General features: G+C 60.1%; 41 protein-coding genes and 4 pseudogenes (1 of these 45 cut by a window edge). 30 read left to right on the forward strand and 15 right to left on the reverse strand.

What is annotated here, in order from left to right:
• From HHL14_RS15875 to HHL14_RS15905, 7 genes are all read left to right on the forward strand, one after another.
• On the forward strand, positions 1-692 hold the 3' portion of the coding sequence (locus HHL14_RS15875; RefSeq protein ID WP_169498562.1) for a maleate cis-trans isomerase family protein. 121 nt of this gene lie to the left of the window's left edge; only the last 692 of its 813 coding nucleotides appear in the window; the start codon falls outside the window, past its left edge; the stop codon is at positions 690-692.
• A gap of 98 nt (positions 693-790) precedes the next feature.
• Entirely contained in the window at positions 791-1,744 is a 954-nt protein-coding gene (locus HHL14_RS15880; RefSeq protein WP_169498563.1) for an ABC transporter permease, read from the forward strand.
• 43 nt (positions 1,745-1,787) lie between these two features.
• Complete coding sequence (locus HHL14_RS15885; RefSeq protein WP_230413057.1) at positions 1,788-2,579, forward strand: ABC transporter permease; 792 nt, start codon at positions 1,788-1,790, stop codon at positions 2,577-2,579.
• Positions 2,580-2,581: 2 nt separating this feature from the next.
• Positions 2,582-4,240 carry an ABC transporter ATP-binding protein gene (locus HHL14_RS15890; RefSeq protein ID WP_329601669.1) on the forward strand — a complete coding sequence of 553 codons (1,659 nt, stop codon included), beginning with the start codon at positions 2,582-2,584 and terminating at the stop codon, positions 4,238-4,240.
• Positions 4,180-5,427 carry a M14 family metallopeptidase gene (locus tag HHL14_RS15895; RefSeq protein ID WP_206002351.1) on the forward strand — a complete coding sequence of 416 codons (1,248 nt, stop codon included), beginning with the start codon at positions 4,180-4,182 and terminating at the stop codon, positions 5,425-5,427. The genes HHL14_RS15890 and HHL14_RS15895 overlap by 61 nt, the downstream gene beginning before the upstream one ends.
• Positions 5,428-5,589: 162 nt before the next feature.
• Positions 5,590-6,858, forward strand: coding sequence for an NAD(P)/FAD-dependent oxidoreductase (locus HHL14_RS15900; RefSeq protein WP_169498634.1), 1,269 nt, complete (start codon positions 5,590-5,592; stop codon positions 6,856-6,858).
• A gap of 689 nt (positions 6,859-7,547) precedes the next feature.
• A complete protein-coding gene (locus tag HHL14_RS15905; protein WP_169498566.1) occupies positions 7,548-10,013 on the forward strand; it encodes a putative bifunctional diguanylate cyclase/phosphodiesterase in 2,466 nt (821 codons plus the stop codon).
• A 386-nt stretch (positions 10,014-10,399) separates the two neighbouring features.
• Here the strand turns inward: HHL14_RS15905 and HHL14_RS15910 are convergent, their stop codons facing one another.
• Together HHL14_RS15910 and HHL14_RS15915 are read right to left on the reverse strand one after the other, a co-directional pair.
• Positions 10,400-11,035: a response regulator gene (locus HHL14_RS15910; protein WP_169498567.1), complete on the reverse strand. Its 636-nt coding sequence runs from the start codon at positions 11,033-11,035 to the stop codon at positions 10,400-10,402.
• 412 nt (positions 11,036-11,447) lie between these two features.
• A complete protein-coding gene (locus tag HHL14_RS15915; RefSeq protein ID WP_169498568.1) occupies positions 11,448-11,822 on the reverse strand; it encodes a hypothetical protein in 375 nt (124 codons plus the stop codon).
• A gap of 464 nt (positions 11,823-12,286) precedes the next feature.
• Here HHL14_RS15915 and HHL14_RS15920 point away from each other — a divergent pair, with 464 nt between their 5' ends.
• From HHL14_RS15920 to HHL14_RS15930, 3 genes are all read left to right on the forward strand, one after another.
• The gene (locus HHL14_RS15920) at positions 12,287-12,532 is read left to right on the forward strand and encodes a hypothetical protein (RefSeq protein ID WP_169498569.1); all 246 of its coding nucleotides are present in this window, start codon (positions 12,287-12,289) and stop codon (positions 12,530-12,532) included.
• 40 nt (positions 12,533-12,572) lie between these two features.
• Positions 12,573-15,188 (forward strand): hybrid sensor histidine kinase/response regulator, encoded by a 2,616-nt coding sequence (locus tag HHL14_RS15925; protein ID WP_169498570.1) that lies wholly within the window; start codon positions 12,573-12,575, stop codon positions 15,186-15,188.
• A 348-nt stretch (positions 15,189-15,536) separates the two neighbouring features.
• Positions 15,537-16,631 (forward strand): GGDEF domain-containing protein, encoded by a 1,095-nt coding sequence (locus tag HHL14_RS15930; protein ID WP_169498571.1) that lies wholly within the window; start codon positions 15,537-15,539, stop codon positions 16,629-16,631.
• A 142-nt stretch (positions 16,632-16,773) separates the two neighbouring features.
• On the opposite strand, the gene HHL14_RS33970 is transcribed toward HHL14_RS15930, so the two are convergent.
• A complete protein-coding gene (locus HHL14_RS33970) occupies positions 16,774-17,325 on the reverse strand; it encodes an ESPR-type extended signal peptide-containing protein (protein WP_169498572.1) in 552 nt (183 codons plus the stop codon).
• 430 nt (positions 17,326-17,755) lie between these two features.
• Here HHL14_RS33970 and HHL14_RS15940 point away from each other — a divergent pair, with 430 nt between their 5' ends.
• On the forward strand, positions 17,756-18,505 hold the full coding sequence (locus tag HHL14_RS15940) for a response regulator transcription factor (protein ID WP_169498573.1): 750 nt from the start codon (positions 17,756-17,758) through the stop codon (positions 18,503-18,505).
• 237 nt (positions 18,506-18,742) lie between these two features.
• On the opposite strand, the gene HHL14_RS15945 is transcribed toward HHL14_RS15940, so the two are convergent.
• On the reverse strand, positions 18,743-19,453 hold the full coding sequence (locus HHL14_RS15945; RefSeq protein ID WP_169498574.1) for a FadR/GntR family transcriptional regulator: 711 nt from the start codon (positions 19,451-19,453) through the stop codon (positions 18,743-18,745).
• 264 nt (positions 19,454-19,717) lie between these two features.
• On the opposite strand from HHL14_RS15945, the gene HHL14_RS15950 reads away from it, so the two are divergent.
• From HHL14_RS15950 to HHL14_RS15985, 8 genes are all read left to right on the forward strand, one after another.
• The gene (locus tag HHL14_RS15950; RefSeq protein ID WP_169498575.1) at positions 19,718-20,740 is read left to right on the forward strand and encodes a zinc-binding alcohol dehydrogenase family protein; all 1,023 of its coding nucleotides are present in this window, start codon (positions 19,718-19,720) and stop codon (positions 20,738-20,740) included.
• Between the two features lie 16 nt (positions 20,741-20,756).
• Positions 20,757-21,899, forward strand: coding sequence for a mannitol dehydrogenase family protein (locus HHL14_RS15955; protein ID WP_169498576.1), 1,143 nt, complete (start codon positions 20,757-20,759; stop codon positions 21,897-21,899).
• Positions 21,900-22,047: 148 nt separating this feature from the next.
• A complete protein-coding gene (locus HHL14_RS15960) occupies positions 22,048-23,340 on the forward strand; it encodes an MFS transporter (RefSeq protein WP_169498577.1) in 1,293 nt (430 codons plus the stop codon).
• A gap of 73 nt (positions 23,341-23,413) precedes the next feature.
• Complete coding sequence (locus HHL14_RS15965; RefSeq protein WP_169498578.1) at positions 23,414-24,961, forward strand: UxaA family hydrolase; 1,548 nt, start codon at positions 23,414-23,416, stop codon at positions 24,959-24,961.
• A 49-nt stretch (positions 24,962-25,010) separates the two neighbouring features.
• Entirely contained in the window at positions 25,011-26,255 is a 1,245-nt protein-coding gene (locus HHL14_RS15970; protein WP_230413058.1) for an alpha-hydroxy acid oxidase, read from the forward strand.
• A gap of 17 nt (positions 26,256-26,272) precedes the next feature.
• Positions 26,273-27,688, forward strand: a complete 1,416-nt coding sequence (locus HHL14_RS15975; RefSeq protein WP_169498579.1) for an FAD-binding oxidoreductase — start codon at positions 26,273-26,275, stop codon at positions 27,686-27,688.
• A gap of 807 nt (positions 27,689-28,495) precedes the next feature.
• Complete coding sequence (locus tag HHL14_RS32845) at positions 28,496-28,642, forward strand: hypothetical protein (protein ID WP_206002353.1); 147 nt, start codon at positions 28,496-28,498, stop codon at positions 28,640-28,642.
• A 65-nt stretch (positions 28,643-28,707) separates the two neighbouring features.
• Positions 28,708-29,502: a hypothetical protein gene (locus HHL14_RS15985; RefSeq protein ID WP_169498580.1), complete on the forward strand. Its 795-nt coding sequence runs from the start codon at positions 28,708-28,710 to the stop codon at positions 29,500-29,502.
• 477 nt (positions 29,503-29,979) lie between these two features.
• On the opposite strand, the pseudogene HHL14_RS15990 reads toward HHL14_RS15985, so the two are convergent.
• Together HHL14_RS15990 and HHL14_RS15995 are read right to left on the reverse strand one after the other, a co-directional pair.
• Positions 29,980-30,703: pseudogene (locus HHL14_RS15990) on the reverse strand (IS6 family transposase).
• Between the two features lie 384 nt (positions 30,704-31,087).
• Positions 31,088-32,956, reverse strand: a complete 1,869-nt coding sequence (locus tag HHL14_RS15995) for a diguanylate cyclase domain-containing protein (protein ID WP_169498581.1) — start codon at positions 32,954-32,956, stop codon at positions 31,088-31,090.
• Between the two features lie 613 nt (positions 32,957-33,569).
• On the opposite strand from HHL14_RS15995, the pseudogene HHL14_RS16000 reads away from it, so the two are divergent.
• Positions 33,570-34,377 (forward strand): annotated as a pseudogene (locus HHL14_RS16000) (IS5 family transposase).
• A gap of 18 nt (positions 34,378-34,395) precedes the next feature.
• Here the strand turns inward: HHL14_RS16000 and HHL14_RS16005 are convergent.
• A pseudogene (locus tag HHL14_RS16005) lies at positions 34,396-35,342 on the reverse strand (MFS transporter); the annotation flags it as partial.
• Between the two features lie 330 nt (positions 35,343-35,672).
• A complete protein-coding gene (locus HHL14_RS16010) occupies positions 35,673-36,563 on the reverse strand; it encodes a LysR family transcriptional regulator (RefSeq protein ID WP_169498582.1) in 891 nt (296 codons plus the stop codon).
• A 788-nt stretch (positions 36,564-37,351) separates the two neighbouring features.
• Here HHL14_RS16010 and HHL14_RS16015 point away from each other — a divergent pair.
• From HHL14_RS16015 to HHL14_RS16055, 9 genes are all read left to right on the forward strand, one after another.
• A complete protein-coding gene (locus HHL14_RS16015) occupies positions 37,352-39,628 on the forward strand; it encodes a hypothetical protein (protein WP_169498583.1) in 2,277 nt (758 codons plus the stop codon).
• Positions 39,629-39,719: 91 nt separating this feature from the next.
• On the forward strand, positions 39,720-42,620 hold the full coding sequence (locus tag HHL14_RS16020) for a hypothetical protein (RefSeq protein WP_169498584.1): 2,901 nt from the start codon (positions 39,720-39,722) through the stop codon (positions 42,618-42,620).
• 152 nt (positions 42,621-42,772) lie between these two features.
• Complete coding sequence (locus HHL14_RS16025; protein ID WP_169498585.1) at positions 42,773-43,045, forward strand: hypothetical protein; 273 nt, start codon at positions 42,773-42,775, stop codon at positions 43,043-43,045.
• A gap of 52 nt (positions 43,046-43,097) precedes the next feature.
• Entirely contained in the window at positions 43,098-43,979 is an 882-nt protein-coding gene (locus HHL14_RS16030; RefSeq protein ID WP_169498586.1) for a hypothetical protein, read from the forward strand.
• Complete coding sequence (locus tag HHL14_RS16035) at positions 43,966-44,469, forward strand: hypothetical protein (RefSeq protein ID WP_169498587.1); 504 nt, start codon at positions 43,966-43,968, stop codon at positions 44,467-44,469. Before HHL14_RS16030 ends, HHL14_RS16035 begins: the two co-directional genes overlap by 14 nt.
• Positions 44,470-44,707: 238 nt before the next feature.
• On the forward strand, positions 44,708-45,535 hold the full coding sequence (locus tag HHL14_RS16040; protein WP_169498588.1) for an SDR family NAD(P)-dependent oxidoreductase: 828 nt from the start codon (positions 44,708-44,710) through the stop codon (positions 45,533-45,535).
• A 112-nt stretch (positions 45,536-45,647) separates the two neighbouring features.
• A complete protein-coding gene (locus HHL14_RS16045) occupies positions 45,648-47,123 on the forward strand; it encodes an AMP-binding protein (RefSeq protein WP_169498589.1) in 1,476 nt (491 codons plus the stop codon).
• A 218-nt stretch (positions 47,124-47,341) separates the two neighbouring features.
• Positions 47,342-48,522 (forward strand): IS3 family transposase gene (locus HHL14_RS16050; protein WP_169498590.1). Its coding sequence is split into 2 segments (ribosomal slippage): positions 47,342-47,594 and positions 47,594-48,522, totalling 1,182 coding nucleotides; the frame shifts between segments, so codons are not numbered across the junction.
• A 41-nt stretch (positions 48,523-48,563) separates the two neighbouring features.
• On the forward strand, positions 48,564-48,920 hold the full coding sequence (locus HHL14_RS16055; protein ID WP_169498591.1) for a hypothetical protein: 357 nt from the start codon (positions 48,564-48,566) through the stop codon (positions 48,918-48,920).
• A gap of 97 nt (positions 48,921-49,017) precedes the next feature.
• On the opposite strand, the gene HHL14_RS16060 is transcribed toward HHL14_RS16055, so the two are convergent.
• Together HHL14_RS16060 and HHL14_RS16065 are read right to left on the reverse strand one after the other, a co-directional pair.
• A complete protein-coding gene (locus HHL14_RS16060; RefSeq protein WP_169498592.1) occupies positions 49,018-49,677 on the reverse strand; it encodes a hypothetical protein in 660 nt (219 codons plus the stop codon).
• 28 nt (positions 49,678-49,705) lie between these two features.
• Positions 49,706-50,008: pseudogene (locus HHL14_RS16065) on the reverse strand (peptide deformylase); the annotation flags it as partial.
• Between the two features lie 600 nt (positions 50,009-50,608).
• Between HHL14_RS16065 and HHL14_RS16070 the strand changes: the two are divergent.
• Positions 50,609-51,676, forward strand: a complete 1,068-nt coding sequence (locus tag HHL14_RS16070; RefSeq protein ID WP_230413061.1) for a porin — start codon at positions 50,609-50,611, stop codon at positions 51,674-51,676.
• 107 nt (positions 51,677-51,783) lie between these two features.
• Here the strand turns inward: HHL14_RS16070 and HHL14_RS16075 are convergent, their stop codons facing one another.
• The 5 genes from HHL14_RS16075 to HHL14_RS16095 all read right to left on the reverse strand — a co-directional run bounded on the left by HHL14_RS16075 (position 51,784) and on the right by HHL14_RS16095 (position 57,305).
• Positions 51,784-52,278 carry a bacteriohemerythrin gene (locus HHL14_RS16075; RefSeq protein WP_169498593.1) on the reverse strand — a complete coding sequence of 165 codons (495 nt, stop codon included), beginning with the start codon at positions 52,276-52,278 and terminating at the stop codon, positions 51,784-51,786.
• A gap of 205 nt (positions 52,279-52,483) precedes the next feature.
• The gene (locus tag HHL14_RS16080) at positions 52,484-53,563 is read right to left on the reverse strand and encodes a BMP family ABC transporter substrate-binding protein (RefSeq protein WP_169498594.1); all 1,080 of its coding nucleotides are present in this window, start codon (positions 53,561-53,563) and stop codon (positions 52,484-52,486) included.
• A gap of 77 nt (positions 53,564-53,640) precedes the next feature.
• Entirely contained in the window at positions 53,641-54,567 is a 927-nt protein-coding gene (locus tag HHL14_RS16085) for an ABC transporter permease (protein ID WP_169498595.1), read from the reverse strand.
• Complete coding sequence (locus HHL14_RS16090) at positions 54,564-55,754, reverse strand: ABC transporter permease (RefSeq protein ID WP_169498596.1); 1,191 nt, start codon at positions 55,752-55,754, stop codon at positions 54,564-54,566. Before HHL14_RS16090 ends, HHL14_RS16085 begins: the two co-directional genes overlap by 4 nt.
• Positions 55,755-55,778: 24 nt before the next feature.
• The gene (locus HHL14_RS16095; RefSeq protein WP_169498597.1) at positions 55,779-57,305 is read right to left on the reverse strand and encodes an ABC transporter ATP-binding protein; all 1,527 of its coding nucleotides are present in this window, start codon (positions 57,303-57,305) and stop codon (positions 55,779-55,781) included.
• Positions 57,306-57,671 lie beyond the last annotated feature (366 nt).

Consider the following 57,671-nt stretch of genomic DNA (forward strand, 5'->3'; position numbering starts at 1 on the left):
TGTCGACCGAAGTGTGGATGCAGGCCGAAATCCGCGCCTTCATGCCCGATTGCGACGACGGCATTTACACCAGCCGCGTGCAGTTCGACGACGACGCCGACGTCAAAGGACTCGGCGCGATGGAAAGTTATGTCGGCACGGCGGCCGGTCTTCTGCCCGACGCCGAATGGCTCGACGCGATCGTTTTCGGCTGTACGTCCGGCAGCATGGTGATCGGCCCCGAGCGTCTCGAAGCCCTCATTGCGCCCGTGCGCCCCGGCGTGCCGGTTTTCAATCCGATCAGCGCGGTGGTCGCCGCATTGACGGCGCTGAAATGCCGCAAGATTGCCGTCGTCACGCCTTATGTTCAGGAAACCAACCGCGTCGTCAAAGCATTCCTTCGACAACGCGATATCGAAATCGTCAATGCCATCACGTTCGACATGCTGAGCGGCTACGCGATGGCGCGACTGTCTCCACTCGACATCCAGGCTGCGGCGCTGCGTGCCGATACGGACGACGCTGAAGCCGTCTTCATTTCCTGTACCGGGATTCAGGTGAGTCCCATTCTCGCCGCGGTTGAACGCACGCTCGGCAAGCCTGTTGTATCGAGCAATCAGGCGCTCGCATGGCAATGCTGCGAGACCGTCGGTGTACGAAGGACGGATGGAGGAGGCGGATCGCTATTCGATCACCGGTACCGGGCTGGCTGACGAGCCTGCGCCGGTTCATACACGATGGGTCACTCGACACCGCCAGACGTCTTCTCGTTCGCGAATGGCGGCGTCATTGCGTAAAAAGGAAACATGCAATGAAAGGCATGATAGGTCTGACAGTCCAGCGGATCGGCTTGGGCATTGCGACATTGTTCGTCGTGTCGGTGCTGATCTTCTCGGCCATCCAGGCGATGCCGGGGGACCTTGCACAAGCGGTGCTGGGACAATCCGCGACCCCGGAAGCGCTGACTGCCTTCCGTAAGGATCTGAATCTCGACGAACCACCCGTAAAGCGCTACGGCGACTGGATAGGCGCAGCCGTTACTGGCCACTTCGGCAAATCGCTGGCTGATGGCCGCGACATCAGCCAGCTTATCGGGCCGCGGCTCGCCAATACTCTGTTTCTCGCGACGTTTGCGGCGCTGATCGCCATACCCCTGTCGCTACTTCTGGGTTTTCTCGCCGCGCTTTATCGCAACTCGTGGTTCGATCGGCTCATCAACGTCATCACACTGACGTCGATTTCGTTTCCGGAGTTCTTTATCGCCTACATTCTGATTTTTGCGCTGGCCCAAGGGGGCTATTTCTCGTCGATTTCTGATGTTGGATCCTCGACACCGTTCTGGGAACACGTGCATGCCACCTTCCTGCCCGCGCTGACGCTGACGCTCGTGGTCGTCGCGCACATGATGCGGATGACGCGCGCCGCGATTATCAATGTGCTGGCCGCACCGTACATCGAAATGGCCCGGCTCAAGGGTGTTCCGCGCTGGAAGATCGTGTTGAATCATGCGTTGCCGAACGCGCTCGCGCCGGTGATCAACGTGGTGGCGCTCAACCTCGCGTACCTGATCGTGGGCGTAGTGGTCGTGGAGGTGGTATTCGTCTATCCAGGCCTCGGACAACTGCTGGTCGACTCGGTCGCCAAGCGCGACGTCACCGTGGTACAGGCGGTTGGCCTGATTTTCGCGGCAACCTACATTCTGCTCAATCTCGTTGCCGATCTGCTGGTAACCGTGAGCAATCCACGACTTCGATATCGGCGGTGACATCATGGCACATACCATCCGTAAGCTTCTCAGGACCACACCGTTGAGCGCCTGGTTTGGTCTCGCGGTCGTCGTGCTCTATCTGTTGATCGCACTGTTCGCGAACGCCATCGCTCCCTACGGGGAAGCGCAGATCGTCGGCGACCAGTATCTTGCATGGGGCCCGGCGCATCTGCTCGGCACCGACAACCTCGGCCGGGACATGCTGTCGAGACTGATTTACGGGGCGCGCAACACGCTCGCTATTTCGTTCGTCACGACGATCATGGCATTCGTTCTCGGCACGTCGACGGGTCTTCTGGCGGCTGTGGTCGGAGGGTGGGTCGATCAGTTGCTCAGTCGGATCGTGGATGTCGTCATGTCTATTCCATTACTGATCTTCGCATTGCTGCTGTTGACGATTCTCGGCACGTCGATTGTGAATCTGGTCGTAGTCATCGCCGTTCTCGATTCCACGCGGGTGTTCCGGCTCGCACGATCCGTGGGACAGGGTGTCGTCATGAATGACTACATCGAAGCCGCCCGTATTCGAGGCGAGGGTCTGGGCTGGCTCATTCTGCGCGAAGTACTGCCCAATACGATCGCGCCACTGGTCGCCGAATTCGGTTTGAGATTCTGTTTCGTCTTCCTGACCATTGCGTCGCTATCGTTTCTCGGGCTAGGCGTGCCGCCGCCTCTGGCGGACTGGGGATCGATGGTGCGCGACAACGCATCGCTGATTACCTTTGGCGACATCACGCCGCTCTTGCCCGCCGGCGCTATTGCACTGATGACGGTTGCCGTTAACTTTGTCGTCGACGCGTTTCTCCACAAGTCAAGCGGATTGAAGGACTGATCGTGAACCAAGCAGATAGACCGACAGCCGAGGCGCTGCTCGAGATACGTGGCCTCAAGATCGAGGCGCTGACGAATAAGGGATGGTGTGAAATCGTTCATGGCGTCGACCTGACGCTTAAACGCGGGGAAGTGCTGGGATTGATCGGAGAATCTGGCGCTGGCAAATCCACGATCGGACTCGCCGCGATGGGTTTTACCCGGGACGGCTGCCGCATATCGGACGGGTCGATCCGGCTCAACGGCGTCGATCTGCGTATGCTGCGGGAACAGGAATTGAACGACCTGCGTGGCCGCAAGGTTGCTTATGTCGCCCAGTCGGCGGCGGCGAGCTTTAATCCCGCACGGCGACTTCTCGGGCAATGCATCGAACCGGCGCTCGTGCACGGCATCAAGTCGCGCGACACGGCCGAACAGGACATGATCGGCCTCTATACGCGATTGCAATTGCCGCAGCCCACGCAAATCGGTCAGCGATTTCCACATCAGGTTTCGGGTGGTCAGTTGCAGCGCGTGATGACGGCGATGGCAATGGGATGTTGTCCGGATCTCATCATCTTCGACGAGCCGACGACCGCCCTCGATGTGACGACGCAGGTCGAAGTGCTGGCCGCGATCCGGGATGCGGTGAAGCGCCTGGGGATTGCTGCGATCTATATCTCGCACGACCTGGCAGTCGTCGCCCAGATTGCGGACCGGGTCGTCGTGCTCAAGCACGGGCGCGAGGTGGAGGCAGCGCCGACTGCCGTGATGATGCGGGCACCGAAAGAAGACTACACGCGTACCTTATGGGCCGTGCGTTGCCGGCACCGCGACGCGAAGCCACCTGTGTCGGCGTTAGCCACGCCGTTGCTTTCGGTGCAAGGTGTTTATGCGTGCTATGGCGCCACACAGGTGCTCAAAGATGTGTCGTTCGATATTCATCCGGGTCGCACCGTTGCGGTGGTTGGGGAGAGTGGATCAGGGAAATCGACAGCCGCGCGCGTCATTGCCGGATTACTCCCGCCTGCATCGGGGCAGATTCTGCTGGACGGCGGTGCTTTGCCTGCCGATTATCGAAAGCGTCCTCGAAAGACCCTGCAGCGCATCCAGATGATTTACCAGATGGCCGACACGGCGCTCAATCCGCGCCTGCGTGTGCGGGACATCATTGGACGGCCGCTGTCTTTCTATCTGGGGCTGACCGGTGAAGCCCGAACTCGCCGTATTGCCGAACTGATGACCCAGATCGAGTTGGATCCTGCCGAATACATGGATCGATACCCATGCGAACTCTCCGGTGGACAGAAGCAACGCGTCGGCATAGCGCGCGCGCTGGCGGCCGAGCCCGATCTGATCATCTGCGATGAAGTGACTTCGGCACTCGACCAGATTGTGGCAGCAGGGATCCTTGACCTTCTCGATCGACTGCAGAAGAAGTTCGGTATCGCATACCTTTTCATTACTCACGATCTTTCCACCGTTCGCGCCATCGCCGACGAAGTGGTTGTAATGAAAAGCGGCAGGGTGATCGCATTCGGGGAGCAGGCCGAGGTATTGCAGGCATCGACTGCACCCTATGTGGCCGAGCTTCTTGCCTCCGTTCCCGAGACGGATCCCCGTTGGCTCACCAATCTTCTCTCGACGCGCAGCGCGGCGAAGTTTCTGTCGACCGTACGATGAGACCGGACCGGCTGGTTGCCGACCCGGCTTTCACTCTATCCATGTTTCGATCCATGCCTGAAATTAAATGTGTGCCATTTTCCGCGAACGAAACCGTGATGTACCGGTTTGGGACACCAGGGACGAGGCCCAGAGTCTACCTTCAGGGCGCGCTGCATGCCGATGAAGTGTCGGCTACGCTGGCGCTACATTACCTATGCGAACTGTTGACGGTTGCGGAGCGGGAAAATCGCGTGCGTGGAGAGCTGATCGTCGTTCCCCACTGCAATCCCGCCGGCCTCAGGCAGTTTGTGCATGGTCGCCACCTCGGTCGTTTCGATCTGTCAGACGGCCGCAATTTCAATCGAGGCTTTCCAGACATTGCCGATGAAATTATTCACAGGCTAGGCCGTATTGCCCCGCAAAACCTGAATACCGAAATGGCAATCGATACGGGGGCAAGCTTGCTGTCGAAGGTTCGATGCGAAAGCCCCGGCGATCAGTTCAGAATCGAATTGTTCCGGATGTCGTGGGGAGCCGACATTGTGATCGACGTGCATTCCGACATGGAGTCGGTGGTTCATCTGTATTCGTCGCCGGCCTCGTGGCCCCGGATAGAAAGATTGGCGGCGCATCTGGACGCGCAAACGGTGATGCTAGGGGAGGTGTCGGCCGATATGCCGTTTGACGAGGCGCACAGTCACGCATGGAGCAAGGTGGCGCGTTTTCTCATGGAACGGGATTACTGCGCAGCTCACCGTGTATCGTCGTGCACGGTCGAGCTGCGCGGTCTTGCCGATGTCGAGCCGGCGCTGGCCCGGCAGGATGCGGCCGCCTTCCACGACTACCTGGTCGATGCGGGGGCTCTCGATCCGATTGCGTCGATTGCATCGAGTGCTGCCGCGCTCCGTACCGCGGTTCAGCCGATAAGTCTCGATGAGGTCGATATGATCACCAGTCCAATCACCGGCGTGTTGGTGCATTGCAAGGATCTCGGCGAGCGCGTGGTGCCAGGCGAAGTCATTGCTCGGGTTTTCGACCCGACGGAAATTGTGCCTTATCGTGCGTGGCGGGAAATTGTCGCCCGATATTCGGGGGTCGTGTTCGCGCGTTGGCATCAACGTACGGTTCGAGCGGGAATGGTCGTTTGCAAGATCGGTGGCGCCAATGGCGAGCGAAAGCCCGGAAATGTGCGATTGCCCGATTGATGCCACTTCGACCAACGGTCCGGGATCGACGGATAGCACACTGTTGTGAGTGCAACCGTCAACACGAACCGCACGCCTTTCGGGTGTCCTTGTCCTCATCCTGACCCGGGGGATCCGTCCGGCTTGCAGCCGGAGAACCTCGCTCATTCGTCATTCAATCCCATGCAGAATTTCTACGAAGCGACTGTAACGCGTCAACCTTACCCCCAATTGACCGGTTCGCTCGACACGCAGGTCTGTATCGTGGGCTGCGGCCTCGCCGGCCTGTGCACGGCGCTGGGACTCGTCGAGCGCGGCGTGCGCGACGTCGTTTTACTCGACAGCGAGCGGGTCGGCTACGGTGCGTCGGGCCGCAATGGCGGCTTCGTATTCGCAGGCTACAGCCTGGACAACGCCGATCTGCTGCGCAGGCTGGGTCGTGACGAAGCGCGCCGATTGTATCGGCTCACCGTCGATGCAGTCGATCTGATCCGGGCGCGCATTGACCGCTACGGAATCGACTGCGACATGATGGACCACGGTGTCATGCTCGCGAACTGGTTCGATGATCCCTCCCGGCTCAAACGACTGCGCACGCTGATGAAGAATGAATTTGACGTCGACTGGGAGCCCGTTTCAACGGACGCATTGCGCATGCGTTTGAAGACGGGTCGATATTTCGGAGGCCTGTTCGAGCCCAATGCATTCCATTTCCATCCGTTAAAGTATCTTCTCGGCGTTGCAGAAATTGCGGCGCGCGACGGCGCGCGTATATTCGAGAAGTCGCCCGTGCTCGGAATTTCTCGCAACGGTGCGGGCTACATCGTACGCACGTCCGAAGGGGTGGTGCATGCGAAGGACGTGGTGTTCGCTGGTGGTGGCTACGCGCGTGGGGTATTGCCAGGCGTCGAGCGCGCGGTACTGCCTATCGCCACCTATGTGATCGCGACGGAACCGCTCGGCGTGCGTCTCACGGATGCGATCGATGCGCCATATGCCATTTACGACACGCGCTTCGCATTCGACTACTATCGGCCGCTGCGGGATACGCGGATTCTGTGGGGCGGACGTATCTCGGTGCTTGACCGCGGGCCCGAGACGATCGCGCGTCTCCTGAAACGCGATCTTACGCGCGTCTATCCGCATCTTGCCGACGTCAAGGTGGATTATGCATGGGGTGGGCTGATGAGTTACGCGCGCCACAAGATGCCGCAGATCGGCCGTGACGCCGACGGTGTGTGGCATGCGATCGCGTTCGGCGGTCACGGGATGGCGCCGACCACGGTCGCGGGAGAGTTGCTCGCCGCGGCGCTGGCCGAAAGCACTCCGGTACCCCAGGGTTTCTCCGCTTTCGGCCTTACCCGCACGTTTGGGCTGGCTGGCCTCGCCGCAGCGCAGCTTTCGTACGCGGTGTATCAGGCGCGAGACGCACTTGCGGAACATCGTCGCTGAGTATCTCCGACGGTCCAGGCCAACGGACGAGCCGCAACACCAGCGGGCTTGCGCCGATGCATCCGACGACGCAGAGGGGATGCAAATATAGTGCATCAAAGGAAAGGGCGCGGTGTCGACGCTGTCCCTGTCAGGATTTTTGTAGTCCGTACTCCATCTTCACTTCGGCCAGTTTCCTCCGGCTTCTCGCGGGTTCAGCTTCGATCTTTGTCGACGGCTTCGATAGTGTTCCGCACGCTGCAGCCTGCCATCGTTTTCAATGGTATCGACGGCCGACGCGTCAATTCCGATACGCCGAAATCCGAGTGCCTCTCCACGGAATTCCTTCGTGTAGACGGCTTTGGCGATTCGGTGCATGTATACCTTCATTCCTGAGTTTCACCGAATGTCCGCTTCCACGAGTGGCCGTCGGCCCCAAATTCCATTGGTTACCGAGCCCGAGTCTTAAGACTTTAGTTGAATTTACTTTTCAACGCTGATTAGTAACACTCGCACTCAAGCACACCGGTTCACTTCATTCGATGAAGCGTCCCCGTCGGCTGCGGCAAGATAGCCTGGCCAGGTATTCGGCGACCTTCTCGTCGAGGCGACTTTACCCGGGCTGCCGTTGTCGGGAATAAAGCAGCATGAGTACGGAATGAACCAAACGGGCAGCAACGACCTCTTTCATACCAGTGGCAGACGTCCTCATGGATACCCAGCGCTGTGAACCATCACCTCATCACTTACGTTGGACAGGTGATGCGATAAAGATGGCAATGAAGGAATTAAGTACTTGCTGGACACTTCCGCATGCGAACGCTGCAGGTCGGTTTCGGCTGTTGAACCGGCAATTGCGAACGCTATATCAAATCGTCCCCGTTTCCGCAGCTTCCAACTGCCTGTCGGCGCTATGGCTACTCTTCGCTCTCTGGCGGGTTCTCCCACCGCATGGAACGATAGTGTGGGGCGCTGGCTTTTTTGGGGTCCAGCTTGGCTGGGCAGCTCATGCATTGCTAAAACTGAACCGGTACCGGGACTCACCGGCCGTGCATTACACCAGGTTGGATCTTTGGGTTTGCGGCGGCTGGTGGATTTGTATTTCCGGATTGGTCGGTCTGGCTGTTTTCGCCGTGGGCCCTTATCTGTCCGTGGAGAGTCAACGCATGTTGGTGGTGTCGTTCGTTCCGGGCTTCATTGCCGCGGGCGCCATGGTCAGCATGACTGTACCGATCCTGTCGGTCATCTGGCTGGGCGTGCTTATTCCTGCCAGTTGCGCGGCGGTGTTGCACGTGGAGTTTCTCAATCAGCGCATGACACTCGCACTCCTGGTTCTGTATGCAGGAGTGCTGCTTTGCGCATCTTTATCCATTTCGCGGATGTTTATCGGGCGATTCTGTGCCGAGCTGGCAGCGGAGCACGAAAAACAGATTGTCGGCTTACTACTCCGGGACTTTGAAGCGAACGCTAGCGACTGGCTTTGGGAAACCGATTGGCAAGGACACATTACACGCGCAGGACCACGCGTCGCCGAGGAGCTTGGACTCGGTACGATCGATATCAGCGGTCGCCTTTTGCCTTCCCTGTTTGCACAGACCCGGCTTTTGTCGGTGCCGTCGGATCATCACGTTGGTGCGGATGCTCTGCGCACATTCCTTCAGCAAGGCGTGGCTTTTACTGGGCTGGTGGTGGAGGCGCGGGTTGACGGAGAACTTCGAAGCTGGCAAATCGCCGCCAAGCCTTTATGCGGACCTGACGGCAGGAATTGTGGTTGGCGAGGGGTCGGCAGTGCCGTCTCGGATGCACGGGCACGCGAACTCGACAGCGTGAACCGCGAGCGATATCTGCATCACCTTGCGACGCATGACGCTTTGACCGGCTTGCCGAACAGACGTGCCTTTTTCGAGCGACTCGAAGCGCTGACACATCGGACTTCGCGAACGGCTTATGAATCGCGCGCGGTACTCATTATCGATCTTGACAACTTCAAGTCCGCCAACGATGCGCTGGGACACAGTGTCGGAGACACGGTGCTTAAACGGGTCGCGGCCCGACTGGCCGCAACGATGACGCCATACGATTTCCTCGCTCGCCTTGGTGGTGATGAATTTGCCGCGTTGATAGAAGTACCGACGGAGCAACCTGTCGAATTCCTTCAGGTACGGGCGCAACAATTGATCGAATCTCTTCGCGAACCGGAGGTCATCAGTCATTTTCGTATCGACGTCCGTGGCAGTATCGGCGCAGTGGTGGATAAGCTCGCGCTGATGACGCCTGGCGAAGTGATGCGCAGGGCGGATATTGCCCTTTACGAAGCGAAAGGTGAAGGTCGTGATCTATACGTGATCTACACCGACCGGATGGGTGAGAAGGCGAAAGGACGTTTGTCGATGGTGAGCGATCTGGCTGGCGCTATCGAGGGTAACGAGCTGTCGATGGTCTATCAATGCATCGTGGACGTCTCGACGCTCCGCGTTATTGGATGCGAAGCATTGATGCGCTGGCATCATCCACGATATGGCGCCATATCGCCGAATGATTTTATTCCTGTGGCCGAAGAGTCTGGCCTGATCGTGCAAATGGGGTTGTGGGCACTCGAGCAGGCCTGCTTCACGGCAGCACACTGGCCCAGACATATCCGGATTGCCGTCAACGTGTCAGCGGTCCAGCTAAATCAGCGATCATTTGCTCGGTCCGTGCTGGAATGTCTTGCTCGCGCAGGTTTTGAGCCGGGACGGCTCGAACTGGAAATAACGGAATCGTTGGTTGTCAACGACAATCGGTCTGCTCGTGCAGTGCTGGATGAATTACGATGCGCGGGAGTTCGCATAGCGCTTGACGACTTTGGCACCGGTTATTCGTCGATGGCACAGGTCTGCCAACTACCTATCGACAAACTCAAACTCGACCGTTCGTTCGTTGTCGGGCTGAATGATAGCCGTGCCACTGCTTCACGTTCGGTTATCTCGTCGATAATACATCTCGGGGCGGAAATGAATCTATCGATGACCGCCGAGGGTATCGAAAATGCAACGGAATTCCACGCATTGCGCAAGCTTGGCTGTCAAAGCATGCAAGGGTATCTTTTTGGCAAGCCGACGGATGCATCGCAAATAGAACGGGCCTTGTATGCAGATTATGCGTCACAGCTTCGCTTATCGGGAGTCCTGGCTTGAGCCGGATACGTCGGCGGGGATGGGGCAGGAGTATGGGGCAATAGAAACCGGTGGGCGTCCAGCTCAATGACAACACAGTAGAAAGATCTGCAGGGCGTGTCACGAGCGAGGATTCCAGGCGCAACCGAGGGGCTAGGGACGAAGCGGGGGGGAGGATTCGCATCGAAACGAGACCTTCGGAGGAGTATGAGCGGGGTAATCGGTACTGAAAGCGAAAGACGGCGTATCTGCATGAATTCTCAAACGCAGCGCGGCCGCCCGATGTTGCGACACGTAACGCCATTGGAAAATGCAACTTGCCCCGACCCGCATGCGTGAGTGTTCGCATGGACTACCGCGACCCACTCCACGCCACAATGCGACCCCTTATGTTTTGACCTGGAACGCTAGATAAGGCCGGCTTTTCTTCCGGCAGCCACCGCCTGAGTTCGATTCATCACCTTCAGCGCTTTGAATATCGCGGTAATGTGAGCTTTGACGGTTTTCTCCGACAACTCCAATCCGGCGGCGATTTTCTTATTGGGCTGGCCCTCGCCAATACGTCGAAGCACTTCTATTTGCCGTTGCGTTAGCAACGGGGTGTTCTCGTCCTGTGAAGCAGATCTCACGAATCTTTCGGACGAACCGTTGCCAAGAACGAGTTTCGGCACATAGAGATCACCGTGCAAGACGAGTTCAATGGCTGAGAGGAGTACCTGCCGGCTTGACGATTTGGGCACGTAACCTAACGCGCCACGAGCGAACGCTTCACGTACGTCGCGTGGATCTTCCGACGAGGACAGCACGATGACAGGCAGTGTCGGGCGAATTTCCGCAAATTGCGTAATCGCATCCAGGCCGACTACGCCGGACAGCATCAGGTCGAGCACAACGATGTCGATATCTGCATGTGCATGGATAAGTTCGAATGCTTCGGCGGCGCTGCCGCTCTGCAGAATGGCGATGTCAACGCCGTCTCGTTGCAGTAGCGCGGCAATACCCTCTCGCACAACGGAGTGATCATCGACGATCAATATTTTCATAGTGCTAACCATAATGCGGAAACAATGACGACCGTGGGGGACCGATGGTCCTAGGACTAATCGCCCCGATCTTAGGACGTCTTAAGTCTTCTGTCCAATTTACGTTTGATCCCGGCGATGGCAATCGACGTCGCGATCCAGTCCCAGGGTCCTGTCGCGCTAGCACGGTGAAGCAGTCTTCGAGTTGTCCACGGAGGTCGACGAATCAGGAGGAGGTTGGGTAATGACTGATACGGAGGCGAGGCCTGCATCGAGGAAAAAGGCCATCAAACATGGACCCATGCCGGCTGGACTTCATGTGCTTATGGCAAACCGGCCGACGTCGATCCGTGTTGTGCGGAAAAGCGCCTGAGTAATGTCGTCAGGCGCGCTCATCGTTCGATCGAACGAATCGTCAAGCCGTTAATGGGCGTCAGGAATTTCCGGTGCGCACCTCATTCCGGGTCGTGCCGTCCTGGTCTGGCGTGTCTCCGGCCTGGGGTTGAAGCGCACTGACACCAAGCGCTAATCCTTGGTGCCGTGCAATATCCAGAAGCGTCAGGTCGATGGACTCTTTGATCGTCGATTCCTCGATCTCCATTGCCTCGATCATTTTGAGAACTTCCCAGTGATCATCGCGCAATCTCTCAGCGATCAGGCGTTGTGCCTCGAAGGGGTCAGGGCAGAACACGAATGCCTTTATGCGCACCATCGCGGCAGCGCGAGTGGTCGAGTCGGGATGACCGTGGCTCGGCTGGACATCAAAGGCGAATGCGTAAAGATGACGTTTGAGGGCCGTACCGTTCATGACGACTTCCTTCGTAGAAACGTGAGTGTGGAAAGCAATGGTTCCACGAGATAGCGGTACTTTCATCCTGACCTGCGGGAGAAGTTGGAACCCGGAGCTACGCAAAAGCAGAATTTGAAGGTGAGATGAAGGCGTCTATTGTGCCGCGCACAATTGAATCGGCACGGGTTGAAGGCGGCTCGGCGAAGGTTCGGTCCGTGAGGGAAATGAATGGTCGCATTTCTTCCCGGCGCACGCTAGAGGTAACCTGTTTCGCGCGACCTACTGCTTCGTTTCTGTCACCACCACTGTCGCCACCAATGGAACTCGGCGATTCATATTTGGAACATCGTCCATTGTTGAATCCAGGAATTGAACCAGCGAGATGAACTCCAGGAATCACGAATGAGCCTCGTGTCTTGTCGACTTCGAGGGACGCCGTCCGTGTGTGTACGAGCTTCAACCGCTGCGAAGATCGAAAAACCATGAGCGATTCATTCAGTCCGCTGAAACGGGATCGTATCGCCAACGGCAGATTAAAAAATTCGACATGTTCTCGATTGCGAAAATTTCGCGTATCCAGTTCGACTGTTTGGCTGGTAAACCCTGAGTACCTGAAGTTCTTCCAGCAGTTGCATGACGGCCTGCCTGAAATGACAATTCTTAAAGTTTTCCTCGGTCAGATTCGATACGATTTATTTCAGGATATGCGGGAGCAACAGGAGCAATGACCGTGTGGCAAGGGCGCTGTAATTATGGTCATTGTCATGCATGACGTTTGAGGTTGAGCAGTCAAAGACCGCAGGATATTTGAAAGTATCTGCAATGCGATATGCAATCCCTATGCTGTGGAGCGCGAACCTCGTTTCGAATGCCCATAGGGTGTTCCCGTCGATCTGTCGCCTCAAGATCCAATCACTGTGGAGCGGATCGTCTGGCGATCTTCCACCACGGTTGTGCCGTACGATCCGCTCATGCATTGCGTTGGCGTTGTTTGCGCTGACACTATTCCCTGGAATTTCTTCGCAGGCGCACGCGCAAATACCCAATCTAGTCCGCCTGGATAACAGCAGGTCCATCGTTGATCTATGGCCGGAACTTACCGTCCTTTCGGATCCGGGCGACGAATTTACGATCGATGATGTCCTGGCGAAGCCAGACCGCTTTCAGAACCTCCGCGCACCCTATGCCAACCTCGGGATACATAGAAATGCGATGTGGCTTCGCACCAATATTGCATTGTCAGAAAATGCACCGCTCGATTGGTGGTTGCGTATCGATTTCGCTATCCTGGATGAGATCGATCTGTACGTCGTGGAGCAGGGGCGGGTCGTGCAGCATCTGGCGGTGCGCCAACGGGAGGCATTTGCGAAATGGTCCTTCGCGTTTCACCAGCCGGTCTTTCAGTTGGCACTGCAGCCCGACCGACAATATGAACTGGTGATCCGCGTCCGCAAATACTTCCCTAATGCAATATATATTCCCTTGTCGCTTGTTCGAACCAGTAGTCTGATCAAGGCAGAAGCATCGGCGCAGTTCTGGCGAAGTCTGATGCTGGGTGTCGGTATATGTTTTGTCGTCTATGCGCTCTTTATCGCGGCACTCAAACGCGATCCACTTTGCATCTGGTTTGCACTGTTTGCAGCCTGTAGCACGCTTTACGCAGCTGCCTATTACGGGTTGGCAAACGCGTACTTGTGGCCGAATTCGCATCTCTTCCTGCCTGATCTCGTCGCGCGCTATTGCATGCTGCTTCGCGTAGTCAGTTGTTTTCTCTTTGTGGACGGCGTTCTCGAACTGCGTGAACAAAGTCCGCGAATCAGTCTGGTACTGAGATCGCTTGCCGGATTTTTTGCATTGCTGATTGTCCTTTTCGCTACCGGGCTTGCTAGCAATATGCTGGTTGCCGGGGCGTTCTCGGTGATCGGCACGCTCCCACTACTGCTTCTCGTACCATTTGTCGTGCGTCGCTTTCGGGATGGCGATGCGCTGTGGGACTGGGCAATCGTTGGTGCTGCATGCTATGCGGCCGGGATGTCGGTCGCTACGACAATGACGTATGGCTACTTGCCGTGGAGCCAGTTGGCAGAAGGTGTGGAGCATCTTGGGGCCTTACTGCTTATGACGACCTGGATCGTGGTGATGAGCATACGGACTCACCGCAGGCAACGGGCTGCCGAGGTCGCCGCGGAGCGCGAACGAGAGATCGTGGCCCAACTGGCGATCGACCTGAGGCATCAAAAGGAGATCGCTGAGAAGGCGAGCCTCTCCAAATCGCGGTTTCTCGCGGCAGCGAGCCACGATCTGCGTCAGCCTGTTCATGCCCTGAGTCTGTTTGTCGGCGCACTTCGTGGCGTGCCGATGAACACAAAAGGACAGCGCCTGCTGGATCAAATCGAAGCTTCCACAGATGCAATGGACAGACTTTTCGCCGCGCTGCTCGACATTTCCAAACTTGATGCTGGCGGCGTGGAGATCCGGCGACAGCCGTTCGCGATCGATGCCGTGCTAATTCGCGTCTGCGATGATTTCGCAGACGAGGCGACTGCCAAGGGTTTAAGGCTCTCGTACGTGTGTTGCCGCGCCATTGTCGATTCCGATCCGATACTTGTCGAACGCATCGCACGCAACCTGATCTCCAATGCCGTGCGCTACACCGATACCGGCAGGATTCTCATAGGGTGTCGGCGCCGTGGGGCATTCGTCTCCCTGCAGGTGTGGGATACCGGACGAGGCATTTCACCCGATCAGCAGGAGCTCGTATTCCAGGAATACCACCAGGTCGGCAATCCCGAGCGGGATCGGGAAAAAGGGCTCGGGCTTGGCCTTGCGATTGTCCGGCGTACCGTCGACTTGCTTGAATGCCGGTTGAAACTGCGCTCCGAACTCGGCAGAGGGTCCTGTTTCGAGGTTTTTCTTCCGCTGGCCGATAGCGCCGTGACTCCGTTGAATTCACCCGATGGGGATGTGCGCGCGATGCTCACGACGGGTCTGGTGGTCGTCGTGGACGATGAGCGGGCAATTCGCGCCGGCATGTCTGCCTTACTGATCGACTGGGGTTATGAGGTGCTGGCGGTGGGTTCGGTTGATGAAGCAATTCAACGCCTCGCCGGTTATACGGGGACACCGAGTTTTTTGATTTGCGATCTGCGTCTGCGCGGTGGTGAAAACGGCATCGACGCGATTGAAAAGCTCCGCACCGAATACAACGAAAGCATCCCCGCGATCCTCATTACCGGCGACACTGCGGGCTGTGGCCTGGCTGAGGCGCAGACCCGCGAACTGCTGGTGCTGTATAAGCCCGTGTCCAATGGAAAATTGCGAGCGGCGATGGCCAGACTCGCTGCGGACCAATCCGTACAGCAGAAATCCGCGACTAAAGCCTAGATCCGATTCTCCGTTTCGATGAATAGATGCGCGGATGGACCTGTCTCATCTGTTATTCATAAATTGGAGCAGGTTTTTTCAGGTGTTGATTCGCCAACGTGTGGATTTGACGAAAACCGGATCGTGCATAAACGATGGATGCATGGGAAGGTGTCTGGAATTTCGCAAAACGCGTTGAATTGAAAGGGGCGCGGATTTAATAAGGATCCTGGTAAATTAAATGGAAGTTATTTCATATTTTCTGATTGTGAAATTTTGTCAGAAATGCGAAATTTATTTCGCTGGGAAAGCATGCTGATTTATAGTCTGAATTGGGTTGTTGACAATTTTTAAAAAATAAGCTGATCTATGCAGCCATTTATCTGGAAGAGGAAGTACGAATTGCGTGCCGGACTCACCATTGAAGAGTCTGAATTTGTCAGCTTGCATCCATTTTCAATTTCACTGCAATTTTTTGGTCTGATCTCAGTCATATTGGCGCGTGTGCTGGCGCCGGCCGGTGCTGTTTTCGATGATGTGACGACCTGCGAAGGAATAGCCGGAATTATAGTCGGATTATGTATTTCCGTTGTGGCGAGGCGGCTCGAGACTCTCCTGATTGGCGGAACGATTGCAATGTCGTTTATTGCCTTCAGTTTCCGGCTGGACGCTGAATCGTTCAGGGAGCCTGTGTTCTGGATACTGTCGATCGGTTCTCTTATTGCCTTGGGTGCTGCCCCCGTTTACGAGAAATTGCACCACTATATGATCTCGATTGTGTTGGTGTGGCTCATATTGTGCAATGGATTGAATCAGAGAATATATAATGATTCGTATAGAAGCTGGATTCTGACGGTAATTTTCAATTCCATACTCCTTGGGTCGGTTATAAATTTCTTCATGACTTTTCTGAGGGTGATGTATTGGAGATCAAGGAATGAATTATATGATATGGCATTCAAGGATTCGCTGACGGGGATAGGGAATCGGCGTGAATTCCTGGAAAAAATAGAGGCTTTGCGCGCGAACGGCAGCGAGCATATATATTTTCTGATGATCGATGTGGATGATTTCAAGCGCATCAACGATACGTGCGGACATGCGGTGGGCGATGCCGTTCTGAAACAGATCGCATCAACAATCAAAGCGTGTGCGGGTGAGCTTCCGCACGGGCGACTGGGTGGAGAAGAGTTTGGGATTGCATTCGAAGGAACTTGCGAGGAATTGTCGAACTTCGCCAGGAATTTTCTCAGGTCGCTCGAGAATAGTGTGATGGCCGGCACGAAAGTCAGGGCCAGCATCGGTATTGCAAGATATGAACAGGACTTGACGTTGTCGCAGTGCATGAGCCGCGCAGATCACGCGCTTTATGCAGCAAAAAAAGCAGGAAAAAACAGATTCGCTTTTTACTCCGATTTGAATCCGCCGGAATTCAAGGACCAAAGCGGTCATTCGGTGCACTGAAGACGTGGTGCATGACACCAACGCAGTGGGAGCAGGAGGGCGCACCGGGTACGAAGTGGCGCATGCTGCTTTTTCTTCGCCAATACCCAGTGCTTCTCGCCTTGGCATGGCGCGCTGCCCTTAGCCAGTCGCAGCATGTTATTCAATCGTCTGTCGGCCGTCGGCGAACGGGAATACCGTGACGTATGTGACAGCAGGACATGGTTGCCGTAGGCCCGGGCCAGCCAGACGCGAACGAGTTGTCACCCACGGCGACACTGCCGGGGCCGAAAGCAACTGAGTAGTTCCCCCCTGCCTGCGCGGAACTTCCCACCGAGGTAGCACCCTCGCCAGTTGCGATCGCACCGCTGCCTATGGCGGTGGGCGTGTCGCCGGTCGCTGTCGCCTGAAATCCAAAGGCGGCAGAATAGGCGCCGGTCGCATTGGACTCTGCACCCACCGCAGTGTTTCCGGTGTTGCCTGGATTCCCAATGTCGGCCGAGCCTTGAGCGACAGGATAAAAACTTGAGCCTTCCCCGATGGCAACCTGAGCTTGGGCCGACCCAGCGATGCCCGCGCCTGCCACTAGCGCAACGACGGCAATCGCCTTTGCAACAGCCGTCTTGTTCGGCTTGCCCCGTGCCGACGAAATTTTCGATGTGGCGACCCAGGCGCCGAGTGCTTCATTCCAGACAGAGTGATATGTGCGATTCATAACAGATAGCCCCCATAAGATACGCAATATGCAAAGTTATTCCGCTAATCGGATTCGCTTTGTGATCACGCATGAAATTAATTCGATGGGCGCAGTCATATTTGAATGACTAGTTGTCGATTCGTAAAGAATAAAAAATTAAATTTCCAGAATATTCAATCTTTGTTATTTCGTGATTGAGTGTAAAAATCACGTAAAAATGTATTTGTCGGCCATCTGAACCCGCGCAGAGCGCGACGGGATTAAACGGTGGCGCGCTCGAGGTGCGAGCGCATAACAGCGCCGGCGCACTACGCCGACACGTGGCGGTTGACCGGTACACTGCGGGTTCGCATGAAGTTGAAAAATCGGTAGTCCTTTCTAGTCTAGAATAGTCGGAAAGAGTAGACGGCTTGTCCGGGGAATGACGCGGACAGGCGAGGAGAGCGCTGTGAGGATTGCACTATTAGAAGACGATCCGGTTCAGGCTGAGTCTGTATCGGAGACCCTGGTCGCCGCGGGCCATCATTGTCATCATTTCGAGAGAGGAGCCGCGCTTGTTCGCGCCCTGCGGCGCGACACCTTCGATCTGCTGATCCTCGACTGGCAGATTCCCGACATGACGGGCGAGGAGGTGCTGCGCTGGGCCAAACAGGGCGAGGCGGCCCGACTACCTGTCATCTTCCTGACCTCGTACGGTCGCGAGGAGGACATTACCTCGATTCTGAACGCCGGTGCGGACGACTATCTCGTCAAACCCGTTGCCTCGCGCGTGCTGCTCGCCCGTGTTACTGCACTGTTGCGTCGTACGTACGCGATCAACGTGAATGTGACGAAAGCCGTCTTTGGCGAAATCGAATTCCATGTGAGTGCCGGGCAGGTTTTCAGGAGCGGTGTGGAGGTGAAGCTGACCCAGCGTGAATTTGCGCTCGCGCTGTTGCTGTTCCAGAATCTCGGTCGGCCGCTGTCGCGGGCGCATATTGCCGAGCGGGTATGGAAGCAGCCGCCTGATGCCCTCTCGCGGACGATGGACACGCACGTCTCCGTGTTGCGCCAGAAGCTGGGGCTGCGTCCGGATAATGGCTATCGTCTTGCGCCGGTGTACGCCTATGGATATCGCCTTGAAGGGTTATCCGGAGAGTCGCCCGCGCCCGGAGAGCAAAGCGGGGAACCTGAACCGCCAGGCGGGGCTGCCCGGTAATGGGGGCGAGCGCATGGAATGGTGCCGGCTCGCGTAAATGACGGTGACACGCTTTCCACGCACCGCTTCGACTACTGTTTCAGAAGAACAGCACGACGCAGCCCGAAAAGAGCAGGAAGACTTCAAATGCCGTCGAATAATCCGCAAGGCTTTGTCCTATAGCCGGGCATGGGAGTCGTACGCGGAGCTGCTTGTTTGATCGGCCGTTTGCTGGTTCGACCAACTGCGCGATGACTTTCAGGTCGTGCGCTGTCCTCCGGCAATCACGCGCTCCAGCGACAGCTTCAAATGCCGCAGCATCGCCGCCTGCGCCTGGATCGCGTCGTGCGCTTCCAGCGCTTCGAGAATCACTCGATGTTCATCGGGCACCGCGCCCCACGTGGTTTCGTTTTCGAAGTGACCGCGCAGCTTCTCGGACAGCGGGCTCTGCCGCGCATCGAATAGCGAGCTGACGGTACGCACCAGCACTTCGTTGCCGGACATCTGTGCGATCGCGAGATGGAATGCGCGGTCGGCCGCGACCGGAATCCTGCCGGCTTCGACCTCGCGTTCCATCTCGTTGTATATGGCGCGCAGCGCCTTCAGATCCTTCGGCTTGCACAGCGGCGCGACGCTCGCCACGATCGCGCCTTCGATCACGCAGCGCGCGCCCATGATGTCGAGCAGGCTGTCGCCGAGTTCGGCTTGCGATAGCGCCGCGCCGTTTTGCGCGGGCGGCGTCGCGCACAGATAGACGCCGGAGCCCATGCGGATCTCGACCAACCCTTCCAGTTCGAGCGCGACCAGCGCTTCGCGCACCGACGGCCGCGATACGCCGAGCGTCTCGGCTAGCGCACGCTCGGGCGGCAGGCGTCCATGCGGCGCGAAATCCGGCTGGGCGATCAGATCGCGCAGTTTTTCCGCGATCTGAAGATAGAGACGGCGAGTGTCGGCAGGTTTGACGGTCACGAAACGTTTTCCGGCGATGAAGCTTCGGTAAGTCCGATAAGGTGAGCGCCGATTGTAAATCGAAGCGTTCGCAGGGCAAACCGGAGCCGCGAGAGGATCTCGGGGTTTCCCCGCCTTGGGGTAAATTGGCTTGACCAGTATTCCACATACCTTTATTTTCGCAAATTGGTAAGGCCAAATTGCAGGATCGGACGGGTGCATCCGAGATGCCATCCGACGGTAGCCTGGCGGCGCGTTTCCTTTCACCGATCTCCGAATCTCTTCATGAAGACAGTCATTTGCGAACAGCCGGGCCAGCTCGCGCTCACCGAGCGCCCGATTCCGGAAGCCGGTCCCGACGACGTGCTGATCCGCATCCGCCGGGTTGGCATCTGCGGCACCGACTTTCACATCTACACCGGCAGTCAGCCGTATCTGTCGTATCCGCGCGTGATGGGGCATGAACTGGCCGGCATCGTCGAAGCGGCACCGGCCGGCGCGAGCGTCAAGGCAGGCGACCAGGTGTACGTGATGCCGTATCTGTCGTGCGGGCGCTGCGTCGCGTGTCGTGCGGGCAAGGGCAACTGCTGCGTGAATATCCGCGTACTCGGCGTGCATGCCGACGGTGGCATGACCGAATATCTCGCCGTACCGCAGGCGTTCGTCTTCAAAGCCGACGGCGTCACGCTCGACGAGGCCGCGATGCTCGAATTCCTCGCGATCGGCGCGCATGCGGTCGCGCGCGCGGACGTGCAGGCCGCGCAGCGCGTGCTGGTGGTCGGTGCCGGACCGATCGGCATGGCAGTGACGATCTTCGCAAAGCTGCGCGGCGCCGAAGTCTGCGTGCTCGATGGCCGCGCGGATCGGCTGGCGGTATGCGTCAGTGCGTTGCAGGCGGATCACACGGTCCAGCTCGATACGAGCGAGGCCGCGACCGACGCCGTCGCACTTGCCGCACTGACAGACCACGAATTCTTCGACGCGGTGTTCGACGCGACCGGCAGCGTGAAGGCGATGGAGCGCGGACTGCAGTTCGTCGCGCACGGCGGCAAGTATGTGCTGGTGTCGATCGTCAGCGAGCGTATTTCGTTTGCCGATCCCGAGTTTCACAAGCGCGAAACGACGCTGCTCGCGAGCCGCAACGCGACCGTCGCCGATTTCGAAACGGTGCTCGCCGCCATGCGCGCGAAGCGAATCCCGACGGCCGCGCTGAATACGCACGTGGTCGAACTCGGCAATCTGCCGGCCGAATTCCCGCGACTGCTGAAACCGGAGGCCGGCGTGATCAAGGCGCTGGTCGCGTGCTGACGAGGAGCCAGGAACGATGGGCAACCCGATTCTTCAATTCGGCACGAGCCGCTTCCTGCAGGCGCACGCGGATCTGTTCGTGTCGGAAGCGCTCGATGCGGGCCGCGCGCTGGGACAGGTCACGGTCGTGCAGACCACCTCCAATCCCGAGAGCCTCGCGAGGATCGACGCCTTGCGTGCGCGTGGCGAATACGAGGTGCGCATCCGTGGCGTGCGCCATGCAGCGGTGATCGATACGACCACGCGCTGCCACGCGATCGACGAAGCGTTGAACGCGAATACCGAATGGCCGACGGTGATCGAGCGTTTCGCGCACGATGCGCGGGTCGTGATCTCGAACACCGGCGATCGCGGCTACGAGCGTTTCGTCGACGATACCGCCGAGCTGTTGCGCCCCGGCCATCGCGCCAGCGTGCCGCGCGGCTTCGTCGCGAAGCTCGCGGTGCTGCTGCACGCGCGCTTCGACGCGAGCGCCGCGCCGCTGACGCTGCTGCCTTGCGAACTGGTATCGCACAACGGCGACACGCTGCGCGGACTCGTCGCGGATCTCGCGCGCGAGTGGGGGGCCGCGCCCGACTTTATCCGCTATATCGAGCACGGCTGCATCTGGGTGAATTCGCTGGTGGACCGCATCGTGTCCGAGCCGATCCGTCCGATCGGCGCGTATGCGGAGCCGTACGCGCTGTGGGCGATCGAGCGGCGCGCCGGCATGGTGCTGCCGTGCGAGCACGAAGCGATGATCGTCACCGACGATCTGCCGCACTACGAGCGCCTGAAGCTGTTGCTGCTCAATCTCGGTCACACGTGGCTCGCCGAACGCTGGAGCGTGGATGCGCGCGCGCCGCAGGAAAACACGCTGCAGGCGATGCGCGATCCGGCGCTGCGCGCGGATCTCGAATCGCTGTGGCGCGACGAGGTGCTGCCCGTGTTCGATGCGCTCGGCCAGGGCGACGACGCGCGCGCGTATCTCGACGAGGTGCGCGAGCGCTTCGAAAACCCCTTCCTCGATCACCGTCTCGCCGACATCGCGCGCAATCACGCGCAGAAGAAGCAGCGGCGTTTCAGGCCCGTCATCGAGCTTGCGCGCGAACTGGGCGTGCGGATCGGGCAGCCGCGTCTACATGCGGCGCTCGCGTCGTCGCCGGAAAGCGCGGGCTGACCTCATACGCGGCAAGCACCAGAACAACGAGAGAGAACGACAACGATCGCCTCGCAACGACGAGGCGCGCCGTCGCCGATGAATGGCGACGCAGACGCAGACGGACATACCGGAATACCTAACTGCCAGTTCAGGAGGAGACAGTTTCATGAAGAAGATGCGTTGGGTCGTGATTTTTCTATGCTTTCTCGCGATCGCGGTGAACTACGTCGATCGCGCGAATCTCGCGGTCGCCGCGCCGCAAATCGAAAAGGCGCTTGGCATCGGGCCGGCCGAGATGGGCTTCATCCTCAGCGGCTTTTTCTGGACCTATGCGCTGATGCAGATGCCGTTCGGCTGGTTCGTCGATCGCGTCGGCGCGCGGATCGCATTGCCGCTCGCGGTCGGCTGGTGGTCGCTGTTTACCGCCGCGACCGCGGTGACGACCAGCGTCGCGGGCATGTTCGGCTGCCGGCTGCTGCTCGGCGTCGGCGAGGCGGGCGCGTATCCGTCGTGTACCAAGCTCGTCAGCCAATGGTTCAAACCGCAGGAACGCGCGATCGCGACCAGCATCTTCGACAGCGGTTCGCGAGTCGGCTCCGCGCTCTCGATTCCGGTCGTTGCGCTGATTATCGGCACGCTCGGCTGGCAAGCGGCCTTTATCCTGACCGGCCTGCTCGGCGCGGTGTGGATCGTCGGCTGGCTCGTGATTTACCGCCATCCGACCGAGGACGCTATGGGCGGCGCGCAGGACGCCGCATCGGTGGCGAACGCACACGCGCAAACCGATGGCGAGAAAGTCACGTGGGCGTCGCTGTTTCGTCATCGCACGCTGTGGGGCATGATGCTCGGCTTCTTTTGCCTGAACTTCGTGATCTATTTCTTCATCACGTGGTTTCCGAGCTATCTCGTGCAGACGCGCGGCTTCTCGCTGAAATCGCTCGGCACGCTCGGCATGATTCCGGCGCTGATCGCGATTCCGGGCGGCTGGCTCGGCGGCTATGTGTCCGACGCGCTGTTCCGGCGCGGCTGGAGCCTCACGGCCGCGCGCAAGACCTGCATGGTCGGCGGCATGCTGCTGTCGTCGGTGATCACGCTGTCGGCGTTCACGGAGAACGTGTATCTGATGCTCGCCTTCTTCGGCATCGCGTACGGCAGCCTGGCGTTCGCGGCGGCGAGCATCTGGTCGTTGCCCTGCGACGTCGCGCCGACGCCGCGCCACGTTGCGTCGATCGGCGGCATCCAGAACTTCGCGTCGAACCTGGCCGGGATCGTGATCACGACCTTCACTGGCATGATGGTCGCGATGACCAAGGGCTCGTTCACGATTCCGCTCGTTGTGGCGGGCGGCTTCTGCTTTCTCGGCGCGTTCAGCTATCTGGTGATCGTGGGCCGCATCGAGCCGCTGTCGATCGAACCGGCGAGCCGCGACGTGCCCAAAGGCGCACGTCCCACGGTTTGACGCAGGCCGCTGCCGCGCATCCGGCGGCGAGGGTTTTTTTCAGGTCTTTGATTCATTCTGCTTCGAGGTTCTCATGTCGACTCAAGCTGGCATCGCGTCCGCGATCATCCGCCTGCATCCCGGCGACGACGTCATCATCGCCACACGACAGCTGTTGCCGGGCACGCGCATCGACGCGGAACGCCTGGTGGTGACCGGACTGATTCCGCCAGGCCACAAGATCGCGACGCGCGACCTCTCGAAGGGCGAGCCGGTCAAGCGCTACAACCAGATCATCGGCGTGGCGCGCGAGGCGATTGCGCGCGGCCAGCACGTGCACGTGCATAACCTCGGCATGTCCGAGTTCGCGCGCGAGCACGTGTTCGGCGCCGATGCGCAGCCGACCGTCTACGTCGACGACCCCGCTCATTTCATGGGCATTCGCCGCGCTGACGGACGGGTCGCGACGCGCAATTACATCGGTATCCTGACCAGTGTGAACTGCTCGGCGACGGTCGCGCGCGCGATTGCCGATCACTTCCGGCGCGATGTGCACGCCGATGCGCTCGCCGACTATCCGAACGTCGATGGCGTGATCGCGTTGACGCATGGCCTCGGCTGCGGCATCGACATGCAGGGCGAGGGGATCGGCATCCTGCGCCGCACGCTCGCCGGCTACGCGGTGCATCCGAACTTCGCGTCGGTGTTGTTCGTCGGGCTCGGCTGCGAGACGAACCAGATCGACGGCGTGCTCGAAGCGGGCGGGCTCGGCAATAGCGAGCTGAAGCTGCGCAGCTTCACGATCCAGGACAGCGGCGGCACGCGCAAGACGATCGAGCGCGGCATCGCGATGGTGCGGGAGATGCTCGCCGATGCGAACCGCGTGCAGCGTGTGCCGGTGCCGGCGTCGCATCTGTGCGTCGGTTTGCAGTGCGGCGGCTCGGATGGCTACTCCGGCATCTCCGCCAATCCCGCGCTCGGCGCCGCAGTCGACCGGCTGGTGCGGCACGGCGGCACCGCGATCCTGTCGGAGACGCCGGAGATCTACGGCGCCGAGCATCTGCTGACGCGCCGCGCGGCGAGCCCCGCCGTCGGCGAGAAACTGCTCGCGCGGATCGCGTGGTGGCAGGACTACTGCGCGCGCAACGGCGGCGCGATGGACAACAATCCGTCGGCGGGCAACAAGGCTGGCGGACTCACGACGATCCTGGAAAAATCGCTCGGCGCGGTCGCGAAAGGCGGCACGACCAATCTGGTCGACGTCTACGAATACGCGCAGCCGATCGCCGCGAAGGGCTTCGTGTTCATGGACTCGCCGGGCTACGACCCGGTGTCGGCGACGGGGCAGGTGGCGTCGGGCGCGAATCTGATCTGCTTCACGACCGGGCGCGGCTCCGCGTATGGCTGCGCGCCGTCGCCGTCGCTGAAGCTCGCGACCAATACCGCGCTGTGGGAGCGCCAGGAGGAGGATATCGACATCAATTGCGGCGGCGTGATCGACGGCAGCGCGAGCATCGATGAACTCGGCGAAGCGATCTTCCGGATGATGCTCGATTGCGCGTCCGGCACGCGCACGAAAAGCGAACTGCACGGCTACGGGCAAAGCGAATTCGTGCCGTGGCAGGTCGGCGTGGTGACCTGAACCGCTGCCTTGTGCCGTTCACCTGAAACCCATGCCCAGGAGGGTCGAATTGAAACGCCGCCTTTATGCGGGCCGCGACGTGAAGCGCGCGCACAGCATCGACGATCTGCGCGCGATGGCGCGCCGGCGTCTGCCGAATTTCTGTTTCGAGTATGTGGAGGGCGGCGCCGAGGACGAGGCGACGCTGCGCCGCAATCGCGACGTGTTTCGCGAGATCGCGTTTTTGCCGCGCACGCTGGTGAACGTCGAGAAGCGCAACCAGAGCGTGACGCTATTCGGCGGCCGCAGCGCGGCGCCGTTCATGATCGGCCCGACCGGCTATAGCGGGCTGATGTTTCGCGAAGGCGACGTCAAGCTCGCCAGCGCGGCGGCGGCGGCCGGGATTCCGTTCGTGCTGAGCAACGTGTCGACGGTCGCGTTGGAAGACGTGGTGCGGCGCGCGGGCGGCCGGGTGTGGATGCAGGTCTACATGTACCGCACGCGCGAATTTCTCGCGAAACTCGCGCAGCGCGCGGCGGCCGCCGGCATCGAGGCGCTGGTCGTGACGACCGACAGCGCGGTGTTCGGCAAACGCGAATGGGATCTGCGCAACTACATCGCGCCGTTGCAGCTCGACTGGCGCAACCGGTTCGACGTGCTGCGGCATCCGCGCTGGATGGCCAACGTGCTGTGGCCGAACGGGATGCCGCGCTTCGCGAATCTCGGCGATCTGCTGCCGCCGGGGCAGGACAGCGTGAAGGGCGCGACGATCACGCTCGGTCAGCAACTGGACCCGTCGCTGTCGTGGGACGATATCAAATGGCTGCGCGATCTGTGGCCGCACCGGCTGATCGTCAAGGGCGTGCTCGGCGCGCCGGATGCGTTGCAGGCGGTGCGCGCAGGTGTCGACGGCATCGTGCTGTCGAACCACGGCGGGCGGCAGCTCGACAGCGCGGTTTCGGCGATGGACGTGTTGCCCGAAGTCGTCGGGCAGGTCGGCGGCAAACTTGCCGTGATGCTCGACGGCGGATTCCGGCGCGGCTCGGACATTCTGAAGGCGGTCGCGCTCGGCGCCGATGCGGTGCTGCTCGGACGCGCGACCACCTACGGTTTGAGCGCGGGCGGACAGGCGGGCGTCGAGCGCGCGATCGAGATTCTGAAAACGGAAATCGATCGCGCGCTCGGCTTGCTCGGTTGCAGCGAGATTGCCGGGCTCGATCGCAGTTACCTGCGTTGGCTCGGGCAGGCGCCGCCGCCCACGCTCACCCCGCCAATACAGAGAGAAACCGCACGCGAGCCGGCTTTGCTCGCGTGACCAACAGGAGACATCCGATGCAGGAAACTATCGCCGCAGCGCAGGGCAACGACGCCGTCGCCGCGCTGCGCACGACGCTTGGCGCGGACCTCGTCAGCTTGCCGGCCGAGTTCGGCGGGCGCGGCTTCGCGGACTGGAGCGGCACGCCGGCGCGCGAACCGCTCGCCTTGATCCGGCCGCGCACGACCGCGGAGGTCGCGACCGCCTTGCGGATTTGCCACCAGCACCGGCAACCGGTCGTCACGCAGGGCGGCATGACCGGCCACGCGGGCGGCGCGTGCGTACTCGGCGGCGAAGTCGCGCTGAGTCTCGAACGCATGAACGGCGTGATCGAAATCGATCCGGTCGGCGCGACCATGACCGTGCTCGCGGGCACGCCGCTGCAAGCGGTACAGGAGGCGGCCGACCGCGCCGGCTTCATGTTCGCGCTCGATCTCGGCGCGCGCGGCAGCTGTACGATCGGCGGCAACATCGCGACCAACGCGGGCGGCAACCGCGTGATCCGCTACGGGATGATGCGCGACCAGCTGCTCGACGTCGAAGCGGTGCTGGCGGACGGCAGCGTGATCGGCGGACAGCGCAAGATGATCAAGAACAACACCGGTTACGATCTGCGCAATCTGCTGGCTGGCAGCGAAGGCACGCTCGCGGTGATCACCTCAGCGGTGCTGCGGCTGCGGGCCAAGCCGCGCGCGGTGTCGACCGCATGGTGCGGGATGCCGGACTACGCGGCGGTTACCACACTGCTCGGCCGCGCGCAGGAATGCCTGCCGGCCGGCGTGTCCGCGTTCGAGGTGATGTGGCCGAACTACTGCGACTTCGTGCGGCAACGCCTGCCCGAACTACGGCTGCCGCTTGCGAGCGATCACGCGTACTACGTGCTGCTGGAGACGTGCGGCGCGGACCCCGAACGGCAGTCGGCGGCGTTCGAGGATTTTCTTGCCGATATGCTCGACGACGGCGTGATCGCCGATGCGGCGCTCGCGCAGTCGGAGGCGGATGTCGCCGCGTTCTGGGCGATTCGCGACGCGCCGGCCGAGTATCCGCGTCTGATACCGGGGCGCATTTCGTTCGACGTCAGTTTCGCGGTCTCGCAGGCGGGCGAGGCGGCGCAGCGTTGCGACGAGCGCTTACGCGCGCGCTGGCCGCAGGCGACCATCCTCGTGTATGGCCATCTCGGCGACGGCAATCTGCATGTGGTGGTGCAGGAGCCGGGCTGGAGCGACGACGCCATCGATGAAGTCAAGCGGGTCGTCTACGAGCTGACCGGCGAGATGGGCGGTTCGGTGTCGGCCGAGCATGGAATCGGCGAGGAGAAGCTGAAGGTGCTCGGGCTGTCGCGATCGCCGGCCGAGCTGGCGGCGATGAAGGCGATCAAGCTCGCGCTCGATCCGCACAACCTTCTGAATCCGGGGAAAGTGATCGCGATGTAGGGGCGGGCGCGCGGCAACGCGGTGAGCGTTGCGCTTGCCGCTGCCGCGCTCTCATGCTTTCGCGCGCCGTAGCCGCCGATCAACCGGTCAGGCCGTAGGGTTGGGTCCTGGTGCTTTTGTTTTTCGAACGGGGAGGGATATGACGAGTACTTTTTGTTCTCGAACTTTTATGTACTCGGAAATGTACTCGTCGAAAACAAAAAGCCCGCTGCCGCGGGCTTTTTTTATTGGCAGATCACTATGGATCATGCCGGAACAACGAGTGGTGCCCAGGAGAGTCTTCGAATATAAAGTATAAATAGTTGTTTTTATTGGTATTTAAAGTAAAAAATTGCACGATGTACCGTTCAATGTACCAATTTGAGCCCACTAAGCGCACAGAAGACAACGGATCCTGATGGAACTGAATGAGGGTAAGGATGCGTGGCTTAATTACAACACATAGAGTCTTGATGAGCGTTTGGCCTTCGCGGGGTCGCTAGGCCCGTACAGGGATACGCAGCTTTCCAGCGGTGGATATCGGGCCTAATCCGGCCGGAGTTCGCATTGATCCCAAGCCGAGCCGTGCTGATATGCGGTAACGGGCTGGCCTGTACCGTGGTTCGCCCCAGTCGTTGCTCTCGTGGCGATCGCAGCCAGCGCCATCGTCGCGTACCAGCAGACTGCCTACACGGAAATCATCATTGACACGTCGCGCATCACCTGCCGACCGGGGATTCTCAGCCGGAGGGTGGGGTCTCACCGTTCCGGATTCAGCAGGTCACGTCACTGCATCCGAGGTGACAGCGGCCGTTCGGCATTGGCACGGTGATCGTGCTGACCAGCGACTCTAACAATCCTCAACAGCTGCCCGGGATGCGTGAGGCCGACCAGTTGAGAAGTGATCTGGGCGGGGCCGCGATCGCGTTGCGGGACGTGAAGGGCATTCGTGGAGTCAATATGGGTAAAGTCTGACACTTCGCTTGCGTCCCGGCGAACGTGCGGCACAATATATCCGTTCTTCACTATCATCCTTCATCATGTCGGACGTGATCACGCCGGTTAACTACTGCACTCATGCCATCGAGGACCTGAAAGCGACGATGAAGGGAGCCCGCGCACGCGGACTCACCGTCACGGCTGCGCAGCTGGAAACCGTGATCGAAATGCTTGCGACAGCACCCAAGTTTCTGCTGCCAAACTGCGCCGAGCTGATCGATTCAGAGAACGTTCGCGAAACGCACCTCGAGCTTCTGCGGCTGCCTTATCCGGTGACGGTGTTCGAGGCCCCGTGGCGCAAGGAGGAATTCGTTCCGGCTGCGACCGTGGCCGGTGTGGAGGAAAGCCTGTCGACGCGCCGGATCGCGCTGTGCTGGGAGATGACCGAGGACCATACGCCCGTTTGGGGGCTCAAGGAAATCCCGGTGTTTCGCCAGCACTATCGGGAAGGCGGCGTTTTCATCTATCCCATCTACTACTCCGATGAACTGAAAACGTGGAATCCCGGCGCAGGCGGAACATTCGTGCCGAGGGAATTCCGTACTCCCGAAGGACACAAGCCCACACGGATGACGCAGATGATGCTGGAGGCGAAAGTAAACGCGGGCCGGCTCCATCACAATTCATTTCAACATTTCGCAGAGCCCTTTGTGCTGCTCGAGGAGGTGTTCGAGGTTGCGGTGGAGCAGAGTCAGGGTGATGTTGATGCGTCGCTTGCCCGTCTGACCTATGACGCCAACGACGAAGTACACATGGCAATTCAGGCTTGCGCAGTGTTGAACTGCGCCAACGTGGGGACCGTCGACGTGCATCCGAAGCCCGCCATGAACGCGTGACGACTGGCCATGCGCCGGCCACCGTTTTTCACGTACAAGGTCCTGCAGCTCGCAGCAGGAAAGGTGGCCGCCGACGGAAAAGGATCTGCCTCGCATTCGGCGCCGCGCATGCATTTGCGCCGTGGTCATATCCGTCGGCTGGAGAACAGGGTGACGTGGGTGCGGCCTGCGGTTGTTAATGCAGGTAGCGAACGCGGTGTCGTGGCGAAGGACTATCGCATTGCAGGAAATGAATCCTAGAGCGCTTTCACTTCAGGAGGGGAATTGAAGCCAACACTGGGGCTATCCCAAGCGTGAAACGCACACGTGAGCCGCTGGCGTTGTTGCAGTCGATTGTCACAAGGGTTGTCGTGCGGGAAGCGGCGGCGGTGCGTCGCTGCTTACAAAATTCTGCAGCCTGGCCCACGCTGCCTGAGATTGACGGCACTGGTGCAAATAGCCGGCGGGGCCGAGATTTCCCGAATAAATAAGGATGCCTCATTTACTGAACAGGACGGCATTCCAGACGTTCGGTGCAGCGGTATCCTTGAGCCCGGGAGCACAGAGGTCGAACTGACCCTTGCGAATGCGGTGCATCAACTCGATGCCGGAAATCGTGGTCGCGGCACTCCGGAACCGTTTGAAGCCAAGCATCACGTTGGTTCGGGACTTGATATTCCGATGATCCTGCTCGATCAGGTTGTTCAGGTACTTCGAGGTCCGGACCTCTGTGTCCTCAGGCAACAGGCCATCGGCTTTCATCTCGCGCACCGCCCGGTGCGAGGCAGCATAACCGTCGAGCGTGATCGTCGCCGGCGGCTGACCCTGATTGATGCCTGATGGCCTTGCTGAAAAAGGCCTTGGCCGCAGCCACATCGCGCCTGGCTCTAAGCATGAAATCCACTGTCTGGCCGGCCCGATCTACCGCCCGGTAGAGATAAACTCATTTGCCTCGAATCTTCAGATAGGTTTCGTCAACGCGCCGTGAGCGGCCTGTCGGTACGGCAAACTGATTCCAGCGCTTGACGAACTCGGGTGTAAAACATCTCACCCACCGCATGATCGTCGTGTGTGCCAGCGAAAGTCCCCGCTCGGCCATCATCTCGACCAGATCGCGCAGGCTGAGCTTGTCGCGAAGGTACCAGCGTACACACAGAACAATGATTTCCCGATCAAAATGCCGCCCGTCGAACAACCCTTCCATACCTTTTCGCTTGCTCATCATCGGCTACCCGTTCTTCAGGCTGACAACTCTAACCGGTTCCTCGAGCCTCTTTGCACCGGAGCCATTTCTAGCACGTGTCATTCACCCACGATTTCCTGTCGCACATTTCCTCGAACGCGCTGCGCAAGGCGGCGCTCGACGCTCCAGACGCTGTATCGTCCAGTGGCGACCTCGAGCCCGTGTTCCACACTATCCTTCGCCCCATCATCGACGAATATGGTGTGATCGACGCGCTGAGGCGACGGCTCCGTAAAGACCGCACCCTCACCATCAACAGCGATGGACAGAGCCGTAACGCGCTCCGATCCTGGGGCGGTTCAGTCATCCAGGCGCGCCTGTTGCAGCAGAACCTCTTCACGTGCTTCGGGAACCCCCGAATCTTCACAGGTAGTCATTCGTCGCTCTACGTATCCGCCGCTTACCTTCCCGCTTGGCCTCGAACATAACCGCGTCCGCCAGCGTGAGCAGCACATTGACGCTGGTTGCATCGATCGGCGCTATCGCATATCCGATGGTCATCCCTAGCTCGCAGACCACACCGTCTAACGAAAATGGATCGTCGCAACACCCTAGCAATGCATGTCCCAATCCTTTGGCTTGCGACTCGCCATGCAGTCCTGTAGCCACAACGACGAACTCGTCTCCACCGAGACGACAAACCAGATCACCGCTGCGGACTGTGCCTTTGAGTCGTTCAGCGACGGTGACAAGAGCCGCGTCCCCGATACCGTGCCCGTACATATCGTTTACCAGCTTGAACCCATCCAGATCAATGAGATACAGAGCCAGCATCAGGTTTGGACCGAGGGCGCCGAGATGCTCCTGGAGACTTTCCTCCAGCCCTCTACGATTGAGCAACCCGGTTAGGAAATCCGTTTGCGACGCAATTCGCAGTTGGTTTCGCTCGATGTGGGCCATAACAGCCGTGCGCTGGATGCGGCGGACTCGTATGCACAATACCATCGTCCAGGCCATCATATCGAGCGTGGCGCCGTACTGTGCCGCATGATCAGTCCATGTATTCCATGGCAGGACGCCACCATGCAGTCCGATGCCGACAGCCAACCCTATTGCATGGGGTATCAGCCCAGCAATTAGCCAGCCAAACGACTGATCTGTTCGCCTGAACCGCAAAACAACGACAGGAAGGACAACGATGAGCGGCCAAGGTCCGATCAGATTTGCAACGAGAGCTATGAAAGCAGTGCTCGCGAGACCGATAGCGAAGAGAACGGACAATATAACCAGCAAAAACGAAATCAATCTCAGCAGCTGGCTAATTCGGAAACTCTCTTCATGTAAGTCGAGCGCGTCTTCCAGAAATAGCAAACCCCAAACAGGCATTAACAGGATGAAGAACCGCGCAACGTTGCCGGCGTGAAGCGCGTTGGAATACGGCCACAGGTGCTGGGCCGCCAGACCGAAATACGCAAACCAGCTCATCGTGTTGCATATTGCAAACAAGGCGAACCATACAAAAAGGCGCACCCGATAAACGACTGCGCAGACCATCGCGAAAGTCGCCAGACACGCACCCAGACCAAACATCAGACTTTGCCAGAACTGGGTCGATGCATCAGTTCTGATAAGGGCAGATGTCCGTAGCAAGGACGCGGGGACAATCATCGCGGAGTCAACATACTTGCGAATGCGCAGGATCAGTTCATAGTGTTCACCAGACTGCAGCGCAAGCCGAAAAACTGGTTGGCGGAGCGGGTATGAGCGCTGATTGAAAGCAGACAATTGATTGAAGGACTCCCGTTGCACGATCAAGCCCCGTGAGACGACATACAAATCGATTTCATCCAGCGGTACAAAATCAATGCTAAGCCACCAATCAGTCGGAGCGCTCCGTGGCACCTCTATTTCTGCACGTAGCCACACGGCGTCATTGCGTCGGCCTAAATTTCCGTATGGGACGGCCAGATATCGAAACTGATTGCGTTTCGTCAGCACATCGCTCAGCGTCAGCGAATGACCGGCGGACAAAAGTATTGTGAGACCAGGCCAGAGATTAATCGTATCCTCACTAGCGTCGAGGACAGTGGTGCTTTGTGCCTGTGCGCTGGCGGATGAAATATTGCTGAAAACTACAGCGGCTCCAAGCAATAAAAATATTCGCATTGGAAAAATCCACTGCCACGTCAACCGAAGAAAAATGACCAACGAGGCCAGTGCTGGCGATGGCCGCATCATTCGCTTCGCTTGATGATGATGGACCCGGATACCAAAGGACTCCCCTTTGAACACGCAGAATCCGCCGATTTAAGGCAGTAGCGGAATGAATATTGAAAAAAGACAGGCGCCGCAGCAGGCTCGGCTCTCAAGAAGCTGCTGTACAGCAAAGATCGAGGGGTGTGCCGTATTCACGATACGTTTTCAAACTATGCAATTGTGCGTGCAACGCGATTTCAGATGCTTGCTACCGGATACGATGCCGATCAAAAAAACGGCAGAACAGTCGAACTCTACGCAAAGGACGCCCGGAGGTTATCCAATTGGATGGCCGGGACAGATACTTCAAATAATATGTGCCATCTTAGCGCGACAGCATGTTGAGACAATCAATCTCACAGTGATTTTTCAATATTTGACGTATGTTAATTTTTGATTTTATGCATTAGAAGTTATGCTGAAAAAATCATTTATATCGGCTTTGCCTGATTTTAAAGTGACACAATTTTGTTAGCGGAAACGCGCTGTGGAGACTATTGACCTTGCCGCCGGGAAATGTATCCCCTGTAGAGGCCGCCGCCCGATGCTACCTGAAGGCCGGTTCAAAAAGAGCCCGGAGGGGCTGTTTGCTTTTCCGCAAACGGTTGGCCTTGTATGCCTGAATAGCGGGCGGAGCAATGCCAGCCCCATTATTGATGATGGTCAGGGGCACCGATTGAGGCGCTACTTCCGGCGCCCAAACCCCGACGCAAGCGATACCCTGGACGTCGGCCGGTCTCAGACCATGCGGCCCTCAATGGCATCCTGTTTGTGCTGAAGACAGGTATGCGACGGACCATCTGCCGGCCGGATTGGGATTCGGCTCGGGAGCTACCTGTTGGCGGCGGGTGCACGACTGGCAGCAGGGAGGCGAGTGGGACAGACTGCATGTCCTGCAGCGCGGCAAGCTCCACGCATCTGGTCAATTCGATCTTTCGTGCGTGGCTGTGCATGCCTTGTCGGTACGCGCCAAAAACCAGGCCGAACCCAACGGATCGAGTACCACTAGGGTCCAAACACCACGTCCTCGCAGACGCAAACGACGTTCCTCCTGGCGCGATCCCGGCGCGCGTGAGTCGCGGCGATATCATGCAACTGCTGCCGCTGGTTGACGCTATCCCACAGATCGGCAGCACGCGCGGTCGGCCGCTTCGCAAGCCCAATGCCGGTTACGCCGACGAAGTTACGATTCCAATTCCCGTCATCACCGCCTTCGCGAGCACAGCATCGCGACGGGAATTGCAGGGTGCCTCACCGAATACGGCAGTGGCCTCGGGAAATACCGTTGGTTTGTGGAACGCACGCACTCGCAGCTCCATGGTTTCCGTCGTCCTCGCATTCGCTTCGAACGTCGCTCTGACATTCATGAAGCATTCCTCAAACCGGGCTGTGCGCCGGTCTGCTCGAATTTGGCCGCATGTTGGATCGAGCACTGCGGTGCGAGCGGCGCGTCGTGAGAAGAAGCCAGACGATCTTCATTGGGCCTGAGAGCTTGCCCCGGGCATGCGCATCGCGAGCAGCAACACAGCACCGATCATCAGTAGCCCGACCATCACATACAGGCCTGCCGCGAGGCTGCCGGTCGTGGTCCGCGCCCAGCCGATGATTGTCGGACTCCCAAAGCCGCCGAACAGGCCTATGGTATTGATCAGCGCGATGCCGCCGGCAGCGACGTCGCCTTTCAGATGATCGGAGGGTATCGCCCAGAATACCGTGTATGCCGCCCACATTCCCATGGTCGCGATGGTGACAAACGTGAGCGAGATTGCAAGATGACCGCCCGCCGCGGCGGCCGCGAGTGCGAGTGCGCCAGCAAGTGTGGGTAACGCGCTATGCAGGCGTCGTTCGCAGTGGCTGTCGGAACTGCGACCAAATACGATCATGCCAGCGATCGCCCCCAGATAGGGGATCGTCGAATACAGACCAATATCCACGGTACTGGTCACTCCATCGGACTTGAGGATACTTGGCAACCAGAAGTTGACGGCATAGAGTCCGCAGATGATGCAGAAGTACGCGAACGCCATGCGCCACACACGGCCATCACGTAGCACGTGCCTGAACGAGTGGTGCTGCGCCCGCTGTGTACCGAGATTCGCGATAAGCAGATCCCGCTCGTCGGCGCTGAGCCAGGGTGCTTCATCCGGTCGGTCGACGAGAAATCGCCATGCAACGATACCGAGCACCACGCAAGGCAGCCCTTCGACCACGAACATCCACTGCCAGCCGGCGAGGCCGAGGGTGCCGTGAAAAGCAGTCATCAGCCACCCGGACAAAGGGCCAGTAACCACATCCGAGAGCGCACCGCCAGCATCACGGTACCGATGGCGCTCGCCATGCGTGTCTCGCCATACCAGTAAGTCAGGTAGAAGATCACGCCCGGCGTAAAGCCGGCCTCAAATACGCCGAGCAGGAAACGCATCTGGATTTAACCGTTGTCTCCGTGTTTTACGTTTTGTAAATAAATGATCATGTTCAGGTGAGTCAAACATTTATTATTTCTTGTTCATGATCGAAGTTGTGTAAAGGTGCGTTGGGTCCGCATGATTGCATCAAAAATATCCGTGCAACATGTGAGACATTTTGGGTCTTACATGTTGCACGGATATTCGTCAGAATTTGAATGATTGTGTGACGCGGATAACAGAATGGCAGCGATTCACCGATGGCCTAAAGTCTTAGCTCAGACTTTAAAAGTCAGGAAAAATCGGGCCAGGCGGCAGGTGATCGCGGTAGAAGAGGGTGATGCGCGTCATGCGTTCGATGTGATGTCGTAGGCTCGCGCCATAAAGCGTTCCAGTTCGGGAGAGGCCTGTTCGGCCGGGCGCAGGAAATACGTGGTCATACGTGCGGACTCGTCCGCCAGTGCGCGCGGTACCACTTCAGGGTAGTTAAACGCGGTGATCAGCGGTTCACTGGAAAAACCCAGTCCGTAACCGCCGGACACGAATGCCAGCATCGAGTTAAACGTGGTGACGCGCGTCGCGACATTGGGCTGGATCGCAGTGCTCTGCAGCAGGCGGTCCAACTGGCCGTGGAAGCCTTCGTACGCTTCAGGTCGGTAGAGGATCAGTGGGTATGTCAGGGCCTCCGTCAGCGGAATCAATTTGCGAAAGAGCAAGGGATGACGTGCGGGGATCACAATCATGAGCGGATCGTCCCAGAGGGCATTTGCGATAATTCCTTCGCCAGTACTGTTGGATCGCGAAAAACCTGCATCGTAAAGGTCTTGCCGCAGCCCCTTGAGCTGTTGCGCAAGTGATACTTCAAAAAGCCGTATATCAACCTCGGGTTCTTCCTTGCGACACAGGGCCAGCAGCGCGCCCATGCGTTGTGGAGCGACGCCATCGGATAATGCGATGCGAAGGATGCCGCGGAAGCCGGAGGCGGCAGCTCGAACATTTGTTTTTGCCTGTTCGAGAGCGATGTCAATGCGTTGTATGTCTTTGAGAAACACCTGGCCCGCCCAGGTCAGCCGCGTGCGATGCCGATTCCGCTCAAAGAGCTGGACGCCAAGGTCTGACTCCAGTTCTTTGATGGCGCGCGAGAGTGGTGATTGTTCGATATGCAGTCGTTCGGCAGCGCGGCCAAAATGCAACTCCTCCGCGAGGGCCGTGAAGTATCGGAAATGGCGTAACTCCATAAGGGATCTTCCTTGTTCGAATGAGGAACAACCTCGTACGAAGACACGCATCTAACAGTTTGCTAGATACGGGTCGGGTAGAGAAATTTCTTGCGAATGGATACGGCGCTGCTGATCTGAAATTCGATCAACAGGGCCGATTATGATTCATATAGGGCGCGATGGCGCCATGGCATGCGCTCTGGCCAGAACATCTCAGGGGCGCACGCCGCAGTGTGCATTGACGATTCACGCATCTCTCATAGTAGAATTTTGTGGCGGAAAAGCTATGTTCGTTAGGGGACACCAATTAGGTACAGACGTACGAGTAGGTTTTTGCATAGGTGATTCAGAAGGCCAGCCTGAGCTTGCCGGGCACCGGTGTTATTCGATAGGGGGCGGCTATAGTCGGCCAACGGCCGTCATCGAACGCTTGTAACTGGGAGGCCGCTTCAGACTGCTAAGCCCTCGTTCGTCGGTCTAAGTTTTGAAAAAGGAGAACCCGAATGATTGATGTTTCCCGTGTCAAAGGATTTTCAAGCGCAGTGTCCTATCAAGAGCCAAGGGCCGCTTAGTGGTAACGCATCGGCTCGACTTGCTTCGTCCCGACATCGAAATGAAAACGATAAAACAGCCTGTGATGGCTCCTTTTGCGTGCGTGATATCGACAGGTACGTTGCCTGTCGCGAAAGACGGGCGTTGCCGCGACGCCCTTTTTATCGCGGTAGTGTGTGGGGCAGCCGATGCTGCGCGCTAACGGTATGTTCAGCGCCGCCCTGTGCCGAAGCTTGCTGGTTGCCGCGCTGGCTGTGCTTGTCGTTGGCTGCGATCCGAAAAAGCCGCCCTTGCCGGAGACGCCGCAGGTTCCGGTCGAAACCCTCTCTGGATTTCCCGACAATGCCGACTTCAACGACGGACCGTTCGCGCTGAAGACACGGGAGCCCGAGGATCGATCCACGGGGCGCGAGATGCACATGCTCTACCGCGGCGCGCCGATCGCGCATCCGCCGCCGGCGGCGCAGGGGGAGCATTCGCAGCCGCCTCCCCAACCACCCCAATTCCCGCTTACGTTCGCGCGCCGCGTGCATAACGGCCCGGCCGCCTACGTGCTGTCCTACGACTGCAGGGCGGTCGATCTCGTCATGGAGAACGGCGAGCGACCGACCGTGACGGTACTGCAGGAAACGTACGATCCGCCGCTCGACGCCGACGTGGGCGGCCAGAATGCCTGCGCCGGCCTGCGCATGTCCGCGAACGAGCTGATCTTCCCGGGCACACGCATCATTGAAGAAAAACGCGACGGCACGATGTATCGGTCCACCGTGGAGGACGTCAAGGTGCTGAATACTGACACGCTCGACATCCAGACCTATCGACGGCCCGAGCACGATGTCGTCGCCTGCATGGCGGGAAGCGCCGAGGCGTGCGACGCGGGGAAGACGAAAAGCGCGAAAACGAAAAGCGCGAAAGCTACCGCCGAAGGCGCCGACGTGTCCGTGACGGTCGAGATCACAACGAGGGCGGTCGACGACTGGGATCGTCTGCTGCTGATCGCTCATTCTCCCGACGCGCAAGCCGCCGCGTGGATTACGCCGAGCCCGCGCTTTACGACGGACGACTCCGCGCCGCGCACCGTGATCGTGACCGATGCGGCGGGCGAGCATCCGCGCAAGGTCGGGATTCCGGGCAGCCTGCAGACGCGCCTGACGACGGCGACCGAAAGAACGCAGGCGCAGTATCCGATGACGCCGGCCTGGCTCGCGACCGCCTTCGACTGGCAGAAGGACTCGCACGGCGAATGGACGCTGGTGCCGCGCAAAGTCGTGCAAGCTGCCGCGGCGCAAGGACTTCAGACGGTGGCTGCCCAGGTGGAGGCCGTGCTCGTCGATCCGGCATCGATCGACAGTCTGACTTTGGCCGGGCAGCTGCAGGATTCGATGGGCGGCAAAGATGCCGCGCGCGGCGCCGACGGGCTGATGATTCCGCTCAGGCCATGGCCGCCTCAAGTCTTCGCCGTGACAGGACCGCACCTCACGCCGTTTTCGGTTGCCGACGGCAAGACCGCCGCGCGCAACGACGCGAATCATCCGGCGGCGCAATTCCTGCTCGGTATCAGCACGAGGGAAAACGGCGGCGAGCCGGGCGGCACGCTCGTGCTGACCTTTACGGGCGACACGCCTTCGCTGGAAGACGAAAGCGGTATGGCGGCGCTGCACGACAGGCTGGAAGCGTGGCTCAACGCGAGACATGCGCCTCATTTTTGGGCCAAACCCGCGGAGCTCAGGAAAAGCGCTGCTCTCGCCCAACGCTTGCGCGATCAACTGGGCTGGCCCGAGCCGCAGATTGCCGGTGCCCTCGCGATGCTGGGGAGCGAGCAGGTCAATCGCGCGCTCGAGGACAAGGCCTCGTTTCTCTTCACGAAGGCCGGCGCGTTCATGCTGGACACGACGTCGGTCGGCATTCCCAATCCGGGGCTGGCGTGGGATCTGTGGGCGATCTACCGATTGCCGTCGTCGGCTCACACCGCTTTGTCCGAGCAGGTCCGCAACGCCGTGCTGTTTCCCGCCTACGGCGAATATCTGACCGCCTCGCTGCCGACCTGGTTGCAAGCCGGGCAGCTTCTCGACGATTCGGCCGATAAGGAGCATCAGCCGGACGCGTATCTGTTGCGTCGTCCGCTCGATCTGTTCGGTTTGTCCGTGCTGTCCATCCGGCCCGAAGGAGAGGGCTATTCCATGCGGATCGACGGTCGCGCGCCAACGACGCTCGCCGCGCTCGAGACGGCCTTGCAGGGCATGAAAGTCCCCTACGTCGTGCTGCCGCCGACCGAGCGACAACTCAAGGAAGCGACGAAGACCCGCCTGCACGAGCAATTGGGCTGGAGCCCGCGCAGGATCGAGGACTGGGCGAATAGCCGGGAAGCCGGAACAGAGCATGGTGACGGCACGCAATTGATCACGAATCGCGGTGTGATCGGCGTCTCGCAGGCCGCGCCTACAGCCGACTTCCAGGTCCCGGCCAGCATTCTGACGATGTCGCGAGGCGCGTATCCGGGCCATCCGGATGCCGCCGCGACGTCGCAATGAGTGGATCGTGAGTTGCGCATGAACTGCGCATCGTGGCGTGTCGGCAGAGGGAATCGTTGACACGCGAAATGCGCTGTCGAAGGGAGGAGGCGTGCGTCTGACGGAAGACAACGCGAAGCAAACGTTGGCCGATGCCGACGCGCTGCAGGTTCGTCTCTTGCAGGCCGTGCCCGCGGTTGCCGCCGCACCTGTCGAGCTGCAGGAGCATCTCGCTGCCGCGTGGTTGCGCAAGATCGAAGCGCTGGGAACGCTGGGCCGGCATGCCGATGCGGTGACCGAGGCCGACGCGTTCGCCCGCTATTTCGACCAGGGCGCCGCGACGCCGCAGGCCGCATGGCCGTGGTTGAGTCAGGCTGCCTGCCGCAAGGTCGAGGCGCTGGCCTGGCAAAGCGAATTGACGGCAGCGCTGGAGGCCGCCGAGGCGATTCAGGCGCGTTTCGAGCATACGGAGGCGCTGGCCGTACGCGAATGGGTCGCTTTTGCCGCGCTGGAAGAGATCAAGATTCGCGCCGCGATGGGCGGAACCTTCGCGCGTGTGGATATGGTGCGCCGGGCGCAGCAGCTGGTCGAGCGGTTCGGCGCCGACGCCTGGCCGGCGACGCGCGTACTGGTCGGCAGGATTCGGCTGCGTCAGGCGCGGATGCTCGCCGAACTCGATTACGACGCCGAGGCCGTGAAGGCCTACACGGAGTTGCGCAACGACCTGGCGCGAGCGGACGATCCCGGCTTGCAGGAGGTGGCGGCCGAGTCGCTGCACGAACGCTCGCGTCTGTTCGAGACGCTCGGTCGCGATGACGACGCGAAGGCCGATCAGCAGGCGTTGATCGGCGAGTATCTGCACAGCACGCATCCGGGAATCCGCCACACGCTCGCATTGGCTCAGCTGGACACGCTCGAATGGGCGCAGACGGCGGCCGACGCAAGCGGCGACGACGCGGCGCATCTCACCGCGTGGATCGCCGCGTGCGATGCGCTGATCGCCAGCCACGCCGACAGCGACGAGGGAGCCGTGGTCAGGCTCGTCAATGTCGCGCTGCGCTTCAAGGCGCGCGCGTTGCGCCGGTTGTCCAAAGTGGCGGACGGGGCGAACGGAGTGGATGGGGTCGATCCGCGCGCAGCCGACGAAGTCGCCGACGCGCAATGGACGCGTTATCACGATCATCCCGATGCGCGGGTGCAGGCTGTCCTGATCGATTCGATGCTGGAGCGGTTCGAGGCCGGCAACGATCCGCGACAGGCGTTCGACGGGGCAGAGCAGTTGCTGCAGCATCTGCGGCGCGAGGAGGCCACGCAGGCGGTCGCGCCGCAGCTGATTCGCACGCTGTTGCTCAAATCCTGGGCCTTGCGCGCGCAGGGGCGACCCGGGCAGGCGCTCGAAGCGCTGCCGTCGGCGGCCGAACTGTCCGGCGTGGCCGATCCGGCCTCGCGCGAATTGCGGCTGCGTGTGCAGATCCAGCGCGGTCAATTGCTACGTCAGATGAAGCGGCCGGACGAAGCGTTGCAGGCGCTGCAGGCCGGTCTGCCCGACGATCCCGCCGAATCCGATGCGGGGAACGCCAGCTCCGACCCATCGCTGCATTGGCTTGTGGCGCGCGCGATGAATCTGCGCATCGACATCTTCGCCGATGCCACGCCGCCGAGCCACGACGGCACGCCGTTGAGCCAGTCGCCGCTCGAACCGTCCGAGCAAGCCTACGCACAGGCCGTGCATGCGCTGGAGCAGCGTTTTCACGCGGACGCCGACGGCTCGATACGCGCGATGGTCGCCGAGGCGATCTATCACCTCGCGATCCATCAGCGCGAGCATTCGCACATGGACGAAGCCATCGCGAGCTACGACCTGCTGCTGAACCGCTTCGCCACCGATACGGAATCGGCCATCGAGCCGTGTGTCGCCAGTGCCTATCTCAACAAGGCTTATCTGCTGCTGAACGGGCTGGACCGGCCCGATGCAGCCCTGCCGGTCTACGACGCACTGATGGCGCGCTTCGCCAATGCCACCAGCGCGCGGCTGCGGGACAGCCTCGCCAAGGGCGCGGCGAGCCGGCTGACCTGCCTGAACCGCTTGCAGGAACGCGGCGTGGCCGTGAACTATGGTGACCAGTACGAAGACCTTCCGCTGGCGCAGCACGACGCGATCATCGCGACGCTCGACCGCGCCGACGCGCTGAGGGACGAGGACAGGTATCGCGAGGCTATTGCGCAGTACGACCAGGTATTGACGCAGCATGTCGAATCGCTGCATCCCGAACTACGTCGCCTGTGCCTGAAGGCGCTGGTGGGCAAGGCGTTCTGCTTCGCGAGCCTGAATCAGCGCGAAGCCTCGCTCGCGACCAACCACGAGGCGATCGAGCGCTACGGCAACGATCTGTCGACGAGTTGCGAGAAGAACGTGGCGCTCGCCATGTCGAACAAGGCGGTCGACCTCGAGCAGTTGAGGCGCGGCGAGGAGGCCTTGCAGGTCCATGCGCAGATCATCGAGCGCTGGCGGCACGCGAGCGTGGCATATCTGCGCCTGCGCGTGGCGTGCGCCATGTTCGGGACGGCGCACGTGCTCGAGGAACGCGATCCGGAAGCCGCGCTGGCCGGCTACCGGCAGGTGATGGACGACTATCTGCACGCGTCGGAGCCGGGCATGCGGCTGCAAGCCGCGAAATCGGCCGCCAACATCGGCATTCTGCTGCGCCGGGCGGGCCGCCATGCCGAGGCGATACCGCCGTGCGAGAAGCTGCTGAGCGTTCTGGGCAACGACACCGATGAGGAGGTCAGGAAGCGGCTCGTGAGTGTGCGCATGGGGCTCGCCCGTAGTTACGCACCCGCGGGGATGCCCGAGAAGGCCGTAGCGATGTACCGCGAATTGCTCGCTTTGCCGCCGCAGCAATTGAGCAATGCACAGCGGGAGAGCCTCGGTAACGAGCTGCGCAACCTGCTGGTCGGCGAACGCAAGGGGTTGCGCGGCTTGCTCGATAGCGCGCGCGGTTGGCTTCGGTGAAGCTCGGGGACTGGCCGATGGGATTCACGGGCGACATGAAAAACTATTTTGTTGCGATATCGATCATTGCGCTGACGGCATGTCAGGCCGATTAGCCGCCGGCAAAACTCACCAATAAGGAAGCGATAGCCGCATTGCGTGCAGAAATTGACATGATCGCAGAAGCTCAGGCGCGCGTCGCGCTCGGAACCTGCAAGCCTGCGCTAAACCCGCGCTACAAGAATCAGCTTGCCTGTACTTTGGTGGTGATCAGCCAGGGCGGCACCTCTGAAACGCAGGCGGATTTTCATTGGGACGGAAAAAAATGGGTATCCACTTCATCGGAGTCGCAGGACATCTTGCCTTTCCCCGATCCGCTTCTCGCGGACATTCATCCATGGACGCAAAACATCGATCAGTTGGAACCGCATTATCCGAAGCATTAGTCCAACTGCTTTTGCGGAATCTCGCGTCTGGTTGCAACGGAAATTCCTGGCGATGAACGACACTTCAATCGATGCATGGATGCTCGGACTGAACAGGCATCTGACGCAGATTCCTCCGGGTGGCGGCCGTTATTCGAACGGACGTCCGGCCTTTATCGCCGCTCTGACTCCGCAGGAGTGGCGACTGCTGAACCTGCAGGGCATCGGCGGTGACTTTGCAACGATCGTTGCCGCGGCCTGGGAGCAGGATCAGGGGCGGTTTCGTGCGTTGCTGCTCGCTTATGTACGTATCGCGACCTTGACCGGCTTCGCGAGTCCGCCGTTCGACTCGCGACTGTGCTTTACCGACCCGCTATTGGCGTTGGCAGCCGGTGATGAGGAAACCTACAAAATTCAAATTCCCGCTGCCGACGATTGGGACGATCCCGAGGACTCGTCGGTCGAAAGCATAGTGCTGCTGGTGACGAAGCTGATGGTCACCATCGAGCACGGCCTGTCCTGGCCCGAGGTCTGGCGGCGGTTCGCCGAACGCGTTCTTGCCGGGAGCGGGGCATTCGACCGGGCTCTCGCCGAAACGCTCATCGCGTTCCATACGGGCGGCGCGGATTCGCTGACGCCGTTCGGCAAAGTAGCTGCGACGTTTCGTCGTGCCAACTGGGCGCGAACCCGCTACGGCGCGCTAGCCGGTTTTCCGCTATTGCCGGTTGGAATCGTGGAGCTTGCCCGCCGGAAAAATCTCGCCGTCACCGAGGACCTTGCCGCGATGCTGCCGGTAACGGCGCTTGCATACCGGCGCGTCGTGGTCACCGACATTCCGGAATTGCCGTTTCGATTTCCCGCCGAACTGGATTTCCTGAATACGCTACTGGCGAATCCAGAGACCTGGCCCTCGCTGGCGGCTCAACTAAGGGTGAAATGGCATGCGCCTGCATGATGCCCGATTGCCATCCCTACGCGACCCGATGCCGGTCCACAAGTCACGCTCGCGCGGATTGGGTCGTTTCGCGTCGACGCTGATCGGTGTGCTTGCCCTGCTGGCGTGCGGATATGGCGCCGCCGAGTCCACGAACGTTTGGCCGGACGGACTGATCGGGTGGATGTGCGGTCCTAACGATGCCCCGGTTCCCATGATTACTTCCACCACGAAGGAAGGCGCGAGCATCCGGTTGATCGGGCCGGACGCCGCTGTCGGTACTGGATCGACATTCATTCGCGCCGATCTCGGGAAAGACAGCGTTTATCTATGCGATTCCAAAGGGTGCGAACTCGGAACGGAGGGCTATTTCAAGGTCCGCGCGATTGACTCTGGCGCATGGCGAGTCGATTTCACCGCCGGGTTCGTTCAGGGGCGCCGGCCGCGGGTTGTTTATGGATCGTTTGTTGCCCACAAATCGGATGCGGGGACCTCGATGCCGTGCGGCTAGTCGACGTTATGAACGGGGCCGTTCCGTAGCTGGCCGGTCTTTTCGCTTCGAAGTGGAGCAGGCTGGATTCATCGGATAGCACGAACGTTTGCCGGATTGTTTCGCGTTTCCCGTCCATGTGGGAATTCTGGAAATAGCCGCCGCCTGCGCGTTTTTCCATCAGGCGTATTTCTTCTGGAGACGTATTCGTACCATGTCGCGACCTCCTATGCCGGCCTGGCTTCGTCCGCGAGGCTGTGTGGACGAAACACGCTTGCGGCGTGTGCTCGCGGGAAAGACCATTCTGATTACCGGTGCGTCTTCCGGAATCGGTGCGGCGACCGCGCGTCTTCTCGGGCAGCCTGGCGTGCAACTTCTTCTCGTTGCACGCAACGAGGCGCGACTGACTGCCGTCTGCGAACAGGTGAGGGCGAAGGGAGCCAATGCGCACTACTACTGCGTCGATTTTGCGGAGATGGATCAGGTGCATGAGTTGGGGCGCCGGATCGCAGACGAATTTCCCGCGATCGACGTGATGATCAGTAACGCCGGGAAATCGATTCGTCGACGCCTGATCGACGGCGAGCAGTTGTTGCGCGACTCGGTGCGCTGCCACCAGATCAACCACGTTGCGCCCGTCACGCTGCTGAGCCGGATGCTTCCTTCGATGACGGCGCGCGGCAGCGGGCAGATCATCAACGTGTCCTCGGTGTCCGCGAGACTTCCTGCTACGCCTTACTGGGCCGCCTACCAAAGCAGTAAAAGCGCATTCGATACGTGGTTCCAGGCCGTCGCAGGTGAGGTACGTTCCAGAGGCATCCACATGGGGTCCGTCTATTTCCCGCTCGTTCACACGCCAATGAGCGCACCGAGCGCCGTGTTCGAGCGGGTTCCCGGATTGTCCGCCGAGGAAGCGGCCGGAGTATTGGCCTATGCGCTGATTTCGCGTAAGCGCCGGGTTGCGCCGTGGTGGCTTTGGCCGTGCGAGTGGATGGCCATTCTGTTTCGCCATCCCGTCGACTGGATTCTCTCGGCGTCGTGTCGGAAGAGCGCGGCGCTGGATACACACGGGAAGCACGATGCGTGAACTCCTGTCAGCCATACGATGGATAAGGCGAGCGTTGCGAATCAGCGGTCTGCCCGCGCTGGGCTCGTCGGGGTTCCGCCTCGTGTGGCTGGGTGTTCGTCATGGATGGTCGATGTACATTCTCGCGGCGCTCTGGAAAAACCTCGCGCCGAACGAGATCGCCCTGACAGACGAGCAGCGTCGCTGGAGCTGGCGGGAGCTCGTGCTCGCGGTTGACGCGCTCGCCACTGCTCTCGATGGTATGAGCGTGCAGCGCGGCGATCGCATTGGAATCATGTGTCGAAACCATGGTGGATTCGTGATTGCGTTGCTGGCGTCGATCAGACTGGGCTGCGATGTGGTCCTCCTGAGCACGCGATTCGATGGACACCAATTGGCGGCAGCGCTTAAGGCTCACGATGTGAGTACTTTGATCGTCGATCCGGAATACGAGGCCTATGTACAGCAGGCGAATTTCGCGGGGCGAGTGTTGTGGAACGGACCGTCGACGGAGCATGCTGCGAATCTGCCTGGATTGATCGCGTCGACGACACCCGCGCGGCTTGGTCGGCGAGTGCCGGGCGCATTGATCGTGCTGACCTCGGGAACGACAGGCAGCGCGAAAGGCGTGCGTCGCGCGTTGTCTCTGCGGCAGGTGGCCGGAATCGTATACAGCCTCGTGTCTCGACTGTCATTGCGAAGCCAGACTCCGACACTGATCGCGGTGCCGCTATTTCATGGCTATGGAATCGCGTCGCTCGCGTTGGGTCTGGCGCTTCACTGTCCGATGACGATTACGCGCCATACCGATGGCAGCCGGTTATGGGCAGTCATCAAGCGTACCCAGGCGGAAAATATCGTTGTCGTGCCGACGTTGCTTCGCCGCGTGCTCGATGCCGCATTACACGATCCGCTTGCGAGCACGACGATCGGGCGAATCATTTCGGGTTCGGCACCCATGCCCGCGCGATTGATCGAGGAGACCTCCGGACGCTGGGGCGCGGTGCTCCACAACCTCTACGGGAGCACCGAAGCGGGCTTGATCTCGATAGCGGATCCACGTGATTTGAGCGAAGCGCCCGGGAGTGTGGGATATCCGGTTCACGGGACAGAGGTCTTCATTCAAGGCAAGACGGGAGAGCGGTTGAACGCCGGAAAGATTGGCGAAGTGATCGTGACGGGGCAGTTGGCTTTCGACGGATACGACGCTTCGCGAGCGCCGTCGGCGTGCGCGAAACGCTTCGCGACTGGCGACCGGGGATGGCGGGACGACGCCGGCCGGCTTTATCTTTTGGGTCGGATGGATGACATGTTGATCGTGGGGGGCGAGAACATTCACCCGCAGCAGGTCGAGGAGCGCCTGATGGCACTTCCTCAGGTTGCCGACGTCGCGGTAGGCGGTTTCGCCGCCGACGGCGGAGGGCAGCACATCGTCGCGTGGTTCGTGCTTTTGCCGGGTCATCAGATTGCGGAGTCCGACTTCGCGCGGGTACTTCCGGCCTATATGCGTCCAGCGCATTGGATGCTGGTTGACGCACTGCCGCGCAACGCTATCGGAAAGCTGGAACGCAGGCGGCTCGATCCGAGGGGTATCGATACCGACCCCTAGTCAAACCATTCGTTGATCTGAACGAGTCGGTCGCCTTCAATCTTCAACTACGTCAGAGACATCGCCTGTCCGCAACTCACTATGCTGCCCGCCATTCTTCTACTGTCGTTCCTCGTCCCCTTCATCTGGCTGCTGTCGGCAGACTGGTTGAGCTTCCCCTGAAATTTCGCCTTCCAATAGGTCGTGTATAAACTCGACGCAAAGGAAGGAAATCAGGCATGTTCAAGGTACCGAAACAGTCGTACACGACAGAGTTCAAGTTGGCCGCCGTACAGCGGGTCAAGGATGGCCAGGGAGTGGCCGTGGTGGCCCGCGAGCTGGGCATTTCTGAGCAGACGCTTCGCAACTGGGTGAAGGGCGAAGCGTCGGGCAAGCTCAACGGCGCCGGAGCGAAGCCGGTTACGCCGGAGCAGATGGAACTGTCGCGTCTGCGAGCTGAGAACAAGCGCCTGCAGATGGAGCTCGAGATCGCAAAAAAAGCGGCAGCATACTTCGCGAAGGACCTGCTGTGAGGTATGCCTGGATCGACCGGCAGGTCGGACAATATCCGCTGTCGTCGTTGTGCTACGTGCTGTCGATCAGCGTGAACGGTTATCGCGCGTGGAAGCGCGGCGGTAGACCGGGGCGAACGCGATTGACGGATACGCAATTGCTGACGCTGATCCGGACGGTGCACGCCGAGGCCAAGGGCGCATATGGCTCGCCACGCATGACCAGGGAAATCCGTGATCGAGGCTTTCCAGTCAGCAAGGAGCGCGTGGAACGGCTGATGCGTGAGAACGGCATCCGGGCCCGGCACAAGCGCCGTTATCGGGCGACGACCGATTCGAAGCACAAGCTGCCGGTTGCGCCGAATCTGTTGAATCGCGAGTTCACGCCCGCCGAGCCGAATCAGGTGTTCAGTTCGGACATCACGTACATCTGGACCGACGAGGGTTGGCTGTACCTGGCCGTGGTGCTCGACCTGTTCAACCGGGAGGTGGTTGGCTGGTCGAGCAAGCCGCGGATGACGGCGGATCTCGTCACGGACGCACTGACGATGGCCTGGTTCCGCCGCCGACCCGCACCGGGCGCACTGTGCCACTCGGATCGGGGCAGCCAGTATGCGAGTCACGAGTTCCAGCGCAAACTGGCCAGCTACGGTATGCGCTGCTCGATGAGCCGCAAGGGAAATTGTTGGGACAACGCCCCGACGGAAAGCTTCTTCAACAGCTTGAAGAACGAGCGGGTTCACGCCACGCGCTATCGGACGCATCAGGACGCGAAGGCCGATCTGTTCGAATACATCGAAGTGTTTTACAACCGCAGTCGTCGCCATTCGTCTCTCGGCCTCGTTTCTCCGGAGCAGTTCCTTCGGGACTGGATCAAGGCTCAGCAGACCAAGGATTCGGCTGCATAACTCGGGACCGTTGGAAGGCGAAAAACCGAGGGAACCTCAGGTTGTTCGCGCTCGCCAGACATTTTTCACACAACCTGTACGACACCACCATCAGCATGCCGGGCGCACTGTGGATGATCCCGTCGGCCGCCATCCCCTGGTTGATCTGTTATGCGCTGATCGCGCGGACCCAGCGGTCGGCTTCTTCAAGGCGCAAGGTGTGCTTCGCGAATGTCGTTGCAATCGCGGCTTTTTGCGCGATATTTGTATTGACTTTCGGAATCCGTGATTTCGTTTCGTTCGGCGATCAGGATCTGCCCAATCTCTTCCCGGTCCGCCTTGCGGTGGCTGTCAGTATCTCTTTCATGTCGAGCCTGATAGCACAAACGTGGCTCGAGAGGCGATGCCATCCGGGATGAACGAAGCGCACAGACACGGACCGCACGACATGAGCAATCGGCACGTGAAAGGCACGTCGCACGCTGGCGACCGGGCGGCAACGGTTGAATTGCCGCACTAGCGGTTGTCCACGGCCAAGCGCGGATAGCCGATCTCGGCGAGATCGTTATCGAGGGACTTGAAATCAAGTTCGGGATTGAGCTGGCGTACGAGCACAGGCGTAAGCGGGTCGTGACGATACACGGCTGCGACGTCGTCCGGATGGAGGTCACGCCCGTAATAATCAGCAGCGAACTCGACGTATTGCTCAGGTCGTCCGGCAAGAATGCCGAGTAAGCGGGCAGAGCCGTCCGGGTCTTCAAGCGTGGAAGATTCAATCGGTCCGCAGGACCAGTGTCCTTCATCGGCACGGCGCCAGATGCAGAACGTGCTGTCGTGGGTAGCGAACGCCGGTTCCTGCAGCAGGCTCGCGTGGAATACTTCGGGCAAACCGCTGAAGATGGCGGCCGAAGGCTTGCCTGCCCGGTACGTTGGAGCCTCATGCGCGGTGCCATGAAGGGCTGCGCCCGCAGCAGAGAATATTGCAAACCACCGATCCCCGGAGCCGTTGCACATCGAGGCCATCTTTTCCCCGTCCACCCATGCCTGGTTGAACGAGTAATACCGGTATTCCCATTCCGGCGACAACACGGCATCAAGGATTGCCAGCGATTGAGTCAATCGCATCAGGCCGACGATGTCGGGAAGCGCATTCAGGTTTCTCGTCGAGACGTTCATGTCGTCTGCACCGTGACGTTCTCATGTCTCACGCTACCGCAAGATGGCCTGTGTCATTGTCAACGACGGTCAGAATTGCTTGCCTTACATTCGGCTCCCGCAGATGCGTATGTTCGTCCAGATCCACGAAGCGCAGCGAGATCGACACGCGGCGCTCGACACGCACCAGCATGTCGGGGAAACACATGCAGTCGTCCCGGAGCGTCATCCGTTCGTCGCTGGTCCAGACGATCCCGGGATTCGCGATCACCTGAGGCCAGTCGGGCAACGCGAGTCCGATCATGCGTTTGCGGATGCCGATCTGCGTGGCCGCGATGACGCGCCCGAAACCCTGTTTGGCGCGAAACGCGTGGGTCGCGAAAGTTGCTCAGCGCAGGCGCGACTTCACGCAGTCCCGGCGAACCGATAGACAGGATCTCGCGCGTCATTTCGTTACCTCGGATAAAGCTATTTTTTCCTCCCTGATAGGTGGAAATAGTCGCGGCCGGTGTTTGCAGATCGTCGCCGTCGACCCATCACTTCGTGAATCGCTCCAGACGTACCGGGCTTAATGATAGCCGCCGGTACGCTCTGCCGCGATTCGTATGACACATCGTTCCCGCAGGCAGATTCGGACATGCAGGCGCAAACGGCTACGTTTCGGACTCCTGCGAGCTGTCTATACGCTATGGATTTATCAAGCTGTACGGTTTGCTGACTTATTTCGATCCGTACAGTGATAGTTCTTGCCAACTGAATATAGTCAACGCTCAGGGATCGACCGATCTTCACGAAGCCGCATCGCTGACGCCCATCGAAAGATGAATTCCTGAATCGTCATGGAATTGGAACGATGCATATGCGCATGCATGAATTAATTATTCTTTAAAGAAAATCATTCCGTTTGATATCCGCGATATATGGCGAGTAACGGGCGATTCATTTTTTTGGTATGAACGACGGAAAACGAAAAATGTGCAATCAGGAAAAATCTACGGCTATCCGGTTGATGGTGTTCGCCGTCTTGATGGGCCCGTTGAAAATCGCAATGGCGCAAAGCAGCGTGACCCTGTACGGCATTCTCGATGTGGGAGTGCAGTACACCACCCGCGCGGACGGCACGCATTCCGCCGTTAATCTGCAAAACTACGGCAATGTCCCGACGATCTTCGGCTTGACCGGCACAGAAGATCTCGGCGGAGGCCTGTCGGCCATTTTTCAACTTTCCCAGTCTTTCAGTATGAGTAATGGGCAAGCCGGGATACCGGGCAGCGCATTCGGCTGGCAGAGCTACGTGGGTCTCAAGGGGAACTTCGGCACTGTGACCGCCGGCCGACAGTTTTCCGTTCTCTTCGACCAGACGGTCATGTTCGACCCGACGTATTTCGCCGCGTACGGAGGGCAGTCGCAGCTTAATCCGCTATCGGACATCATCGAGAACAACTCGATCAAGTATCGCTCGAACAGTCTCGGCGGCTTCGTTCTGGAGGGGTTGGTATCGACGGATGGCGTCGCGGGTAATTTCCGCTCAGGACGTACTTTCGAGCTGGGAGCGCAATACAGCAACGGCCCGTTTAGTCTCGGTGCGGTTCTGCGGCAGAAGAACGGATCGGAGACAGAAACGGCGAACACCTCCGCGCAGGATGAGAAGATCGGCGTGATTGGTGCCGCATACAAAATCGGTCCCGCAACCTTGCTCGCAGGTGTCGAACGGTTGACGGGAGATCTGTCTCCCGCCAAGACGGTTATCTGGGGAGGCGGTCGCTACGGCGTGACGCCGGCTCTGGAACTTCGCGCGGCGGTTTATCAGACGCTTTCGAACGATCCGCAAGTTGGCGATCCGACGTTGTACGTTGCAGGCGTCATCTACTCCCTATCCGTTCGTACACAGCTTTACCTGAATGCCGGGTACTCCCGAAACTCTTCTCATAGCTCTCAGACCGTGTATGAATACGGTGTTGCCCCACTCGACGGGAAAGATCAGTTTGGCGCGATGTTGGGGATTACGCACAGGTTCTGATTCCCGGGTATGGCCGGTGTTTTGCACGATCCCCATGACTCCGGCGCGAGATCATACTTGACGCCGCCTGCGTCTGGACAGATCACGATCAGTCTGGCGAGGCAGCGTTAAAGCTTGCGCCGGAATACGACGGGCTTGCCTCCCATCGTCTGCTTCGTCATCCACGCGGCCAGTGCGGAGTCCAGGTAATCGGCGTGCCCCGGAAACCACTCGAAGAGAGACGTGCCGAGTTGCCGAACGAGTTCCGCATCGGCGTGCCCCTGCAAAACCGCTTCTCTGACGTCGCTGACCGACTTCAGGACGGCCGCATGTTCGTCGACATGGCATTGGCGGGGAGGAAAGTTGGTGGAGCGCATCCATTCGTCTTCCTGATCGAAATGGCTGACCGCATGCTTCTCGAACGCTTCCATTGCCGCCGCGGCGGTCGCATTCGTGCAGGTCACCAGTTGGAGCGCAACCGAATAGAAGTCCTTGTGTACCTCGTCCATCAGCGGGAAGCCTAGCAAACGCGCGTCGGACCAGATGAGGCTATTGCCGCTTGTGGGCGCAGGCACATCGATATCCTCGGAAGAAGCGGCGACAGTAGAAGTCTGATGGGGCATTTTTACGTCTCCTGTTGTATTGGTGTGCCGGTCTGGAATCGATGCAAGGCGGTAAAACGCGTTGAAGGCCGATGAACCGGCGTGGCCGGCGCGGTGGAGGCGCCTCAATGAGTGCCGAACAAGCGCTCCACAAGCGACCAGCAAGCAGCCGGCCGTATCGCTCAGGATACGACCGGCCATCGTCGATTCGAGTGCTTGTGCGCCGCTATTTCTGGGTGACGACATCCTTCGTGAACCAGTCCATTTTCCAGAGATCCGGATCGGAGAGAACCTGGCCGGCGGCCACGCGCTGAACGCCGTCGCGAGAGCTCAGGGGACCGGCGTAAATCTGCTTGCCCTTGATGATCGCGTCGCGCTCGGCCGTGATGATCGCGCGCTTGTCGGCCGGCACGGCGTTACCGAAGCCGACGATATCGGTGCCGCCGTCCTTCATTTCGACGAGGGCGCCGTTTGCCGGCGGCTGCCAGTTGCCCGCCTGGATCTTGCGGATTTCGGGCACGAGGAATTTGTCCCACACCCACACGGACGAGCAGATGGTCGCCTTCGGCGCGTACTGACGCATGTCCCGGTGATGCCCGGTGCCGTAGATGCCGCGCTCCTGCGCCACCAGCTGTACCGTCGGCGAGTCGACGTGTTGGCCGATCACGTCGACTCCCTGATTGGCCAGCGCCGTGGCCGCGGCACGTTCTTTCACGGGATCGTCCCAACTGCCGATGAAGATGACCGTGAGCTTCGCACTGGGATTGATCTTTTGCGCACCGAGCTCATAGGCGTTGATGGTCCAGTTGACGAGACCGATCGGATTCGCCGCGACGAACCCCAGCTTGCCCGTCTTCGAGGCCGCCGCGGCCGCCATACCGCAGAGATACTGGCTCTCGTAAGTGCGGCCGTAAAAGGACTCCAGATTGGGTCCGTTGGTGGTCCCGGCAGCGTTGAGGAAGGCGACGTCGGGGTGCCGTTTGGCGAGCTCCCTGAACGCGTCTGAAAAGCCGAATGCGGTACCGATGATGATGTTGTTGCCGCGTTTGATGAGCTGCTCGACGATAGGCTCGACGACACTCGAATTTTCGGGGACGCTATCGACATAGTTGATCTTCTGACCCAGCGCGCTCTCCATTCGGCCTCTTGCCTCGTCGAACGACTGAGCCCAGCCGCCGTCGTTTTTGGCGCCGTAGTAAACCATCGCGATCTTCGGCGGCGCCTTGAGCGTAAAACCTTGCGCGTGTGCCGTGCCCGCACTGCAGCCGATCATCGAGAGTGCAATTGCCAGAGAGCGAAAACGCATGGGTCACCTTTTGACGAAAATAGCCTTGAAGCAGGCGGTTGTGGAGAAATTCCGGTCTTCAGCCGATCCGTACGGGATCAACGGCGTTCTTCGCGAAGATAGGGTTCGCCGAGCGCGCAAGGTATGTCGTTGATGCCGCGTCTTGCGATGGCGGCCCGCACCATGACTGCGAGGGTGATGACATACGGCGTCGAGAGTACGTAGTACTGCGGCAGATTGATGCCGGCGGCAGCCATCTGGGGGATCAGTGCCTCGATTCCACCGAAGAGCAACGCCCCGGCGAGTGCGCGTCCCGGCGACCAGCGCGCGAAGATGACGAGTGCCACGGCGATCCATCCGCGGCCGCTCGTCATGTCGGGAATCCACATGTGAGTGCTGACCACGCCGAGGTATCCGCCCGCGAGGCCGACGAGCGAGGAGCCTGCGAGGATCGCGAGAAATCGGATGCGCAGTACCGGCACGCCCGAGGCATCCGCTGCCTGCGGGTTTTCGCCGACGGCCCGCAGCCGTAGCCCGCTGAGCGTTCGTTCGAGATACCACGCGACGGCGATGACGATCAGCGGGACCAGATAGACGATCGGGTTCTGATTGAAAATGGAGCCCACCACGGGTAGCCGCGCAAGTGGCCCGAGTGCGATCGCCGGAAGGCCGGGTATCGGTTGATCGGTCCAGCCCGCGAGAGTGCCGACGAGACTGGTGAGGCCTTCGCAAAAGAACACGAGCGCGAGCCCGGCGATCACCTGATTGACGCGCAACCAGACGACCATGATGGCGAACAGCACCGAGACGGCCGCGCCGGCGATCATCGACATGATCAACGCGAAGCCGGCGCCGTGATGACAGAGCTGCGCACCGGCGCCGGCGAGGGCGCCGACCAGCATGAGGCCCTCAGCCCCGAGCGATAGCACGCCTGCGCGCTCGCTGATGATCAGGCCGAGCGCGGCGAGCGCGAGCGGTACCGCGAAGTCGGGCAAAGTGCCGATCCAGCCGGTGATCAGGTTCATTGAGCTTTCCCCAGGGCGGAGATGCGATAGCGCACGAAGAAATCGGAGGCCGCGACGACGATGACGAGGATGGCCTGAATCAGCTGCACCATCGAGAACGGAATCTGGTAGAGAACCTGCAGGCTGCGACCGGCAACGAACAGGGCGGCGATGACGAGCGCGACGATGCCGGCGGCAACGGGGTTATTGCGGGCGAGAAAGGCGATCAGGATTCCTGAGAAGCCGTAGCCGCTATAAAAGTCCTGAGTGAGCCGGTTCTCCCGGCCAGCTGCGATCGCGAAGCCTGCGAAGCCCGCCAGCGCGCCGGACAGCAGGACGGTGCCGACCACGATCCGACGCACGTGCACGCCCATCGCGTCTGCCACGTGCACGCTGGCGCTGACGAAACGGATGTAGATGCCCGCGCGGCTGCGCTGCAGGAACCACCAGGCGGCGATCACCAGCAATACGGCCAGCACGATCGCGCTGCTGTAGCCGCCCGCGAAGGTCGGCAGACGGGCGTGGGCGAGGAAGCTGGGCGAGTGGGGAAATGAATCGTGAGGGTCTTTCCACCGGCCGTAGAGGAGATCCAGCAGAAAGTTGCCGGCGACGTAGTTGAGCAGCAGGGTGGAGATAATTTCGTTGATGCCGAGGCGCATCTTGAGCAGCAACGGCAGCACCGACCACAGCGCACCGCCGGTTAGCGCGACGGCGCCCATCAGCCAGAGCCGGGTAGCGGGCGCCCCCGCTTCGGCGAGGGCGATTGCGGTAGCGCCGATGGCTCCCCACACCATCTGGCCTTCAAGTCCGAGGTTCCAGAATCTGACGCGAAATGCGAGCGCCGCGGCGAGGCCCACCATCGCCATGGGGGCCGCCTGAACGAGCACGGCGCGAAGGTTGTCCGGGTCGCCGAGCGTCTCGACGACGAACTCGTTGTAGACATCCGCGGGCGCCACACCTGCCGCGGCCAGGATGGCAACGCAGATCGCGAGTCCCGCGGCGATGGCGAGCGCGAGGATGACGACTTGCCTGTGCCACGCCATCTGCTGACGCAGCTCGATCGTCAGGCGCGTACGCGACGGGAAAAATCGGCGCGGGGATCGACGCGCCGATGCCGTGGACGGGGGGCCGTACACAACAGACACGTCGTCGAGCGTCGGCTCGGGCGCGCGCGCCTCGGCCGGACCGGAGGGGACGGTGCTTGTCATCGCAACTCCTTGATAGAGAAATCCTCATGCGTGGCCGACCATCGCCTGACCGATAGCCTGCCGGTCAAGCGGCGCGCTGAAGTCGCCGACGATGCGTCCGCGTACCATGACGCCCGCACGGTCGGCCAGAGCCAGCACTTCGTCGAGATCCTCGCTGATGAGCAGGACGGCGGCGCCGTCGTCGCGGGCCGCGCGAAGTCGTGCGTGCACCTGGGCGCTTGCCCGCACGTCGAGTCCGCGGCTCGGGCTGTGTGCGAGGACCAGCTTCGGCTGGCGGTCGAATTCGCGGGCAATGACCAGCTTCTGGGCGTTGCCGCCCGACAGAAGCGAAACCTTCTGGCGTATCGAACGCACGCCGTGCACGTCGAAGCGTTGCACCGCGTCGGCGGCGCTGCTGTCCATTTGCCGATAGTCGAACCACCATGGATGGCCAAAGCGGCCTTCGTGAGCGTGGCCGATCGCGTAATTCTCGGCGACCGAAAGATCGCCGGCCAACGCCAGGCTCGCGCGGTCGGCGGGGATGCAGGCGATGCCCATGGCACGCCGATCGACGGGGCCGGCGCGGCTCGACATGCGCGTACCGTCGATGGTCATCGAGCCGTCGTCGAACGCGAGCAGTCCCATGATCGCCAGCATGAGTTCGGTCTGGCCATTTCCTCCGACCCCGGCGATGCCGTAAATCTGGCCCGCGCGCACGCTCAGATCGATGCCATCGAGCAGGGGCTTCCCCTGGCGCGGCGCGGCACTGCGTACGCCGCGTAGCAGCAGGCGCGGATCGCCAGCGGCGAGCGGGGCGGCCGGCGGCTGTTCGGCGGGAACCGCTTCCCCCACCGCGAGCCGGATCAGTTCCTGTTCCGACACCTCGTTGGGCGCGAACGTCCTGAGGGTGCGACCGGCGCGCATCACCGTGACGCGATCCGCGTAGCGGCGCACGTCGGCCATCTTGTGCGTGACGAGAACCACCGCGGCGCCCCGCGTTGCAAGCAGGCGCATGGTCTCGAGCAATCGCGCGGCTTCCTGGTCGGTGAGCACCGCGGTCGGTTCGTCGAGCACGAGCGTGTGCGCTCCCGCCACCAGAACCTTGACGATCTCGGCGCGTTGCTGCTCGGCCACCGATAGTTGCGCAACGCGGCGGTCCGGATCGAGCTCGAAGCCAAGCGCTTTGCACTGGCAAAGAATGGCTTCGCGAATCTGTTGGAGGCGCGTGCCGTAACGGCGTGTTGTGTCGTGACGCACCGGCGCCCCAAGCAGGATGTTCTCCGCGACCGTAAAGCGCGAAACCAGCTTGAAATGCTGATGCACCATGCCGATCCCGAGTCGCGCCGCATCGAGCGGTCCGCCGAGGTGTACCGGTTTGCCGTCGACGCGGAGCGTGCCGGCTTCGGGCCGATAGAGTCCAGCCGCGACGTTCATCAGGGTGGACTTGCCCGCACCGTTTTCTCCGAGCAACGCGTGCACCTCGCCACGGCTGACGCTGAAATTCGCATCGCTTAGTGCAACGAAGGAATCGAAGGATTTGTGGATTCCGGACAGCTGGAGCGCAACCGACATACGAGCTCCTCCATGGGGATTTTTCTGTTGGCGCAAATCTCGCCGGGCGGTGCGTCACGTGAATCGGCATGATCCGGGCACCGCGCGCATGGCTTGCCGACCGGGCGAAATGCTCCTGCGACGGTGTGGCGTTGATGCATGGTTGCTAACCATAATGGGCAAGAACATATGCAGTCACCGCGCCTGACGCCTCGCTGCGATGGCGCGGTTGAAAAAGCGTTTGCCGGCTCCGTCTGTACAGTTTCGCGAGATATCCGTGCGATGAATCGGGCCAAAGCCGAACTGTGTTGCTGCCGCAGTCTGCACAGTTGTCCGGCATCGCAAGGACGGCAGGCGGACAAACTGTGCAGCCGTCCATGTCCGCTG

It is taken from the genome of Paraburkholderia antibiotica (assembly GCF_012927125.1).
GTDB lineage: Bacteria > Pseudomonadota > Gammaproteobacteria > Burkholderiales > Burkholderiaceae > Paraburkholderia > Paraburkholderia antibiotica.

Bases quoted from the DNA above. Each gene is read 5' to 3' on its own strand.
- HHL14_RS15880 (WP_169498563.1), top strand. From the start codon at position 791: ATGAAAGGCATGATAGGTCTGACAGTCCAGCGGATCGGCTTGGGCATT.
- HHL14_RS15900 (WP_169498634.1), top strand. From the start codon at position 5,590: ATGCAGAATTTCTACGAAGCGACTGTAACGCGTCAACCTTACCCCCAA.
- HHL14_RS15905 (WP_169498566.1), top strand. From the start codon at position 7,548: ATGGATACCCAGCGCTGTGAACCATCACCTCATCACTTACGTTGGACA.
- HHL14_RS15910 (WP_169498567.1), bottom strand. From the start codon at position 11,035: ATGAAAATATTGATCGTCGATGATCACTCCGTTGTGCGAGAGGGTATT.
- HHL14_RS15915 (WP_169498568.1), bottom strand. From the start codon at position 11,822: ATGAACGGTACGGCCCTCAAACGTCATCTTTACGCATTCGCCTTTGAT.
- HHL14_RS15920 (WP_169498569.1), top strand. From the start codon at position 12,287: ATGAGCGATTCATTCAGTCCGCTGAAACGGGATCGTATCGCCAACGGC.
- HHL14_RS15925 (WP_169498570.1), top strand. From the start codon at position 12,573: ATGACGTTTGAGGTTGAGCAGTCAAAGACCGCAGGATATTTGAAAGTA.
- HHL14_RS15930 (WP_169498571.1), top strand. From the start codon at position 15,537: ATGCAGCCATTTATCTGGAAGAGGAAGTACGAATTGCGTGCCGGACTC.
- HHL14_RS33970 (WP_169498572.1), bottom strand. From the start codon at position 17,325: ATGAATCGCACATATCACTCTGTCTGGAATGAAGCACTCGGCGCCTGG.
- HHL14_RS15950 (WP_169498575.1), top strand. From the start codon at position 19,718: ATGAAGACAGTCATTTGCGAACAGCCGGGCCAGCTCGCGCTCACCGAG.
- HHL14_RS15955 (WP_169498576.1), top strand. From the start codon at position 20,757: ATGGGCAACCCGATTCTTCAATTCGGCACGAGCCGCTTCCTGCAGGCG.
- HHL14_RS15960 (WP_169498577.1), top strand. From the start codon at position 22,048: ATGAAGAAGATGCGTTGGGTCGTGATTTTTCTATGCTTTCTCGCGATC.
- HHL14_RS15965 (WP_169498578.1), top strand. From the start codon at position 23,414: ATGTCGACTCAAGCTGGCATCGCGTCCGCGATCATCCGCCTGCATCCC.
- HHL14_RS15975 (WP_169498579.1), top strand. From the start codon at position 26,273: ATGCAGGAAACTATCGCCGCAGCGCAGGGCAACGACGCCGTCGCCGCG.
- HHL14_RS15985 (WP_169498580.1), top strand. From the start codon at position 28,708: ATGTCGGACGTGATCACGCCGGTTAACTACTGCACTCATGCCATCGAG.
- HHL14_RS16010 (WP_169498582.1), bottom strand. From the start codon at position 36,563: ATGGAGTTACGCCATTTCCGATACTTCACGGCCCTCGCGGAGGAGTTG.
- HHL14_RS16025 (WP_169498585.1), top strand. From the start codon at position 42,773: ATGATCGCAGAAGCTCAGGCGCGCGTCGCGCTCGGAACCTGCAAGCCT.
- HHL14_RS16030 (WP_169498586.1), top strand. From the start codon at position 43,098: ATGAACGACACTTCAATCGATGCATGGATGCTCGGACTGAACAGGCAT.
- HHL14_RS16035 (WP_169498587.1), top strand. From the start codon at position 43,966: ATGCGCCTGCATGATGCCCGATTGCCATCCCTACGCGACCCGATGCCG.
- HHL14_RS16045 (WP_169498589.1), top strand. From the start codon at position 45,648: ATGTACATTCTCGCGGCGCTCTGGAAAAACCTCGCGCCGAACGAGATC.
- HHL14_RS16060 (WP_169498592.1), bottom strand. From the start codon at position 49,677: ATGAACGTCTCGACGAGAAACCTGAATGCGCTTCCCGACATCGTCGGC.
- HHL14_RS16070 (WP_230413061.1), top strand. From the start codon at position 50,609: ATGAACGACGGAAAACGAAAAATGTGCAATCAGGAAAAATCTACGGCT.
- HHL14_RS16075 (WP_169498593.1), bottom strand. From the start codon at position 52,278: ATGCCCCATCAGACTTCTACTGTCGCCGCTTCTTCCGAGGATATCGAT.
- HHL14_RS16080 (WP_169498594.1), bottom strand. From the start codon at position 53,563: ATGCGTTTTCGCTCTCTGGCAATTGCACTCTCGATGATCGGCTGCAGT.
- HHL14_RS16085 (WP_169498595.1), bottom strand. From the start codon at position 54,567: ATGAACCTGATCACCGGCTGGATCGGCACTTTGCCCGACTTCGCGGTA.
- HHL14_RS16090 (WP_169498596.1), bottom strand. From the start codon at position 55,754: ATGACAAGCACCGTCCCCTCCGGTCCGGCCGAGGCGCGCGCGCCCGAG.
- HHL14_RS16095 (WP_169498597.1), bottom strand. From the start codon at position 57,305: ATGTCGGTTGCGCTCCAGCTGTCCGGAATCCACAAATCCTTCGATTCC.